Genomic DNA, 55,917 nt, shown 5'->3' with positions numbered 1-55,917 from the left:
GTCGCGCGCACGGAGCTGGGCCGCGGCGAGCGGGTGCTGATCGCCGGGCACCTCGACACGGTGCCGGTCGCCGATAACCTGCCCAGCCGCGTCGAAGGCGACCTGCTCTACGGCTGCGGCACCTCGGACATGAAGGCGGGGGTCGCGGTCGCGCTCAAGCTGGCGGCCACTGTGCCCGCGCCCAACCGCGACGTCACCTACGTCTTCTACGACTGCGAGGAGATCGAGGCCGAGCGCAACGGGCTGACGAGGGTGGCGCGTGAGCACCCCGACTGGCTGGCGGCCGACTTCGCGGTGCTCATGGAGCCCACCGACGGGGTGATCGAGGGCGGCTGCCAGGGCACCCTGCGGGCCGAGATCACCGTGGCCGGCAAGCGCGCGCACAGCGCCCGGTCGTGGCTCGGGGTCAACGCCATTCACGGCATCGAGCCGGTCCTGGCCCGGCTCAACGCCTACGAGGCCCGGCAGCCCGTGGTCGACGGGCTCGCCTACCACGAGGGGCTCAACGCGGTCGGCGTACGCGGCGGCGTGGCGGGCAACGTGATCCCGGACGAGTGCGTGGTCACGGTCAACTACCGGTTCGCGCCCGACCTGTCGATCGAGGATGCGCAGGCGCACGTACGCGAGGTGTTCGACGGGTTCGAGGTCCGCTTCACCGACGGCGCCCCGGCCGCGCGGCCCGGCCTCACCCACCCGGTGGCGGCGGCCTTCACCGCCGCGGTCGGCGGCACGCCGCGGGCCAAGCTGGGCTGGACGGATGTCGCGCGCTTCTCCACACTGGGGGTGCCGGCCGTGAACTACGGTCCCGGTGACCCGAACCTGGCGCATCAGCAGGGGGAGTACGTGTCGCTTCCGAAGATCGTGGAGAGCGAGCGGGCCCTGCTGGACTGGCTGACAAAGTGAAAGTGGCTTTCCTCGCCGGCCATTTGGCGGGGAAAGCCACTTTCAGTCCCGAGCAGCACCCTCGGCAGTTAGACGCAGGCAGGTCGAAATCTGGTTCCTGCTTCTTACAAGATTTTTTAGACGGGTTCTTTGGGCCATCTACCAGGGCATTTGCCGCAGAGGCCCTCTAACGGGTGACTAGTCCTCGTTGTGCGCGAGGGCGACCGGCGTTGGGCTAGCGTGACCGCATGGAACAGTCACGTCCGGAACGCCGTCAGGGGCAGGCCGTGGTCCGCGGCAGTCTCGCGCCTCAAACCACCCATGATCAGCGGCTGCTCGACCGCCAGGGCCCCGCTGACTGGGTGCACATGGATCCGTGGCGGGTGCTGCGTATCCAGGCGGAGTTCGTGGAGGGGTTCGGGCAGCTGGCCGAGCTGCCCCCGGCGGTCACCGTCTTCGGCTCCGCCCGCACCCACGCCGGCTCGGCCGACTACGGCATGGGCCGCGCGCTCGGTCGTGCGCTGGCCCAGGCCGGATACGCGGTGATCACCGGCGGCGGCCCCGGGATCATGGAGGCGGCCAACCGGGGAGCCCTGGACGTCGAAGGCGCCATGTCGGTGGGGCTCGGCATCGAGCTGCCCTTCGAGCAGCGGATGAACGACTACGTGGACCTCGGGATCGAGTTCCGCTACTTCTTCGTCCGCAAGACGATGTTCGTCAAATACTCGTGCGGCTTCATCGCGCTGCCCGGTGGGTTCGGCACGCTCGACGAGCTGTTCGAGGCGCTCACGCTGGTGCAGACGCAGAAGGTGACCTCCTTCCCCGTCGTGCTGATGGGCTCGGAGTTCTGGGGCGGCCTGATGGACTGGATCAAGAGCACGCTCCTGGACACCGGCAAGATCGCCGAGCAGGATCTCGACCTCATCACCGTGACCGACGACGTCGATGAGGCCGTGCGCCTCATCGTCGACGCCGACCTCAGGCGGTCCGAGCAGCTCCGGGACGAGCAGAAAGCCGTCGCCGCCCAGCCGGCCGAGCCCCAATAAGCTCAAATGTGTGAATATCTGCGTGTTTTGCTCCTCGAGTCAGAAGATTGACGAGAAGTACCTCCAACTCGCCACAGAGGTCGGCGCCGAGCTCGCCCAGCGTGGCCACACGCTGGTGAGCGGCGGCGCCACCGTCTCGTGCATGGGCGCCGTCACCGCCGCCACCCGCGCCTCCGGCGGGCGGACCATCGGCGTGATCCCCCAGGTCCTGGTCGACATCGAGGTCGCCGACACGGGCTCCGACGAGCTGATCGTCACCACCGGCATGCGCGAGCGCAAGGCCGCCATGGACGAGCGCTCCGACGCCTTCCTCGTGCTGCCCGGCGGCATCGGCACGCTGGAGGAGCTCTTCGAGATCTGGACGGCCCGCGTCCTCGGCATCCACGACCGTCCGCTGGTGATCCTCGACCCGTGGGGCCTGTACACGCCGCTGCGACAGCTCATCGAGAACATGTACGAGGCGGGTTTCACCCGGGCCAACGTCTTCGACGCCATCTCCTGGACCAGCACGGTCGAGGAGGCGTTCGCGCACCTGGAGGCGGCCGGCAAGCCGGTTCGGCCCAGCGTGGAGGAGCTCGGCGAGGCGACCGGCTGACCCGTCCCGGGGAGTCCCAAGACGTAACAGGCGCGGCAAGTGCGGGACTCGTGCCTCGATCGTATGAGTACGATGCCAATGTGCTGGTCGTACTCGCCATTGCCGCGCTCGCCATTCTGGCCTGCGTGGTCCTGGTCTCCCTCGGAAGGGGCGGGGAGCTGACCGAGTTCCCGCCGGATGTGCCGCCTCTCGACCTGCCGGAGCCCGGGCAGCTCACGGCGGTGGACTTCGTGGCGCTGCAGCTGCCGGTCAACCTGGTCGGCTATCACACGCAGAGTGTCGACGAGACCCTGCGCAGGGCGGCGACGGCGATCAGCGCGCGGGACACCAGGATCGCGGTGCTCGAACAGCGGGTCTCCGAGCTGCTGTCGAGCCGGCTGTACGCGCGCCAGGAGGTCTACGCGGCTCCGGGCGCCGGCCTGCGCACCGACCACGAGCCGCCGGCCGCGCCCTGGGAACTCTCTCAGGAGGGGGACTCGGAGCCGCACGCCCTGGGAGACCAGCGTGCTGAGCCGTCCACGGACGAACCTGAGGACGCGGCGGCGGTGCCCGATCAGCTGGACGCGGTGGCAGAGCTGGACGTCGAGGCGGAGCCGGAGGCGGCGGTGGAGCCGGACGCCGTGGTGAAGCCGGAAGACGACGCCCCGCCATCCGAGGCCCCAGCCGATCACACGGCCGCATTCGACGCCTCGGCCGCGGCGAAGGAAGACGAGCCGGACCGTGACGGTGAGCCGGTGCGGGTCGCGCCGGGCGAGGACAGGGACGAGCGCAAGTGACGCAAGCGACCGAAGTGATCCGCTGCACCTGGCCGGGGATGGCGGACCCGATCTACATCACCTACCACGACGAGGAGTGGGGCCGCCCGGTCCGGGGCGACGACGGTGTCTTCGAGCGGGTCTCCCTGGAAGCCTTCCAGTCGGGCCTGTCGTGGCTGACGATCCTGCGCAAGCGCGAGAACTTCCGCGCCGCCTTCGACCAGTTCTCCATCCCCAAAGTCGCCGCGTACACCGAGCAGGACGTGACCCGCCTCCTCGGCGACCCCGGCATCGTCCGCAACCGCGCCAAGGTGGAGGCGACCATCGCCAACGCGCGGGCCGCACTCGACCTGCCCGGCGGCCTGTCCGACCTGGTCTGGCAGTACGCCGACGCCGAGTCCCCGATCCCCAGGGCGATGACCGACGTCCCGGCCATCACCCCGGCCTCCAAAGCCCTGGCCAAGGATCTCAAGAAGCGCGGCTTCAAATTCATCGGCCCGACCACCGCGTACGCCCTCATGCAGGCCATCGGCCTGGTCAACGACCACATCGAGGGCTGCGTCGCCCGGCAGGCACAGCCGTAGCAGGGCCGATTCAGCGGCCGTGGAACGTCGGCAGCTCCTTGACCAGGAAGGCCCGCGTGGCGTCGAGGTGGTCCTGAGTGGCCACGCACTCGTCCTGTAGATCGGCCTCCACGGCCAGCGTCTCGGGCAGCGAGTGCGTCGCGGCGTAGGCCAGCGCCCGCTTCGTCGCCGCGAACGCCTTGGTGGGCCCCGCCGCCAGTCGTACGGCCAGCTCATGGGCGGTCTTGAGCACGTCCTCGGCGGGCACGACGCGCGTGACCACACCCAGTTCGAGCGCGCGGGCCGCGCCGAGCGGCTCGCCGAGCAGCAGCAGCTCGGTCGCCCGCCCCAGACCCACCAGGCGGGCCAGCGTCCACGACGCGCCCGAGTCGGGCGCCAGGCCCACCCCGGCGAACGCCATCGCGAACTTGGTCTTGTCCGAGGCCACCCGCAGGTCGCAGGCGAAGGCCAGCGAGGCGCCCGCCCCGGCGGCGACGCCGTTGACCGCCGCCACGACCGGCTTGGCCATCGTGGTGATCAGCTCGACGATGGGGTTGTAGTGCGCCCGGACCGTGTCGGCCAGGCCGCGGCCCGCCTCCAGGTTGTCGGCGTGCTCGCGCAGGTCCTGGCCCGCGCAGAAGGCCCGCCCCGAGCCGGTGAGCAGCACCGCGCGGACCTCGGGGTCGGCGGCGGCGCGGCGCAGCGCGTCGAGCAGGGCCGCCTTCACCTCGGCCGTCAGCGAGTTCATCGCGTCGGGCCGGTCGAGGGTGATGGTGGCGACGGCATCGGTCACGTCATAGCGGATCAAGGCAGCTCCCTGTCGACGAACGCGGCGGCCGCGGGCAGCAGGCGGACCGCCTCCTGCTCGAAGTAGGCCCTGGCCTTCTCGCCCGGCCAGGCGGGTGGCAGCAGCTCCGGAGGGAGACCGGGGTCCCGGAACAGGAAGTTGCGCCATCCGTGCACGAGTTTGCTCCTGGTCGCGAACACCTGATCAGCCGGGGCGCCGCCGGGCAGCGCGCCGACCAGAGTGACAGCTTCCGTCAGCCAGTGCTCGTACGCCGCGCCGATGGCGGTCAGATCCCAGGCGCGGGCCACCAGCTCGCGCGGATCGCCCTCCAGCGCCGCGTCGAACCTGTCGGCGCGCACGCCCTCGCCCTCCAGCAGGTTGTCCAGCTCGATCGACGAACGCGGGCCGATCCACGTCGTCTCCGACAGCGCGGCGTAGCCCAGGAAGGTGAGGTCGGCGCGGAGCCGTTCCCTGCGCGGGCGGTCCTTGACCGGCCCGAAGACGATCAGGTGCCACCGGCCACGCCAGCTCAAAGTTCCGGCTCGGTAAATTCTCAAGGCGGCCTCGTCCAGACGTCTGACGCACTTCGGCGTAAGTCCGTAACCGGCGCCTTGGGGCAGCCTGACGGGCTGCAACCAGCCCTGCCGCACCATGCGGGAAACGGCCGTCCGTACGGCCGGGGCGGCGATTTCGAGGGGCTTCATGAGCCGTACGAGAGCGGCCACGGACGCCTGTCCACCGCGCGAGCGCAGGTGGTCTCCATAGAGGTCGAACAGAGCGGCGCGAGCATGCACGAAGTCCAGTTTGGCCGCCTTCGCCAGCATGGACAACGCATTCTGGGAGGAGATCGTTACCCATGAGCGCTCTCGATGCGGGAGAATAGGACATCACAGATGACGTGAATGCGTCGGCCATCCTCAGGGGCGGCCGGAAACCGCGGGCCGCGGGAGCCCAAGGCAGGAAGGGATGCACGCATGGCGGCGATGAAGCCGCGGACCGGCGATGGTCCGCTGGAGGTCACCAAGGAAGGGCGCGGCATTGTCATGCGGGTCCCCCTGGAGGGTGGCGGCCGGCTCGTCGTGGAGATTTCCGCCGACGAGGCAAAGGCGCTCGGCGAAGCGTTGAAGAACGTCGTCGGCTGAGAGCTCCCTAGATACAGGTCGTTCCACGGCCCTGGCGTGCGTCCGCGCCAGGGCCGCTGACGTTTGAGGGGGATTTCCGTGCCCATTGAGACCACGACGTCGGTGGTGGCCGACGTCCCAGCCGACGTCGAGCTGCTCGCCGTGCCCTATGACGCGGAGCTCGCTCCCGCCGTCGAGCTGGATCTGCACGTGCCGACTGCCGCCCTGCTGGCGCACTACGACGCCAAGGGAGAGGCGGGTGAGGTGGTCGAGGTCCCGGTGGCGCGGGCCGACGGGGTCGGCCGGGTGCTCCTGTACGGGGTCGGTGACGGCTCGCCGCGCGCGCTGCGCAAGGCCGCGGCCGCGCTCACCCGCAAGGCCAAGGGCAGGCAGGCGCTGGTCGTGGTGACGCCGGCGGGCGACGTGACGGCCTTCACCGAGGCCGCGTTGCTGGCGGCGTACACCTTCAAGATCGGTGAGCCGGGCAAGCCGTCCGTGCGGGCGCTGACGTTCGTCGGCGCCGACGAGGACGCGGTGCGGCGCGGCCAGACCGTCGCCCAGGCGGTGGCGCTGGCCCGCGACCTGACCAACACCCCCGCGTCGGTCAAGAACCCGCTCTGGCTGGCCGAGCGCGCGGCCGAGCAGGACGTGCCGGTACGCGTCTGGGACGAGGAGCAGCTGCAGGCGGACGGCTTCGGCGGCATCCTGGCCGTCGGCCGGGGCTCGGCCAACCCGCCCCGCCTCATCCAGCTCTCCTACACCCCGCCCGAGCCCAGCGACCGGCATGTCGTGCTGGTGGGCAAGGGCATCACGTTCGACTCGGGCGGCCTGTCGCTCAAGCCGAACGAGAACATGAAGACCCAGAAGACCGACATGGCGGGCGGCGCCGTGGTGATCGCCGTCATCTCCGCGCTCGCCCGGCTGGGCGCGCCCGTGCGGGTGACCGGCCTGATCGCGGCGGCCGAGAACATGCCTTCCGGTACGGCCCAGCGGCCCAGCGACGTCATCAAGCACTACGGCGGCCGCACGGTGGAGGTGCTCAACACCGACGCCGAGGGGCGGCTGGTGCTGGCCGACGCGCTCGCCTACGCCGACGCCGAGCTCGACCCGGATGAGGTGGTGGACATCGCCACGCTCACCGGGGCGATCACCGTCGCGCTCGGCCGCGGCTACGGCGCCGTCTACGCCACCGACGACGACCTCGCCCAGCGGCTGGTCGAGGCGGGGCAGGCCAGTGACGACCGGCTGTGGCGGATGCCGCTGATCGACGACTACGCGCCGGCGCTGGAGTCCTCGATCGCGGACCTGGCCAATGTCGAGAGCGGTTCCACCTATGGGGCCGGGTCGATCACGGCGGCGCTGTTCCTGAGGGAGTTCGCGGGCAAGCGGTCGTGGGCGCACCTGGACATCGCGGGCGTCGGACGCAGCACCGTGAACGAGGGCGTGCTGACCAAGGGCGCGACCGGGTTCGGGGTACGCGTGTTGCTGGAGTGGCTGACGCGCTAGGAGTACGTGCGCCGCGGGTTTGGCTGAGGCGCCAGGAGTACGCGCCGCAGATTTGGCGCTATGAGGCGATCTTGACGGCGGCGAGCAGGCCGTCGCCCAGGGGCATCAGCAGCGAGCGCAGGCGGTCGTCGGACTGCACCAGCTTGCCCAGTTCGCGCAGCGCGACCGTGTCGGGGTCGCGCTGCGCCGGGTCGGCCACGCGGTTGTGCCACAGGACGTTGTCGAAGGCGACGATGCCGCCCACGCGCAGCAGCCTGACGGCCTCGGCCAGGTAGTCGGCGTACTCCTGCTTGGCCCCGTCGGCGAAGACCATGTCGTAGCCGCCGTCGGAGAGCCGGGGCAGCACGTCGAGGGCCCGGCCGGTGATCAGCCGCACCCGCCCGCCGGAGAACCCGGCTTCGGCGAACGCCTGCCTGGCCAGCCGCTGGTGCTCCGGCTCCACGTCGACGCTGGTCAGCGTGCCGTCGGGGCGCATGCCGCGCAGCATCCAGAGACCGGAGACGCCGCAGCCCGTGCCGATCTCGACGACTGACTTGGCGTTGACGGCCGTGGCGAGGAAGCAGAGCGCCGCCCCGCCCCCGGGAAGGATGGGCGTGGCGCCCATTTCCAGGCCGCGCAGGCGCGCCGCGTGCAGAATCTCATCCTCATGATGGAACTGCTCCGCATAGGCCAGAGTGGCCTCTACCGGACTGGTCATCGGCCTCCTCCCCCCACTTTCGTGCGATTGGTCACCGATCGCAGCCTAGGGGAGACACGCCGGGACGGGAACTCAAGACGACCGTGAGGCGTTGCAGGTTTAAACGGGCTTTGCCGGTCCGGAAGGCAGGCAGTACGCACGAAGGGACGAAACCAGGCACTATGGCGGTAGCGGTGGTCCCAATGAGAGGAGTTCTGGTGGACGAAAGTGACCACCAGGCCGATACTCCCGTGTCTGACTGGACGCCTCCCACCTGGGAGGAAGTGGTGCGGACTCATTCCGCACGTGTATACCGGCTGGCGTATCGCCTGACCGGCAATGTCCACGATGCCGAAGATCTCACCCAAGAGGTCTTCGTGCGGGTCTTCAGGTCCCTGTCGAGTTACACCCCCGGAACGTTCGAGGGCTGGCTGCACCGGATCACGACGAACCTGTTCCTCGACATGGCGCGGCGCAAGCAGCGCATCCGGTTCGAGGGGCTCGCCGACGACGCGGCCGAACGGCTGCGCGGGCGCGAGCCGTCACCGGCGCAGGCGTTCGACGACGCTCACCTTGAGCCGGACATTCAGGCCGCGCTCGACGCGCTCGCACCGGAGTTCCGGGCCGCGATCGTGCTGTGTGACATCGAAGGCCTGTCGTACGAGGAGATCGCGGCCACGCTCGGCGTCAAGCTGGGTACGGTCCGAAGCCGTATTCACCGTGGCCGGGCGCAGTTGCGGGAGGCGCTCGATCACCGGGCCCCCCGTAATTCCCAACTCCCCCCGCCATCATTCCCGTCGGGGACCCGTGGGGAGGAAGTCTGATATGTCGCATCTTGGAGAACGCGTTTCCGCGCTCGTGGACGGTGAGTTGAATCACACCGAACGCGACCGCGCTCTAGCCCATCTGACCTTCTGTGGCGACTGCAGGCGGGAGGTCGAGTCGATGCGGGCGCTGAAGTCGCGCCTGCGCTCGCTCGACGGCCCGGTGATGCCGGCCGATCTCACCATGTCGTTGCTGCGGATGTCCGAGCCCGGTGGCCCGTTGCCCCCCAGGGAGCGGCCTTTCCCTACCCGGACGTTCGGCGGAGTGCCCATCCCTGGGCCGCACAGCATCGCTCCGCTGGACAACCGCCCGCGCAGGGACGCGAGTGGTGGCGGTTCGGGCCCTGGCCGCGGGGGTAGGCGGCGCGGCGCGTACGTGGCGGTCGGCGTGGTCTCCGCGGCCGTCGCGCTCGGCACCTTCTTCGCCGTCTCAGGGGTCGGCCAGGGCGCCCAGGCGCCACCGGTCGAGCTGTTCGAGCAGGCGCGGCACACGCCCACCTCATCGCCCACCACTACTCTGCCCACCGCCACGCCCTGATCTCACGCCCACTCTCAGGAATGCCTGGGATACTCGAGTGGCGTAGTCGACGGCGTCAGGGGCATACGATTTGAGTTCGGGAATCTGTCAGGTGTCCACATATGTTGGCTCATTGCCTGACAATTGCTTTACGACTCTCGTATGCCGTTCACGCCAGGATTGCGGTGTCCGAGGCAAGGAGTGGTGAGATCTAGATGACCGACGAGACGCGCCCACCAGAAGGACGCATGCCGTCGGACTTCCCTGAGTCACAGGGGCGGCCGGAGTTCTTGCCGGCCGACGACCAGGCCGAACAGTCTGGATGGCGGTCCGAGACGGCCTCCTTCGAGAGCGGCCGGTGGGGTGACCCCTCAGGCCGCCCTGGAGACACCGCGTCCTATGGCAGCCCCTCCTACCCGCCTCCGGCCTCGTACGCGGCTTCGGGCCAGGCCCCGACTGAGGAGCCAACGCCGCCCAACAGCACCCGCACTTACGAGAGCCCGTTCTTCGGCAACTCGGCGGGGCCGCCGCCGTTCGGTGGCGGCGACAAGCGCCCGCCCCCGCCGCCCAACGCGCTCGGCATGGGCGCGGGCTGGGCGCCACCGCCCGGCGGCCTGACGTCGGCACCCGCTCCCAGGCGCGGTCCCGGCACGGGCGTCCTGATCGTCCTGGCGGTCGTCATCGCCCTGGTCGCCTCGGGGCTGGGCAGCGTCGGCACCTATCTGCTGACCAGGTCGAGCAGTGGCGGCACCGACCCTTCCTACAGCCTCGGCCCCATCCCGAGCGGCGCCACGAACCGGGCCCCCGACTCCGTCGCCGGAGTGGCCGCCCGCGCCCGCTCCAGCGTGGTCTCGCTGGAAGTCAACGCCAACAGCGCCGAGGGCGTGTCGGGCTCCGGCTTCCTGATCAAGGACGGCTACGTGGTCACCAACAACCACGTGGTCGCCCCGGCCGCCAAGGGCGGCGACATCCAGATCATGTTCAACAACCGCAAGACCACGAAGGGCCGCATCGTCGGCCGTGACCCGGGCTCCGACCTGGCCGTGGTCAAGCCGGAGGAGACGTTCGGCACGCCCGAGATCACCCTCGGCAACTCCGAGGACGTGGTCGTGGGCGACCCGGTCATCGCGATCGGCTCCCCGCTCGGCCTCACCGGCACGGTGACGACCGGCATCGTCAGCTCCCTGAACCGCCCGGTCATCGCGGGCGACGAGAGCGGCACCAGCACCGAGGAGCCGGCCTACATCAGCGCGATCCAGACCGACGCCGCGATCAACCCCGGCAACTCGGGCGGCCCGCTGGTCAACGGCAAGGGCGAGGTCGTGGGCGTCAACTCCGCGATCGCCACCTTGAGCCGCTCCATGAGCAGCCAGGGCGGCAGCATCGGCCTCGGCTTCGCCATCCCGGTCAACCAGGCGCGTCGCGTCGCCGAGGAGATCATCACCACCGGCAAGGCCAAGCGGCCGAAGATCGGCATCGTCCTCGACAAGGACTACAAGGGGCAGGGCGTACGCATCGCCTCGGGTCCGACGGAGGGCCGGCAGCCGGTCGACGCGGGCGGCCCCGCCGCCAAGGCGGGCCTCAAGGCGGGCGACGTGATCATGGAGATCGACGGGCTGATGCTGCAGGACGGCAACGAGCTGATCGCCCTGATCCGCAGCAAGTCTCCGGGATCCAAGATCACCATCAAATACCAGCGCGCCGGCCAAGACCGCACCGCCACCCTCACTGTTACCGCGGATGACAACCCGACTCCGACGCCGTCCTGATCGTCGTTATTCCTCGCCAACCGCCGTGTGGGGTGGGCCTCCGTCCAAGGGGGACGCTCCTCGGGCGGAGGTGACCGGCTGCCGTGAGGAGACGGTCGGCCGCCTTCACCGGAGGTGGCCGGCCGCCGTGACGAGACGGTGAGACCGCCCGCGTGGACTTGCTGAACCGAGACGGGGGCTGGCGACCTGGCTGGGGTGGTTTGGCCTTAGTCTTGAGGGGTCGGGTTGTCCCCGGTTTGGTTGGACTGCGGTAGGAGCAAACGGTGTTCGGACTCGGGTGGATGGAGATCTGCGCGCTGGTCGTCATCGCGCTGCTCGTCTTCGGTCCCGACAAGCTGCCTCAGGCGGCTTCACAGGCCGGTAAGACGCTGCGCAACCTGCGCCGGATGGCCAACAGCGCACGCGACGACCTGCGGGCGGGCCTGGGCCCGGAGTTCTCCAACTTCGACCCCAGCGACCTCAACCCCAAAAACTTCGTCCGCAAGCACCTGCTTGAGGACGAGGACGACTGGACCAACAAGCCCCAGCAGCTCGACTCCGTCACCACTTCTTACGATCCTGAGCCGGTCGACGAGCTGGGCTATGGCGAGTTGCCTCCCTACGACGCGGAAGCCACCTGAGGGTCCGGGCCAACGAGTCCCGCACCGCCTTCTCACCGTCGGCGACCACCAGACGCATTCGACGTCCTCTTAAGAACTCCGCACGAGTTGACCGGCGTCCATGCGCCGCCGGGCGACCGCGAGGAGGGCGGCCAGTACGGCGACCGGGACGCGGTTCATCGCTAGCGGTTCCTTCCTTCTGGCGTCGGAGCATTGTCGCGGGAGTGGGTACGGGGTCGGGGCGACCGCAAGTGGCCGGGAATCCTCACCTGATCCCGGCCGTTGTCAGGAGTGCGGGGCCGATCGGGTCCCGCCCGGACGAGACGCGCCGTACCCGGCCTGCTAAGACGACGCTCCTTTGAAGAAAGGGGCCGTCATGGCTTGGCTCATGATCATTGTCGCCGGTCTGTTCGAGGTCGCCATGGCCTACTCGCTCAAGCACAGCAATGGCTTCTCCGTACTGCTGCCGAGCATCGGCTTCGCCGTCTTCGCCGTGCTCAGCTTCGGTCTGCTGGCGTTGGCGCTCAAGAATCTCGAGGTCGGTACGGCCTACGCGGTCTGGACAGGCATCGGTGCCGTCGGCACGGCCGCTCTCGGCATGATCGTGCTGGGAGAAAGCGTGTCCCTCATCAAGATCGCCTCGATCGCCCTGATCCTCCTCGGCGTCGTCGGCCTCAACCTGGCGGGCGGCAGCCACTGAGCCGGGGAGTCCACGCGGGCGGTCTCACCGTCTCGTCACGGCGGTCGGCCACCTCCACCGGAGGAGCGTCTCCCTGGACAGAGGCCGACCCCGTGCGGCGGGTGGGGCCCACCGTGCCTGCCGTAAAGCTGTAAAAGGCTGTAAAAAGCGCGGACGTTAGCCATTCAGTGCGGCGGAGAGGGTTACCACCGCGCTGACGATGAGGGCCGCCAGCACCACCTTGCGGAAGCGATCCGCATCGATGCGGCGGAAGACCGCGTTGCCCGCGAACCACCCCAGCTGCACGATCGGCAGGCCCACCACCCCGATCCAGATCGACTGGGTGTTCACCTCGCCGGCCACGGCGAATCCGACCAGACTGAGCACGCTGGTGCCGGCGAACACCACCGAGAGGGTGGCGCGGAACTTCGTGGGGTCATAGCCCATGCCCTGGAAGGCGGCGACCATCGGCGGCCCATTGGTGCCGGTCGAGGTGGAGAGCGCGCCGGAGATGAAGCCGACCCCCACCAGTACGGGAACATTCCCGGGCACCTTCACCCGCCGCCACACCATCACTGTGCAGCCCAGGACGCCGACCCCGATGAGCGCCGTGAGCACCCGCTCAGACGTCACCCCGTACACCCAGAGGCCGAGCGGCATGCCGAGCACAATGCCGGCCATGGCGATCATGGCCACCTTCCACTCGGCGTGGTGACGCTGACGTACTGCGATCGTGACGGTCATGGCCAGGGCGGACATCGTCGTGGCGACCACTGCGGTATGAGGGTCGACCGTGAGGGCCAGGAGGGGAGTGGCGACGAGGGCGTACCCGAATCCGGTCACCGCGTGCACTGTTGAAGCGATCAGGATAATCACGGCGGCAGCTAGCAGCGTGGACACCTGCCACACTTTGCCATGATCTACTGAAATGAACCAGTATTCTCGGAAAATTTGCCTCTGGCGGTGAGGGTTGAGGTATATGGAGACTGTCCGGGATGGGCTAGTTACGCGTTGGTAAATGGTTGGCTCTCGTACTTCGTCACTTTTCCAGAGGAGCGAATGAAATGGGTGGTCAGGAGTCTGCGAGCTACATTGTCAGCCCGGCACTCGATGGTGGCCAGGCTGTCATCTTCGTTCCCGGTCTGGGCGGCCGGACGAAGTTCGTGGAGTGGTGGAACGAGCCGGGCCGGGAACCTGTCATCCGCCGGGCCAACTGGAGCGAGCCGATGAAGGTGCCCTCCGTTGACGAGCGCGGCGCGGCGCTGGCGGCCCTCGTCGCGGACTCCGGCGCCACGGATGTCGTGCTCGTGGGCCACAGCATGGGTGGTCTGGTCTGCCTGGAGGCGGCCAAGCACCTGGAGCGACAGCTTCGCGGGATCGTCATCATGTGTCAGTACCCGCCGCATCGCACGCCGCTCTCGCCTCTGGCGGAGCTGCCGGACCGGGCATTGGCCGAGGAGCTGGAGGCGCCGTCACACATCATGGACACAGCGGCTCTCCCCGAGTACGCACGCCTTTGGCGCTCTGAATACCAGCTGCTCAATCGCTATCTGGAGACAGATCCGCACCCGATGCTCAACGCGCCGATAATCGCGGTCGGTGCCAAGGATGATGCGAGCTCCTGGAACACCGAGTGCCTCAATGACTGGAGCCAGTACACAAGGGAATGGCTGTCGGTCCACATGATCGACGGCGGTCACCAGATCGTCGAGCAATTGCCTCCCGAGACTCTTCACGAATGGGTGAGGAAGGTTCGTGGCTGAACGCGTTATTCGGTCAGTCGGTGCAGCTCGGCGGCCAGCTCGGCCACCGTCGGGTGGTCGAAGATCACCGCGATGCCGACGTCCACGCTGAAAGCCCTGCGGATCTCCTCGACCAGACCCACGGCGGCGAAGGAGTCGCCGCCCAGCTCGAAGAAGTCCTCGTCGGGGCGGACCGACTCCACCCCGAATTCGGCGCACCACATCTCCATCAGCCGAGCCTCGAGCGACGCGTCGTCAGATGGCGCTCCATCCGGGAGCCGCTCAGGTGAACCGGGCGCCTCGGCGTCTTTAGGCAGGTCCTCGAGAGGGTTCTTCAGGACCGCGTCTTCCCCCGACATGGTGATCGCCACTTGCCGGTGACCGGGCCGGCCCAGGAGGCGCAGCAACATGCTGACCCCGGTCGCGGGCGCGATCCCGTCGTCGGTGCCTCGCTCTTCGCCAGAGGTCTCGGGGGCGACCATGGATTCGTCGACGCGGCGCATGGTGAAGCCCCTGACCTCGACGGCGACGTCACCGCCGGCGGTCAGCACGTCGATGTCCGCCACGATCGTGTCCGAGCCGCTCGGGCGGCGACGGATGTGGCTGTACGCGAGGCCCGGTATCGACCGGTGCACCACGATCGACTGGTAGGCGAAGGGTGCGTGCGGAGGCTCATGATCAGGGTCCCGCGCCAGTGACACCGCCGCGTCCAGGAGGGTCGGATGCAGCGCGTGCTCGTCGAGCTCATGGTCGAACGCCTCGGGAAAGGTGAGTACGGCGAGCTTCGTGCTGACGTCCTCCCCGGAGGTCCAGATCTCCTCTCCCGGCCATCGTGGACCGATGGTGAACAGCCGGTTGTCAGCGTCGTTCACGGGTACCCGCCGCTCGGGCAGCGACGCGCGCAGCCCGTCCAGGTCCACCGTGTCCGCCCCGGCGTCCACCAGCAGGATCTCACCCGTCGTGTGGACGCGGTAGCCGTCAGGGGAGCCGGGGGAGAGCGGCGCGGTGCGAACGGTGAAGCGCCAGAGGTCCTCGTGCGGTTCGAAGCCGACCTCGAGCGACACAGGCTCCGGGGTGGTGATCGGCTTCCGGAAGACCATGTGGCGCAGCTGCGCGGGCCGCCCGTTCGGGCGATCGATCGCCTCGCGGAAGGCCCGCAGGACGAAGTCGACCTGGGCCGTGCCCGGCAGTACCGGTACGCCGTCCATACGGTGTTCGTCCAGGATCGGATAGTTCTCGGCCGACAGCGGGGTCGACCACCAACGCACATCCGACAGCGCGTCTTGCGGTGGCCGCCCTTGACGGGCGGCCATGCCGACCTCGGCCCAGGACGGCCAGTTGATGGCGATCGAGGCGCAGCCCGCCAAGGGCTGCCGGCGCACCACCGCGTCGAGGAAGGCGTTCGCCGCGGCGTAGTCAGCACTGCCCACCAAGCCCCTGAGCGCCGCGCGGCTGGAGAAGGCCACGAAGAAGTCCAGATCCGCCCGGCCCCGCAGCACCTCGACCAGCGCCAACGTGCCGTGGACCTTCGGTGCGAGCGTTTGCGACATCTGTTCCCGCGTCCGGAACTGGAGCATGCCCCCTCCCGCCACGCCGGCGAGGTGGAACACCCCGTTGATGCCCCCGAAGGAGTCCGACGCCTGGTCGATCACGCGCCGCAGCGCGGCCACGTCGGTCACGTCGCATGCCTCGACGCGGCACTCGGCGCCGAGAGCCCGGATTTCGGCGAGGTCGGCGTCGTGCCCGCCTGTCGTATGGCGGCCCAGCAGCAGCAACCGTGGTTGCCGGCCGGTGTCCGCCAGGCCACGCGCCACGGCCAGACCGAGGCCGCCGAGCCCGCCGGTGATGACGTAGACACCCCTGTGACGCAGGTCGACAGGGCCCGCACCGTCGGGGACGAGCTCCCGCTCGCCGGGGACCCAACGCCGATCCCCCCGCAGGGCGACGATCTCGGATCGCTTCCGGCCGCGCAGCTCCGCGACCAGCCGATCGTCGGTCACGTCGCCCTGGACGTCGACGAGCTTGCACATGGCGCGCGGGTTCTCGAGCATGTAGCTCCGCAAAAGCCCGAGCAGCATGGCCCGCACCGGGTGCACGGCCTCGCCGCCCGTCACGTCCGCGGACAGCTCGGTGACGACCAGGACATCGCGGGCGCGCTTGTCGGGCGCCCGTCGCGCCGCTTCCTGCAGCAGCTCGACGATTCGCCGGAAACCGGCGTCGAGCTGGTCGTCGATGTCGCTCAGGTCAGGTTCGGCCAGGCCGCCGAGCTGCGTCGCGTCGATGATGAGCTCCGGATATCGCCGCTCGTCTCTCAGCTCGTCCAGTAGCCGGACGACGTCCGCCGGGTGCCGGGGACGGATCACGAACTCCGAGCTCCTAGCTCCCGAATAGGAGGAACCGTGCCGCACCAGCAACGCGTCGTCCCACCCGGCCCTGCCGAGCAGCGCGACCAGCTCGCCGGCCCGTCGCGCATCGTCGGGCAGGAACACCAGGGGGCGTGACTGGTCCCAGACATCGGTGTCGCGGTGCTCGGCCTCCACCCACGTGGGCAGACGGAACACGGCGCGGCCCGCTGGTTCCCGCGCCTCGTGGGGGGTGCTCGAAGACGCCCGCTCGATCCAGTACCGCTCGCGCTGGTACGGGTAGCCCGGCAGAGGTACGCGTTCACCGCTCGCCGCCAGCGCCGCCCAGTTCACCTCAGCGCCAAGGGCCCACAACCGGCCCAGCGCGTGAAGGAACGAGCTGCGCTCGGTGGCGCCCTTCGACGGCCCGCTCGGCAGCGTCGGCACCGACAGGTGCCGCTTGGCGCGTACCTGAGGATGCGCGCGTGCCAGGGTGGTGAGCGTCCGCCCGGGGCCCACCTCCACCAGCACGCGGTCACCGTCGGACAACACGGCCTCGAGCGCCTGCTTGACCAGGACGGGTTGGGTGAGCTGCCAGAAGTCCACGCTGCTCACCTGTGCCGCATCCACGAGGCCGCCTGTAGACGCGGAGTAGACCTTCCACCGAGGACGACGTAACTCGATGCCGTCGAAGGCCAGCCGGAACTGCTCGGCGGCACCTTGGGTCATCGCTCGGGCTCGGGCGCTCACCAGCCGTACCGCTTCCGGGAGGGTGAACACCTCGGCGAGCGTGGCGGCCGCGAACTCCCCGATGCCGTGGCCGAGCAGCGCGTCGGGCTCGATGCCCAGCGCCAGCCACAGCCGTCCCAGCGCGTACTCGACGCTGAAGAGCGACGGCTCTTCCGGCGCCCGCTCCCAGATCTGTCGCTGGGGCAGGCCGCAGGCATCGAAGAGCGCGAAGCACTCGTCGAGCGCCTGGCTGAACGCTGGTTCGGTGCGATAGAGCTCCGCCGCCATGTGGGCGTGCCGCGCCCCTTCTCCCGGGAACAGGAACACGGTGCTTCGCTCCGCCGGTTCCTCCGGGGTAACGATCCGCCTCCCCCGGTCACGCACGGCAGCGGCCGCGTCGGACATGCTCTCGACCACCACAGCGCCCCGGATCGGGTGCGGCGTCCGCCCCTCCTGAAGAGTGAACGAGACGCTGGAGAGCGAGTCCGCGCTCTCCTTGAAGGAGCGGGCAAGCTGCTCCGGGTACGCCTCGGCCGCAGACGGCGTCCGTGCTGACCACACGATCAGCTGTGTGGGTTCCGGAGCCGGATCGACCGCGCGGGTCGGCGGCTCTTCGAGGATCGCGTGCGCGTTCGTGCCACCGATTCCGAAGGAGCTGACCCCGGCCAGGCGTCGGTGACCGGCCGATCGAGGCCAGGGCCGCAGCGTGTCGTTGACGAAGAACGGTGAGTCCGCGAGCTCGAGGAACGGGTTCACCTCCGTGAAGTTGACGCTCGCGGGAATCTGTTCGTGGCTCAGCGACAGCGCTGCCTTGATCAGCGAGGTGATCCCTGACGCGTGACCCAGGTGGCCCACATTTCCCTTGATCGATCCGATGGGACACTGTGCGGGCGCGAGTCCGGACGTTGCCCGAGCGCTGAACGCCTTCTTCAGCGCCGCTATCTCGATGGCGTCTCCCAGGCGAGTCGCGGTGGCGTGTGCCTCCACGTACCCGATGTCCTCGGGACCCACGCCGGCGGCCTCCATGGCCCTCAGCACGACCTCCGCCTGCTGATCGGCGCTGGGCGCGGTGAAGCCGACCTTGTTCGCGCCGTCGTTGTTGACGGCCACGGCCCGGATCACCGCGGAGATCCGATCGCCGTCGGCCATGGCGTCGGCGAGCCGCTTGAGCACCACGACGCCCACGCCGCTGCCGAAGATCGTGCCGCTGGCCGCCGCGTCGAAGGGGCGGCAGTGGCCGTCCCGGCTCAGCGGGCCGTCCTGGGCCCACCAGTACCCGTGGCCGACGGGGAACTCGACGTCGGCGCCGCCGGCCAGCGCGACGTCGCACTCGTGGAGCCGGAGGGCGTTCACGGCGAGGTGTACGGCCACGAGCGAGCTCGAACACGCGGTCTGCACGGTCATGCTGGGGCCGTGCAGGTTCAGCTTGTACGAGACCAGCGTGGACGCGCTGTCGGGGTTGTTCCACATGCCGGCCGCCATGCCGGTGGCGCTCCGGAGCGCCTCAAGGTTCCCGGCGACGCGGCCGATCCCATAGCGGTTCGCGGCGACCGACGAGAACACGCCCGCGCTACCGAGTCTCAAGGCGTCATAGCCGGCGTTCTCGACAGCGGCGTGCGAGGTCTCCAGGTACAGCCGTAGCTGCGGGTCGCACACCTCGGCCTCACGCCGGTTCAGGCCGAAGAACCCGGCGTCGAACAGGTCGATGCCCTCAGGCTCCGCCACTGCCCGCACGTAAGCCTGGTCGTCCAGCGCCTCACGCGACACGCCGCTCGACCGGAGCTCGTCCTCGGCCGGGAAGCGCACCGCCTCCTCCCCGGCCACGAGGTTGCGCCAGAGCTGTTGGGTGTCCACCGCTCCCGGGAAACGACCGGCCATCCCGATGATCGCGATCGGCTCAACGAGGTTGCCCATATCGTCTGCCCTCCGATTCGCTTGCTGCCGCTCCGTCCAAGGAGCGAGTCAGGACAAGTCGTCCAGGTTCTCCCGCAGGTAAGTGGCAAAGGCATTCAGGGTGGGATACCGGAAGACCAGTAGGGGAGAGATCTCCGTGCCGAGCTGGACGGAGACCTCCGACACGAAACGCATGAGGGACATCGAGGTGAAGCCGGCCTCGAAGAAGCCGCCGTCAGGGTCGATCCGGCCGTCGCTCCGGCCTTGGCCGAGAGCGGACCGCGCGCTCTCGTGGAGCACCTCCCACAGCGCCGCCGCCCGGTCCTCACCCTGCGCGGCGTCCATGACCGCCGGCTGGGCCGGCTTCCCCTCGTGGTCCTCCGGCGATGAGTCACGCACCTCAATGCTCGATGGCACGACCGCGGGGTCCAGATGGTCGTGGAGCACCGCGCGAAGCTCGTCGCTGTCGAGCGCCGTCGTGGAGCTCCGTACGACGGTCAGGCGTACGGATCCGACTCCGCTGCTGTCTTCGACGAACGTCGCCACCGAGTCGGCGACACCGGCTACCAGGGCGGCCGCGCCCTCGATCTCGTCCAGCTCCACACGCGTGCCGTTGACCTGGACCTGCCGGTCCGCCCGCCGTACGAAGCACAGCGAGCCGTCCGGTAGTTGGCGGACGATGTCGCCGGTGTCGTACCAGCGTCGGCCGTCAGGGCCGGGGGTCAGCAGCGGGGTTCCGTCCGTGTAGCCGAGTGCGCAGGCGGCGGCCTCCACGTGCAGCCGACCCTCCGGACTTTCACCGTCGGGCGCGTCGACAGGAACGATCTTGAAAACGGCATGGCCGAGCACGCGTCCGATGGGGACCGGGTCCTCGCTCGCGACCCCCTGACCGGGCGGCACCTGGTGCACGCACACGACCTGCGGGGTCTCCGACGCGCCGTAGCAGTTGGCGATGGTGGCATTCGGGGCGAACCGTGCCGTCGACCGCAGCGCCGCGGCCGTGAGCCGGGCCCCCACCGAGCAGACCAGCCGCAGACTGTCGACGCGAAGCCCCGACGAGCCCGCCATCAGCTGGAGGAGGACCGGCGAGCCTTGGAGCACGGTGATGGAATGCTTCGCGAGCCAGGCCGCCATCAGCCGGGGATCCGCGGCCGTGCGACTGTCGGGAATGAACAACGTCGCACCGGTGAGCCAGGGCGCGATCAGCTCCCGCAAGCTCGGGTCGTGGCCGGGCCTGCTGAGGAAGGCGACCCGATCGGATTCGTCCATGGGCAGTTCCTTGAAGAACGCCACACTGGCCGCCTCGAAGGCCGCTCGTCCGACGACGATTCCCTTGGGCCTGCCCGTCGTGCCGGACGTGAAGAGGATATGACTGACTCCTCCCACGTCCTCCCCACCGAAGCGCCAGGACGGCACACCGTTGTTCCCGACGGTGTCCAGACCGGCCAGCGTGGAGGACGGTCCGAAGGTCGCCACGGCGCCAGTGGCCATCAATGCTCCGCGCACCCGCTCAGCACCCCAGTCTCCCAGGATCGCCGGAACGGCGCCCGCGCTCCAGAGCCCCACGATCCGCGCGACGAACTCCGGGCTCCGGTCCGCCGGCACGCCCACCACGCGGCGCTCCAGGTGGTGGCCCCGTACGGCGCCGCCGACGTCCTCGCTGAGTGCGGCGACGTCGCCGAAGGTGATCTCACGATCCTCGTGGACCAGGGCGACCCTGCTCAGGTCACGAGACACCTGTCCGAGAAATCCCGGCGGGGCAATGGTGATAGTGGTGTCATGGACGGGGCCAGTCGGCTCGTCCCCTCGGCTCACGCTAACCTCCCTCGCGGGCATGACGTCCAGCCCGTCGTTCGATGTCGCGTCACAGCAGCTCATCCCACGCCGAGTGAAAGTACCTGGGGTGAGCGCCGCGTAGCTTGTGCCAGTGCTGCTTTCGGTTCTCCGCCGCCGTGGTGCCGATCTGGCCGGTGGGACCACCTCCGGCCGCCGCCCACGCCAGGTGCATCAGCGGGAGCACCGCCGAACCACGCCGGGCCTTGCCCAGCTCCGCCCCGGCGCCGGTGACGACTCTCGACAGCCCCACCGAATAGGCGTACTTGATGGGTTCGTAGATCGCCGCGTTGAAGTACACGAACGGGTCCGGCGCCTCATCATCGAGACGCCCGAAATCCGTCACGTACAGCCGGTCATGCCAGCGGCACATGACCCCGGTCCCGACGAGACGACCCCGCACGCGGCACAGCAGGGCCATCGACGAGGCGTCTCCCAGCGCGGACGAGTACGCCGAGAGGCGTCGCGTGACCGTGTCCACGCTGTACGCCATCCCGTACTTGGCCCGCACGTTCACGATCATCGGCGCGATGGTGGTGATGGCCTCACGGAGAGGTACGGTCTCGGTCGCGCAGTCCTTGGCGAAGAGCCCCACCTCCCTGCGGGCGCTGGTGCGTGTGTTCCGTGGCAGCGTCGCCAGATAATCCTCGAAGTCCCCGCCGGGGAGCTCCATTTCGGTCTGTGCGACGCTCGCCAATCGGTGCTGATCTCCGTCGCCGACGAGCGGAGCGAGGTCTCTCCACGCGGCGGCGTCGAGGAACAAGAAGAAGGTGTACGGGAGCCCGCGCTCGACCGCGACGGCGCGGGCGGCATCCCGAAGTGCGTGCAGGACCACTGTCCTGGTCGAAGTCGGCAGAGTGCGGTCCACGATGAGCCGCGTACTGAATCCCGCGCAGGACCCGGCCAGCAATCCCAGCCGGCCATCGAGCGAATCCGCGGTGTGCAGCAGGTCCTGGAAGTGGAGCTCCGGCCAGTACAGGTAGTCACCACGACTGGGGAGCGAGTCATAGAGGGGAAGGGCCCCGAGGATGCGAGGGTGCCCAGATTGTCGGGCGATCAGGTAGGTGACAGGTCCGTCACCGGATTGCTCGAGAGCCGTCAGCCACGCACGACTCTGGAACATGTCTCGCGGGTCAGCGACGTCATTCCACACACACCCGGCAACGTCGTCCAACGAGGGGACGCGCTCGACCGTCACGAGCCCGGCCGCCTCTGGCGACATTTCCGGAATTTCCTGATGCTTCATCGAAACCCGGCAGTCATGCGCTCACCTGGCCCCGTGATGGAGCCATTCGCGCAAGTCTGGCTCCGCGAACTCGGCTATCCGACGGTCGTAGTGTGCTCGATCCTCATCGGTGAGGAACTGCTGCCATTGGCCCGACTTACCACTGCGGAAAAAGCGTTTGTGATCACGGATGTAGCCCAGCTGCTCATCGGGTGCGAGCTCATCCGCGCGATTGCGCATCTGCTGGAACGTGGCGGCCTCGACCAGCTCCGGCCACTTGCTCTCGTCGATCTCGATGTCGAGCCGTTCGGCGAGCCGTCGCATCTGGCCGGCGAGGTCGGCGGAAAGGTCGGCATAGTGCAGCAGAATGACGTTCGGCTCCGCGCGGCGAACCCATGCGCGACTCTGTGTCCAGATCAGCGCACGCAGCGAGTCGAGATTGTCGTACGGCGAGTCGTCGTTGTCGACCCAACGTAATAAGTACTCCCGTTCGTCGAGGAAGTCCCTCTCGTCATGATCGTCGAGCTGGACTTCAGCCGCCGCGTTGCCGGGGTGGGCGGCCTGGTGGATCAGCCGACGAATCACGTCACGCTTGAGATTCTTGCCGTGGCTACGCAGCGAGATGGCGACATCGCGCGGGTCTCGCCCCACCGTGATGTAGGTGACCTGCGGGTCGATCGGGATGCCGTCGAGCGGAATGTGGGTTTTGATGAAACGGCGGTGTTGCTGCGCGGCGAGGTTGTCCCAAACCTCCTGTTTCGGACGTACGAGCATGTCGATCCACGGTGAGAGGCTCGACAGTGGCGCGGGTAGCTGGGACGTCTGGAAAATCAGGAGCGCGCAGATCGTCTGGGTCCAGGTGGTGCCGCATTTCGCCGGCGAATTAATGACAATATCGCCGGGCCGGAATTCGAACGCGTCCCACCGGGAGCTGTCTTCCATCGGTGTGAGGTAACGGGCTGGATGCGTCGTCATCAACGTGAGTTTAATCACATGATGGGAGTTAAGGAAGGTATGTGATTGTCTGTGTTCGTTCAGTGATAAGAATGCGCAAATTGGTGATATTTCCGATCTGACTGGAGGGGAATTCCAGGCTGTAAGACATATGCCATTTATCTGGCGGCTTATCCACTGCGCAGGGAGTAAGCGGTCACATCCTTGGGCAGGTCGGCGACGCGTGACAGCGCGCCGGTGGTGATGTTCCAACCGAGCAGCCTGTTCCCGCTCTCGACCATCACCGTGTCCTGGCCGATCCAGCCGCGCACGGGGCAGCCGCCCTTCCCGCACCTCCTGCCAGAAGAATCACCCCAGGGCAGAAGCAGCGTCCTGACCACCCGTCCCGTGGCGATGTCGGCCACGACGACCACGTCGGCTTCCTTCGCCTGGTCGTGGTGGGCGAACGCGGACCTGGCGACGAGACCGTCGCGCTGCCATCCGTGGTTGCCCAGGTTGCCCACGGGCATGCCGCCGTTGCTGGTGATGTGCTGGAGGTTCAGCGCCACCTCTGACCCGCTCTCCTGGATGACCGTCCAGCCGCCTTGGTCGGGCGAGACGATCCTGAGGTCGCGGTAGCCGGCGACACCCGTGAACCCCTTGTACGGCTGCCGCCGCGCCTTCCCCGTGGCCAGGTCGAGCAGGTAGTCCGCCTTCTCCTGCTCGACGAGGAGCTGCTCGCCCCGCCAGAGCACCACCTCGTTGAACCCCGGCACCGGGTAACGCCTAGCCTGACCGATCACGAGGTCGACGACCACCACCTCGTCCTTCTGCGGGAAGGCGGCCATCGTCCCGTCGGGGGCGAGCGAGTTGGGCTTCAGCGGCGTCCCGCCGTTGCCGGCCGAGTCCACGGAGTCGCCCAGCTTCACATCGAGAGGGAGGCGCCCGCCGGATTTCATCATGTAGATCCGCCCGTCGCCGAACTCGGCCAGCGCCAGGACAGGTCCGGAAACCGCGGTCACGACGGGGATGCCGGCCCACCTCTCCGGCAGCGCGGTCGCCAGCGTGGGCAGCCCCGCCTCACCGCTGGGCGGCGGCGCCGTGTCCATGGCGGGAGTCGCCGGGACCGTGGGTGTGGGCGTGAGGCTGGGATACACGGTGACGCCGCGCTCGACCGGCTCAGGGGACACGACGATCCCCACCACGACGAGCACGGTGACCGTCGCGGCCGTCGCGGCCGCCGCGGCCACCGTCCACCGGCGGCGGCGGGTACGGCTCCGCGTGCCCTGCCGCCACAGCTCGCCCGCGCGGGACGGCCCCTCGGGCAGAGTCTCGGCCAGATCATTGAAGAGCTCCCGCAGCCCCTGGTCCGTCATATCAACACCTCTTCCAGCTCGGGAGCGACCTCGCGCAACCGCTTCAGGGCCGCGTGCGTCTGGCTCTTCACCGTCCCGGACGAGACCCGGAGGATCGCGGCGACCTCCCCGACGGGCAGGTCCTCGTAGAAGCGCAGCACCAGCACCGCCCGCTGCTTCACCGGCAGCCTGGCCAGCGCGCGGGCGAACACCACCTTCAGGTCCGAAGCTCCCGAGGGATCATGATCCGCCTGGTCGGGCGGCTCCCCGTAGGCGAATTCCCGCCGCCTCCGCCACGTGGACGCCACGTCCCTGTACAGGGTGGTACGCACGTAATTGACGGGGTCGGTATGCACGTTCGACCAGCGGCGCGCCAGTTTGATCAGGGCATCCTGAAGTACGTCCTCGGCCAGATGCCTGTCACCGCTGATGAGGATGGCGGCACGCAGCAGCCGCGGGTGCCAGGCGGCGACGAAGGCCTCGAACGCCTCGGAATCCGTCATATAGACAAGACGCCCGGCAGGGGGTGAACGGTTGGGGTCTCCGCGAAATCGCCGTTACGCCCGAGGGGGCCCGCTCTGAGGAGCGGGCCCCCTATGGACGTCGGAGTGGGCCTTATGGACGTCGGGCCGGATGCCAGCGGTTGGCGGAGTGTGCCCGTACGGTCGACGTCGGACCGGACGTCAGCGGTTGGGGGAAGGGCCCGTACGGTCGACGTCGGAGCGGACGTCAGCGGTTGGGGGACAGGCCCAGCTGGAGACCCTTCAGGCTGCTGGAGCGCTTGCTCAGCCCGGCGGCGATCGTGCGCAGCTCGGCAGCGGCCGGAGAGTCGGGGTCCGTCAGGACCAGCGGCTTGCCCTCGTCCCCGCCTTCGCGAAGGCGCAGGTCGATGGGAACCTGGCCCAGGAGGGGCACCCGGGTGCCCAGCGTCCGGGTCAGGGCGTCGGCCACCGTCTGGCCGCCACCCTCGCCGAAGACCGAGATGCGCTCGTCGCAGTGCGGGCACGGCAGCCAGGCCATGTTCTCGATGACGCCGGCGATCTGCTGGTGCGTCTGCGCGGCGATCGAGCCCGCCCGCTCGGCCACCTCGGCGGCGGCCATCTGCGGGGTGGTGACGACGAGCAACTCGGCCGACGGCAGCCGCTGCGCCACCGAGATGGCGATGTCGCCGGTGCCGGGCGGCAGGTCGAGCAGCAGGACGTCGAGGTCCCCCCAGTAGACGTCGGCGAGGAATTGGTGGAGCGCGCGGTCGAGCATCGGCCCGCGCCAGACCACCGCGCTGTTGCCCTCGGGCTTGAACATGCCCACCGAGATGACCTTGATGTCATGCGCCACCGGCGGCATGATCATGTCTTCGACCTTGGTGGGGCGTTCTGAGGCGCCGAGCATGCGCGGGACGCTGTGCCCGTAGATGTCGGCGTCGACGATGCCTACCTTGAGCCCGCCGGCGGCCATGGAGGCGGCCAGGTTGACGGTGACGGACGACTTGCCGACCCCGCCCTTGCCGCTGGCCACCGCGAAGACGCGGGTCAGCGAGCCCGGCTGGTTGAAGGGGATCTCCTTCTCGGGGCCCCGGTCGCCGCGCAACGTGGTCTGGAGCTTCTTGCGCTGCTCGGTGCTCATCACGTCGAGCTCGATCTCGACGCCCGTGACACCCTCGAGTTTGGTCACCGAAGTGGCGACGTCGCGGCGGATCGTGTCCTTCATCGGACATCCGGCCACGGTGAGGTAGACACCCACGCGAACGACACCGTCGGCACCGATGTCGATGCTCTTGACCATTCCGAGATCGGTGATCGGGCGACGGATCTCGGGGTCGATGACGGTGGCTAGAGCGGCCGTCACCAGTTCCTGTGTTGGTGCCATCTAAGTCTCGGCACGAGGGAGTGCCGTCCCTCCTTAGTCGTATATGTGTGACCTGGCGCTGCACGCCGGTGAGGATGCCCCTCCATCGTATGAACCAGGGACCCCGTGCGGATAATCCGTGCTGTTTAGGTGTCCGTGCAACGTTCTAAGGTTACTCCGTGACTCTTCTGCGCGACGAGGGCCTCACCACCGACCGCACCGCCGGCTCCACCGGTCTCACCGGTCTCACCGGTCTCACCGCCGAGGAGCTGGCGGTCTGGCGGATGCTGCAGCGGGCTCAGGTGCACATCACCCGCCATCTGGAGGCCGAGCTGCTCGTGGCCCACGGCCTGCCGCTGGCCTCCTACGACGTGCTGACGCAGCTGGCCGAGGCGCCGGACCGGCGACTGCGGATGAACGACCTGGCCGGCCGGGTGCTGCTCTCCCGCAGCGGCCTGACCAGGCTCATCGACCGGCTCCAGCGTGACGGCCTGGTGGCGCGCGAGGCATGCGCGAGCGACGCGCGGGGGCTGTTCGCGGTGCTGACGGACCGCGGCGCGGCCCGGCTGGCCGAGGCCACCCCCACCTACCTACGCGGAATCAGATCCGAGTTCCTCGACCTCCTGGGACCCGGCGAGATCCGCCTGGTCCGCGAGATGCTCGCCAAACTGCCCATCACCGCCGCTCTTTAAGCGCCGCCGCGCTCACTGCCGCTCCTTGAGTTGAGCTCCTCCGCCAGCCGCTGCAGCTCGGAGCGGAGATAGTCCCGGGTGGCCACCTCGCTGATCGCCAGCCGGAGCCCGGCGATCTCGCGGGTCAGATATTCGACGTCGGCCTGGTTGCGATCGGCCGCCGCCCGGTCCTGCTCGTACTGGACGCGGTCCCTGTCGTCCTGCCGGTTCTGGGCCAGCAGGATCAGCGGCGCGGCGTACGAGGCCTGCAGGGACAGGATGAGCGTGAGGAAGATGAACGGATAGGGGTCGAACTGCAGGCCGGCGGGCGCGAGGATGTTCCAGGCCACCCAGATCGCGACAAACGCCGTCATGTAGACGAGGAACCTGGCCGTACCGAGGAAGCGGGCGATCTGCTCCGACAGGCGGCCGAACGCCTCGGGGTCGTAGTGCGGGCGCAGCGAGCGGCGCAGCGCGCGTGGCTGGTCGAGGCGTTCAGTCGTCACGGTGTGCCCTCTCGCGCCAGTCCTTGGGAAGCATGTGGTCGAGTACGTCGTCGACCGTCACCGCGCCGACGAGCCTGCCCAGCTCGTTCACGACCGGCGCCGCCAGCAGGTTGTAGTTCGCCAGGTAGGAGGCGACCTCGTGCACGGTCAGCTCCGGCCTGATCGGGTCCACCGAAGGGTCGATGACCGAGCCGAGCAGTGTGGACGGCGGTTCACGCAGCAGCCGCTGGAAGTGGGCCATCCCCAGGTAGGCGCCCGTCGGCGTCTCGGTGGGCGGCCTGGTCACGTAGACCTGCGCCGCGACGGCGGGCGTCAGATCCTTCTGCCGCATGTGGGCCAGCGCCTCGGCGACCGAGGCGGTGGGCGGCAGGATCACCGGCTCGCTGGTCATCATGCCGCCCGCGGTGTCGTCGGCGTAGGTGAGCAGCCGCCGTACGGGCGCCGCCTCCTGGGGCTCCATCAGCGCGAGCAACTGGGTGGCCTGCTCGCTGGGCAGATCGTGCAGCAGGTCGGCGGCGTCGTCGGGGTCCATCGCCTCCAGTACGTCGGCCGCCCGCTCCACCTCCAGTGACCGCAGGATGGCGATCTGGTCGTTGGGCGGCAGCTCCTGCAAGGTGTCGGCGAGCCGGTCGTCGTCGAGGGCGCGGGCGATCTCGATCTTGCGCTTGTCCGGCAGGTCGTGCAGGGCACTGGCCAGGTCGGCGGCCCGCATCGACTCGAAGGCGGCGATCAGCCCGGCGGCCCCCTGGTCCTTCTGCAGGACGCCGAACCCCGACACCTCGCTCCAGTCGACGATCCTCGTCTCGCGCCGGCGCCTGCCCCGGTAGACGGCCACCTTGGTGATCTGCCAGAACGACGGCTTGGTCTCCTCCATCGCCACGTCGTAGACGGTGACCGGCTCGCCGTCGAGCCGCACGGTGAGGTCGAGCATCTGGGCGATGACCAGCGTCTCGGTGTCGCGCTGCTCGAACCTGCGCATGTTCAGCCGGCCCGTGAAGACCACCGCGCCCGCTTCGATGCCGCGCACCCTGGTAAAAGGCAGGAAGACCCGGCGCCGCGGCTGGATCTCGACCACCATGCCATGCACGCTCGGCGGATTGCCGTCGTGCGGCCCGACCACGACGTCTCTGATGCGGCCGATCTGATCGCCCGCGGGGTCGAAGACCGGGGTTCCCGCCAGGCGGGCCACGAAGATCTTCACGTCAGCAGGCTAACAGTGCCCCTCCATTGCGCTCCGGACGCCTGACGTGTCAGTATCAAACGTATATTACGGTGATTACGAAGTTGGGGTTGATCGTGAAGTACCCAGGGCTCGCGCTGGCTTTCGTGTCCTCGTGCTGTTTCGCGTTCTCGGGCCCGATGGCCAAGTACCTGATCGCCGCCGGACTGGCCCCGATCGAGGCGGTCTGGACGCGCATGGCGGGTGCGGGCGTGCTCATGGTGGTCGTATTGGCCCTGGTCAAGCCGCGCGCCCTGCGGATCCCGCGGTCGCGGCTGCCGTTCTTCGCCATGTACGCGATCGTGGCGGTGGCGGCGGTTCAGTCGCTGTACTTCGTGGCCATCACGCGGTTGCCGGTGGGGATCGCGTTGCTGCTGGAGTTCATGGCGCCGGTGATGGTGGTGCTCTGGGTACGTTTCGTCCGCCGGGTACGGCTGGCCCGCGCGGCCTTCGTCGGCGCCATAACCGCCGTGGCCGGTCTCGCGATCGTCGTGGAGGCCTGGCAGGGCCTGCGACTCGACGCTCTGGGCCTGCTCCTCGGCCTGCTCGCCGGAGCCTGCTGCGCGGGCTACTTCCTGATGAGCGACAGCTTCGGCGACGACGTCGACCCTCTCGGCCTGATCGGCTGGGGCCTGATCGGGTCGGCCGTGATCCTGGTGCCCTTCGCCCGCCCGTGGAACATCCCGTGGGACGCCTTCACCCGTACCGTCACCCCGTCGGCGGGCGCGCACACGCTGCCGGTGCTCGGGGCGTACCTGTGGATGGTCCTGATCGCCACGGTCGCCGCGTACATCCTGGGCGTGAACGCGGTCCGCCGACTGACGGCGGCGGTGGGCGCCACGGTGGCCTCACTAGAGGTGATCGGCGGCGCGGTGGTGGCGTGGGCGCTGGTGGGGGAGACGCTGGGCGTGTTCCAGATCGTGGGCGGCCTGATCGTCCTCACGGGCGCCCTCCTCGCCCAGACCGCCACCGAACAACGACCGGAACCCGTCACAAAGCCCAGCCCGGACGACCTCGAGCAGCCGGTCGGCGTGGTGTGAGTTCTGGCCCTGCTTCTGGCCCGGGTGGGCACGCCGGTCAGCGCCGTGTGAGCTTCAGTACGGTCGACTCGCGCGCCCAGCGGTCGGTCAGGTGCTCGCTGTCGGGAGCGTTGAGCCGCTCCTTGGCCAGCGCGGCGACGGCCTCGGGCTCCGCCGCCTGATCCACCACCCGCACCTCGGCCTCGAAGTCGGCCAGCCTGGCGCCATTGTCCTTGCTACGCAGGATGACCTGGACGGTGTCGAGCCCCTCGATACCCGGCAACTGCTGCTCGCCGCCGCCCGTGACGAGGTAGATGGCACCCTCGTGCCAGGCATGCCAGGCCAGACGCGGGCGGTCGAGGGTGAGCCAGAGGACGCCGGACTTCTTCGCGCCCTCTTCGATGGCCGCGGATATGTCGCTCACGCCTCGACTGTACCGGGGCAGTACGCGCTTCGGCGGCGCCGATCAAGGCATGACACATCCGCAGCCGCACCAGTGCCTTGGCGCCTTCGCCCAGCTGATCGCCAGAGATGCCGCACCTCTTCAGCATCGCCCGCAGGTCGCACCTCCACGCTGACGCGCGGCCCGTACTTCGGCTGTCGAGAGCCGTCGCACCCCTCATTGCGCAGGTCCGCGGCCACGGCCTTACGCGCTGAGGGCGGCGGTCAGGTCGAGTTCGACGAGTTGGCCGGTGAAGCCGAGCTGGGCAACCCCCAGCAAGGTGCTCGCGGTGGTGAAAGCGGCGGCGAGGGGTGAGTCGAGCAGGCGCTGCCATACTCCCCCGAGCACGGCGGTGTCCTGGCTCACCACCACGTAGATGACCGAGCGGACCACCTGCTCCGGGCGGGCGTTCACGGCCGCGAGCGCGGTCAGGGCGTTGGTGGCGACCTGGTCCACCTGGGCGTTCAGATCTCCGTCGCCGACCAGGGCGCCGGTCACATCCAGCGGACACTGTCCGGCCAGGAACGCCGTCCGCCCGGCCTCGACCACGGTGATGTGGCTGTAGCCGGGAGTCTTGTGCAGTGCGTCGGGGTTCAGGCGGGTGATCGTCATGCGGAGATTGTGGCGGCTCTGAGGTCAGCGGGTCATCTGGTTTGTGTCAGTGCCTCTCGAAGGTCCTGAAGGGTACTTCCACCTCATAGCCGACCGGGGTGGGATGCCGGTGGCGCGAGCCGTCACCTCGCTCAGGGAGCCCACGGACCCTCCGGCAGAACGCCCACGCACCCAGCGGCAGACCGCCCACCGATCTTCCGGCAGACCGCCCACACAACCGCATTCAACTGCGGTAACGTGCGTCGTGTGATGGATCCGTCCTTGTTCCCGCGACGCGCCGAGGCAATGGCACTCGAAGCGCTGTCGGACACGCGAGTCGTCGTCGTGAACGGCGCTCGCCAAGTGGGCAAGAGCACGCTGGCGAGCTTGATCGCCGCCCGGGCGGACAATGCCCGCCAGCTCTACCTGGACGATCCAGCGATCCTGGCCGCGGCCGAGGAGGATCCCGTCGCCTTCGTCCAGCACGACGGACTTCTGATGATCGATGAGATCCAGCGCACCCCGCAGCTACTCCTGCCGATCAAGCACGAGGTCGATCGGCATCCACGTCCGGGCCGCTTTCTTCTCACCGCTTCCGCGCGTCTACTGGGCCTACGTGATCTCCCGGACGCTCCGCCCGGGAGGACGGAGACCATCGAGTTGTGGCCACTGTCCCAGGGAGAGATCGACAGCGCTCCGGACGGATTCGTGGACCATGTCTTCACTCATGGCGCCGATGTCGCCATGAACCCTTCCCCACTCCGTAAGTCTGACTACGTGGACCGGGCACTGCGCGGCGGCTACCCGGAGGCGGTTCGGAGGGATCCCGGACGCAGGCGCAACAGGTTCTTCGATTCCTACATAACCGACCTGGTCACCCGTGATGTGCGCCAGATCTCCGACATCGAACGTCCAGCGGAGATGCGCAGGCTGCTCAGCGTCATCGGGGCTCGGATGGGCGGGTTGGCCGTGATCCAGTCGATCGCCGGCGACGTAGGGCTTCCCAGGGTGACGCTCTCGCGCTATCTGGATCTCCTGGAATTGATCTTCGTCATCAAGCGCATACCGGCCTGGTCGTCGAATCTCACCACCCGCGCCATCTCCACCCCCAAACTGATCGTCACAGACAGCGGGCTGGGCGGTCGGCTCATCGGCATGTCGCCTGAGCGCGCCAGAGATATCACGGCGCCCATCGGCCCGCTGCTTGAGAATTTCGCGATCGGCGAGGTAGCCCGTCAGCTCACCTGGGCCGACGAATCCGTCCAGCTGTTCCACTACCGGAACCGCGATCAAGTCGAGGTGGACATGGTCCTGGAGCACGCTTCCGGCGAAGTGATCGGCCTGGAGGTCAAAGCCGCAGAAACCGTGCGTGGTGATGACTTCCGAGGACTGCGCCACTTGGCCGACCGGCTTGGCGCACGGTTTCGGGCGGGATTCGTCCTGTATACCGGCGAACAGAGCTTGTCGTTCGGTGAGAGGCTGAGAGCTTTGCCCATGTCATCGCTGTGGATGCTCGGCACCACGACCCAATCGTGAATGCTCAACTTCCGGTTTACCGGGCGCAGAACCCCCAGCTGGCATGAATGAACTCCAGCTTGTGGTGCCTGACCCTCCCACAGCGCCCTGCGGAGGCGGGTTCCCGCTGAGTAGTGGCGTCGTCGAGTAGGGCGGGGTCCTCAGGTTGTCCGGTCGGTCGCCGCTGTTGAGTTGCGGGAAGCTCGCCGAGTTACCGCATGCGGCGGGCAGCCTCGCCGGCCGGAGGCCCGTGTCGAGCGGGCCCACCCGCGCTGAGAGCTCGAGCCTCCTCGGCGCGGTGCGTGCGGGAGGGTGCGACCGGTCAAGGGTGCTGCCGTTGACGGCTCCGCGTGAGGCGTTGTTGGATTCAATCGCTCATGATGTTGAATAATATCGCTCACGATGTTGGATTGAATCCCTCATGATGTTGGATTTTATTGGACAATGAAGCATGCTCTACGCCACTCCGCAGCTAGATGACCAGGAGCTGAGCGTCCTGGCCGAGGTCGAGGCCCTCAGAGGGCGCCTCCGCACTCAGCTCCATGAGCCGCGCCGCTGGGTCGGCTCGTTGCGCCGTCAGAGCTTCGCTCGGGCCGTGCAGGGTTCCAACTCGATCGAGGGTTTCGACGCCAAGCTCGACGACGCGGCGGCCATCGCTGACGGGGCCGAGCCGATCGACGCGGCAGGTGAGACGAGAGAGGCGATCAGGGGCTACAGCGAGGCGATGACGTATGTCCTGCAGGTCGCTCGGGAGAAGGACTTTGCCTACAGCCCTCAACTGATCAAAGTCCTGCACTTCATGATGACTTCGTACAATCTCGACAACCGGCCCGGGAACTGGCGCGCAGGAGATATCTATGTCCGCGACGACGCCAGTGGGGCGATCGTGTACGAGGGGCCACCTGTCGACGAGGTGCCCACGCTCATGGACGAGTTCACGGCACGACTCGAAGCGGAGAACGGCTGCGCCCCCACGGGCCGCGAGGAACCCCCGCTTGTGCGTGCCGCCATGGCGCACCTGAACCTGGTGATGATCCACCCGTTTCGGGATGGCAACGGTCGGATGGCGCGCTGCCTCCAATCGCTGATCATTGCGCGTGAAGGTGTACTCAGTCCGATCTTCATGAACATCGAGGAATATCTCGGTCGTAACACTCCCGCCTACTACAAGGTGCTAGGCGCGGTTGGACAAGGTCGTTACAGGCCTGATGGCGATGCTCGGCCATGGCTGAGGTTCGCGCTCACCGCGCACCTGCGGCAAGCGCGCACCGTGCTCGTGCGCGTGCGCGAATCGGCCAGGTTGTGGGTCGAACTGGAAAGACTCACTAAAGCGGAGGCGTTGCCCGAGCGCGCACTCACCGCGCTGTTCGACGCGGCCCTCGGGCAACGCATACGCAATTCCACTTACCGGGCGTGGCTCAAGCGTGGAGGCGATGAGGAGATCTCTCTTGCTACTGCCAGCCGCGATCTCAGCCATCTTGCGTCCATCGGCCTGCTGGAACCTCAGGGAGTCAACAGGGGGCGCTATTACGTCGCGGGTGCGACGTTGCGCGCGGTGCGTCAGATGATCGTCGCCGAACGCGATCCGCGTGACGATTCCGATCCATTCGCCGGAGAAGCCTGAGGTCAAGATGGTGTCGGCCGCACGCCACACCCCTCTCCTGCCGGGTGTTCAGGCGCCCGTAGCCTCTTCGGAGCGGGGTATGCGGTGGGTGCGATGGGTCAAGGGCGCTACCGCTGACAGCCTCGCGTGAGGCGTTGTTGGATTAAATCGCTCATGATGTTGAATAACATCGCTCACGATGTTGGATTGCATTGAACAATGAAGCATGCTCAACGCCGCTTCTCCCGGTCACAGGAGCCCTCGAAGTAGGTGGTCGAGGGTTCGGAGGGTGCGCGGGCGGAGCCCGCGCCAATAGGGCGTCCGAGCGGAGCGAGGTCCTGCAGGGGTCGGGCCTCGGCCCGACTGGAAGCAACGCCTGCCCCCGAAGCGCGAAGCGCCCACCCGCGAAGTCCTTTGTTGAGGGGCGGGCATCAGACGGTCAAGCCGGTAAGCGGGTAGCGGGTGGGGGCGTGGTGGGTGGGGGTGCGAACCAGGCGGCGGCGAGGGGGCTAGCGTGTGCGCATGCGCTCACGTCGATCTGTTCTCGCCGTCCCCGGTAGTAACCCGAGGTTTCTGGAGAAGGCCCAGACTCTGCCGGTCGATGAGGTGTTCCTCGATCTGGAGGATTCTGTCGCGCCCCTGGTCAAGGATGAGGCTCGCAAGAACGTCGTGACCGCGTTGCGGGAGGGTGACTGGACGGGGAAGACGCGGGTCGTACGCGTGAATGATCTGTCGACGCAGTGGACCTATCGTGACGTGATCGAGGTGGTGGAGGGTGCGGGGGACAGACTCGACTGCCTGATTCTGCCCAAGGTGCAGGACTCGACCGAGGTCGTCTGGCTCGACACGTTGCTCACCCAGATCGAGAAGACGATGGGGCTGGGGGTCGGGCGGATCGGGATCGAGGCGCAGATCGAGAACGCGCGCGGGCTGGTCAATGTGGACGCCATCGCGGGGGCGTCCAGGCGGTTGGAGGCGCTGGTGTTCGGGCCGGCCGACTTCATGGCGTCGGTGAACATGCGCACGATGGTCGTGGGGGAGCAGCCGCCGGGTTACACCGAGGGCGATGCGTACCACTACATCCTGATGCGTCTGCTGATGGCCGCGCGGATGCACGATCTGCAGGTGGTCGACGGGCCGTACCTGCAGATCCGGGACGTCGAGGGGTTCAAGCGGGTGGCCGGGCGGGCCGCGGCGCTCGGGTTCGACGGGAAGTGGGTGCTCCATCCGGCGCAGGTGGAGGCGGCCAATGAGGTGTTCTCGCCGACGCAGCAGGACTACGACCACGCCGAGCTCATCCTCGAGGCGTACGACTACTACACGACCGTGGAGAAGCGCGGCGCGGTCATGCTGGGGGACGAGATGATCGACGAGGCCTCGCGCAAGATGGCGCTCGTCGTGGCGGCCAAGGGACGGGCTGCCGGGCTGAGCCGTACGAAGACGTTCAGCCCGGAGAGCTAAGACCGTCCTGGCCTTCAAGCCGTCCTGGGCTTCAAGCCGTCCTGGGCTTCAAGTCATCAGACCTTGAAGCCGATCGTGGTGAAGAACCAGAACGATGACGTGAGCCAGAGCCCGACCAGCGCGGTGAACGCGAGCCCGCCGATCACGGGCAGCGTCCAGCCGGGCGTGCCCCGCTTCGGCAGGGCCAGCATCTTGGCCGTGAACAACCCGTAGAAGAAGCAGCCGAGCAGCGAGTGCGCGAGCACCCTGGGCACGTCGTACTGCAGCCCCAGGGCGTACAGGCAGTGGAAGGCGACGGGGATGGTCAGCAGGAAGGCCAGCCGGCCCGACCAGCGGTGTACGGCCGGCGGAATGGAGACCCCGAGCTTGCCCCACATCGACATGGCGGAGACGACCTGGACGGCGGCGAGCACGAGCGCGCCCGTCGTCAGCCACGCCTTCATCGGCAGCGCCGCAGAGAAGCCGGCGGGACCGACCGCGAAGCCGGTGGGGGCGTGGGTGCGTCCGAAGACGCCGAGGGCGATCGCCACCAGCCAGCCGATCAGCAGCGGGACTAAGAGGGGGGTGATGCTGGTCGGCCGGTGCGCGCTGACGCTCATTGCATCTCCTGAATGAAGCCGTCGACGTCCTTCGGGTAGAGGGTGGTGTCGTCGTCGAGCGGTACCGGCTCGGTCGGCTGGTAGGCGTTCAGCTGCGGGATCTGCAGCTGCTTCTCGTCCGCGAACGCGGCGCCGACCTGCGTGAAGCCGCCTTGCGGGCGCTTCAGTACGATCCAGCCGGCTCGTAGCTTGGCGCCCCTTACCTGGGCGGTCGCCCGGTAGAGGCCGGAGGGCTTGACGACGGTGTTCGCGGCGAAGGTCCACTTCTTGCCGCCGATCTTCAGCCAGCCGGTGGCCTTGCCACCGCCGAGCGTGCCGCCGACGGCCGCGGCGCCGAAGCCCCGCAGGGTGATCTTTCCGTCCTTCTCGTTGCCCTTGAACCAGGCCTCGGACTTGCCGTCACAGAAGTAGCCGATGGTCTTGCCGTCGCGTGTGGAGATGGCGATCAAGCCGCCGTTGCCCCGTACGTAGCCTCCGTAGTCCGCTTTGTCGATGGTCTTCGGGGCGGCTTCGGCGGTTTCGGTAGGTTCGGGGGTAACGATGGCGGCGGTGGCGGCAGGTTCCGCCGAAGGTTCAGCCGCGGCGGTGGTCTCGGTCGCGGAGGGTTCGTTGGAGGTGGCGGCAGCCGTTGTGTTCGCCGCCGGTGTCGCGGTGATGCTGGCGACACCCAGCCCGACGGCGAGCGCGGCGCCCGCTGTCAGGGTGATGACAGGTCCCAGCCTTGACATGAACTGCTCCCAGGGTCGAAATGCTTACTCCACCGAGCATCCGCTCAAACTAACGGATCGTCTGTGAACTAATGCTCATCTCCCAGACAGAATGTAGAGATGCAGGAAAATCCTGGACCCCAGCTTCCGTACGGGACACAGCCGCCGGGCCGGCCGGCCTACCCATACCAGCCGCCGCCCGCACCCGCGCGGGAGCCGTGGTTCCGGCCGATGCCCAGGGGCGCGCGGTACGACTACCTGGCCCGAGTGGGTGATCGCGGTGCCTGGCGGGAGATCGTCGGGACGATCCTGGTGGGCGTCGCGTTCTTCGTCATCGGGGCGGTGGTCATCGGCGTCGGCGTGGTGCTGGCGACGATTTTCGGCATTCCGTCGTCGCTGACGGCCGGGGAGCTGTTCGGCGATCCGGTGTTCTCGCTGGTAGTGCTGCTGCTCTCGATCGCGGCCGTGCTCCCGGCGGTGTTCGGTACGGTCGCGCTCATCCAGCGGCGCCGCCCCGGGTCGCTCTCCTCGGTGGCCGGGCGGCTGCGGTGGGCGTGGCTGCTGCGCTGCCTCGGAGTGGCGGTCATAGCCCTGGTGCTCGGGCAGGTCGCCCAGGTCGTCACGATGACGGTGACCAGGGAGCCGGTCACGGACCTGTTCGGCTGGGCCGGGTGGAGCGCGTTCCTTCCCCCGCTGATCGTGATCGTGCTGCTCGTGCCGTTCCAGGCCGCCACCGAGGAGTACATCTTCCGCGGCTGGGTCATGCAGGCGTTCGGAGCCCATCTGCGGAGCCCGGTATGGGGGATCGTGTTGGGTTCGGCGCTGTTCGCGTCCCTGCACGGGTACTCGTGGATCGGGCTCATCGACGTCTTCAGCTTCGGTGCCCTCATGGCATGGCTGGCGGTACGGACCGGAGGGCTGGAGGCGCCGATCGCCCTGCATGTGATGAACAACGTTCTGGCGTTCGGGATGAGCGCGGCCGCCGGGCATCTGGAGAAGGCGCTGGAGCAGGGGGACGTGCCCTGGCAGGCGTTGGTGGGGACCGTGGTGCAGTTGGGGACGTACGCGGTTGGGGTGCTCTACCTGGCTAAAAAACGGTCAGTTGGCGATGTTTCGGGATAAATAGCTAGCTGGTGCCAGGAATCTCGCTAGAGAGGTCTCGCCATTCGGGCTCAGGCGTGTTGCTCTGGATCCAGTGGGTGGGCGAGGATTCCGGAGGTGATCATCTCGGCGAGACAGGGTAACTAGCCCTCATGTGCGATATTCCACGCCGCAGTGACACGAAAAACGAAATAAGCGCATAAACGTGGGCAGGCTGCCCGGAGCGATCCGGCATACCTCTCTCTACCGGGTCGTTCGCTCAGTTCGATCAGTACGTACTAGGAGGTGCGACGCGTGGCCTCCGGCCCCAGCGACCCGCCACGGCGACCGCCGGGTGATGACGACCCGCGGCCCGAGGGAGCCGCCGACCCCCATGCCGCCGACGAGCCCCGGATCCGGCACTCCCCGCCGGGCCCCACCGATGATCGGGCTCGTGGCCTGCCTGTGGCCTCACCGTGGGGTATGCCGCCGTTCTCCTCCCCGGTCCCTGAGGACGAGCCTCCGGACCCGCCCAAGGGGCGCCGGCCGTACAGCTCCCCGACCGCGGAACCCGAGACGGAGCCGCGCCGCCGCCGGGTCGTGAACCATCCCGACAAGCTCGTGGCCGGCAGGCCATCCCGGGCTGAGGCCGAGCCCCAGGCCGAGCATGAGCCCCCTGAGGTCACACCCCGATCCTGGTTCGAGACAGAGGACCAGCCGCGGGACGAGGATCAGCCCCAGCACGAGCCCCAGTACGAGGCCCCGTACAGCACGCCGGACGACCCGGAAGACGACCCCGAGGACCTCGACGAGCCCGAGGTGCGGCGCGTCGGCCGCCCGCCCGCCGGCCGCCCCACCAGACCGGACCGCCTCGTCGCGTCGGGCCCGCCGCGTCCCGGCGGCTCCAGCGGCAGGCACCACCGCGGCCCCGCCCCGTCGGCGGTCCGCCGGTCGAGTCCGGTACGGCGGCGCAGCCTGGCCGCGCCGATGGCCATCACCCTGGCGCTGGTGCTGCTCGTGGCCGGAGGCGTGCTCGTGTGGCAGTGGCGCTCCTCCGACAAGCCCGGCCTGGCGCTGTCCGAGGGCACGGAACGCTCGGGCGACGAGCTGTTCACCGTGCCGTCGGCCGGTGACGGCTCCGATCAGAAGCTCAACGACATGACCTCGGTGGGCCGTGCCGTGGTGGCCGTCGGCAGCGACACGACGAGCCCGACGCCGCGGCCGCTGTTCCTGTTCTCGCCGGACAGCGGGAAGACGTGGCAGCTCGGCCAGGTCAACGGGTCGAGCACGCCGACGGTCCAGCGGGTCGTGGGCGGCGACGGGCGCTGGCTGGCCAGCGGTGGCGACGGAGTGGGCGCCGAGCGCGGCCTGTGGACGAGCAGCGACGGTTTCACCTGGGCGGCCGTGGAGCAGAGTGGTCTGTCCGCGTTCAGGAACGGTGACCTGATCTCCGGTATCGCCAGGACGTCGTCGGGGTTCGTGGCGGTCGGCCGTACGACACTCAACGGCGGCGCAACGGGACCCGCGGCCTGGCAGTCGCCGGACGGGCGCGCATGGAAGCGCGTGGACACGGGCGGGCTGAACGTACGCGAGCTCAAGGCGGTCGTGGCCAAGGGGAACACCGTCGTGGCCATCGCCGAGTCCGCTCCGGGCGACGGCTCGAGGGTCATCAGGTCGAGCGACGGCGGCGCCACCTACCAGGCCACCGGGTTCCAGTTGCCCGAGGCGCGGACCGGGTCGTCGCTGGCCGTACTGCCCAAGCAGTTCGTCCTCGTCCCCACCAGGCAGCGGACGATCACCGGCGACGTGCGCGTCTACTGCTCGCCGACCGGCGCGCAGTGGGCGCAGTGCGGCTCGATCCGCGGCCTCAGCGGTACGAGCCCCGGCATCGACTCGCTGATCAGCTACCCGTCGGGGATCGCCGCGGTCAGCCAGGCGGACCTCGGCAAGTACTCCATCCTGACCAGCGCCGACGGGCGCGGCTGGGCCAAGCGGACCGACCTCGGCAACCTGCCGGGCGCCACGCTGCGCGGCTTCACGATCTCCGACTCGGGCACCCTGTTCGCGGGCGGCGACCAGGCCACGGCGGACGTCGAGAACCAGCTCGTCCTCATGACCGCGCCCCCGCGCGGCGACGCGACGCGCGTACGGCTCGCCGGCGTCGACGGCCTGTCGCGGATCGCCCGCCAGACCAACCGCCTGGCCGGTTTCGACGGCCGGTACGTCGCGGTCGGCTCGGCCTCCGGCGACGCCGGCATCTGGACCAGCCTGAACTGGCAGTCCTGGACCTCCATGAGCCTCGGCGGGACGAACCAGCAGACCCTCGACGACGTCGCCCACGGTCGCCGCGGCTGGCTGGCCGTCGGCAGCACCCAGGCGGACACGTCGGTCACCGACCCGCTCCTGGTGTCCTCCGAGGACGGCCGCACCTGGAAGAAGGTGACGGCCTCCGGTGACCTGGCCCGTACCCAGGACCATCCGTACCTGGCCCTCCACGTCGTGGCCGCCGGTGAGTCGGGCTACGTGCTCGCCGGCGAGGACCGCAACGCGGCGGGCATTCCGGGCGCCGCGCTCTGGTTCACGCCTGACCTGCGCAAGTTCACCCGGTCGAAGAAGCTGCCGCAGGGAGGCTCTGGTGTGCGCGTGTACGACGTGGCCGCCACACCATCCGGATATGTCGCCATAGGCGGCTCGGGCAGCGGCGACCGGGAGAGCGCCGTGGTCTGGTTCTCGGAGGACGGCGTCAACTGGAAGTCCCGCGACCGCGTCTCGCCACCGGAGGCCGGCTCCGCCGGACTGCGGGAAGTGGTGGCGTACCAGGACAAGCTCATCGCCATCGGAACAGCCCAAACCCCCGGCTCGCGCCGCGCCTTCGCCGCGGTCTCGGAAGACGACGGTACGACCTGGCGTACGGCCTGGCTGCCGGCCGACCAGGCGGCGGCCGTGTACGACCTCGCGGCGGCCGACCAGGGGCTGGTGGCGGTCGGCTGGCACGGGACACCGGGGGAGGGGGACAGCGCGGTCTGGCTGTCTGAGGATGGTTTGTCGTGGAACCGGGTGGACCTGACGAAGGGACGACTGGCGGGGGCGGGGATGCAGTGGCTGGCGGCGGTGACGGTGATGGGATCGGAGGTGGTGGCATTGGGCCGTTCGACGACCTACAACGCCGACCACATGATCCTTTGGACGTCGTCCCTTTCGTCTGACCGCTGAAGCCCAAAGGGCCTCCGCTAAGCTCCGGACGTTCTTCTGAGGGCGCCTCCGGCGCACAACGGGCTTCGCCATGGGCGGTCCGCGCGGGGGCGCTCAGGCGCTCCTCCCAGCCGGGCCAAAGCCCCGGCCCCTGAAGGACCTCGCTCCGCTCGGACGCCTTCCCAGCGCGGGCTCCGCCCGCGCCCGCTTTCGCCAGGCAACAGCCACATCTGCGAAAAAAATCTCCTGCCCCAGGAAACCGGGTCTTGTCGTGCCCCGAGAAGCCCCATGAACGCCCCTTACGAAGGCGTTGCCGAGCGACGACCGCCTGCCTGGAGGAGAGGAGCGCGTCGGTCCCCGCGGGGTCTCCATGCCGCCCTGTAGCCCTTTTCAGCCGCTGCTCGACGATCGTGAAAATGGCCGCTGACGTGGGCAAATGCGGCCTATGACGGCTAAAATTCAAGGACCCGATCGCGTGGGCGGCCGGGGTCTGAGGAGGCTGTGAGTGAACCGGGATATCCGTACGGTAGAAGACGTCCTGTCCATGTTGGACCGCCTTTTCGCCGCGGATGCCGACCGATGGACGCCGAACGCCTCCTCCTGGTGGGACGAGTTCTACTCCGACCGCTCCACACCGATCCCCTTCTTCGTCGACAAGCCGGACGAGAGCCTCGTGTCCTACCTCGATCGCGGCCTGCTCACCCCGGGACGCGCCCTGGACCTGGGCTGTGGACCAGGGCGCAACGCGGTTCACCTCGCCTCGCTCGGGTTCGAGGTGGACGCCGTCGACCTTTCCCCCGCCGCCGTTACCTGGGGTCAGGAGCGGGCCCGTGAGGCGGGCGTCGAGGTCCGCTTCCACTGCGGCGACATCTTCTCCGTCGACCTGCCGCCCGGGCACTATGACCTGGTCTATGACTCCGGCTGCCTCCACCACCTGCCGCCGCATCGCCGGGTGAGTTATCTGAGCCTGCTGGAGCGTCTGCTCGCCCCCGGCGGTCATCTTGGCCTCACCTGTTTCGCCGCCGGTGTCATGGGTTCCGAGCTGCCGGACGAGGAGTTCTATCGCCAGGGTCGCCTGCACGGAGGGCTGGCCTACACGCCTGAGGCGCTGCGCTGGATCTTCTCGGACTACACCGAGATCGAGTTGCGGCTCATGGAGGAGCAGGTGCCCGAGGCACCCGTCTTCGGTGTTCCCTTCCTGCTGGCTGCTCTGTTCCGGCGGCGGGCAGGTAACTGAGCTCGTCCACGGTTAGTACGTATTGGGCAGTGATCGCGCTACGTGCGCGGCGATGATCCGTGCGCACTCCATGGCCTCGGTCTTGGTCGTGTCGACCGCCACGTCGTACTTCACGCCTTGATGGACCACATCCGCCTGTGACGCGGCCATGCCGGTGATCCGATCGCCACGTGCGATCTCTCGGCCTGCGGCAATCGCGCTCTCACACCTGACACCGACCCACAGGACTCGCAGTCCGTCGAGAGCCTTCCGCCACCTTTGCTGAGAGGCCGCCCCACCGAGGAAGACCTCGTCAACGATGACTCGGGCACCCGCACGAGCCATCGCCGCGACTCCCTCGATCCACGCGGCCTCCAGCAGGCGGAACTCAGGGCCCACCAGCACGGTGCCGTCCGGCGCGAACTCGATTCCCGCGTCCGAGGTCCGCATGGACGCGGGCATGGCCTCTATCAACGTGTCCACCCCGACGGCCAGCCAAGGGTCCGGCAGGGTCGCTTGCAGGCACCGGACAATGCCCGACTTTCCTGAGCTGGAGCCGCCGTTGAGCACGATCACCTCGGTCATCACCGCACCACCCTAGAACTCAGCGCCAGGCACCGCTTTACGGCCAGCCGGCGCCGGGGACCTCGACCTCGGTGGAGAGGACTTGGCCGGTTCCGGGTGGCACCATTTCGGGCATGCCGCGCCACTCCGCGGCCACGATGAAGAGCGTCGAGCGGTTCTCGCCGCCGAGTTCGCAGGCGAAGGCGCCGCGGTCGAGCTGGATGGTCCGCACCTTCTCTCCGCCTTCGCGGACGCGTACGCACTGCCGGTTGGGCACGTCGGCGTACCAGACGGCGTGCTCGGCGTCGACGCAGATCCCGTCGGGGACGCTGTCACCGAGGTCGGCCCACACCCGGCCGTTCGCGAGGCTGCCGTCGGGTCCGATGTCGTACCCCATGAGCCTTTTGCCGTACGAGTCGGCGACGATCAGTGTTGAGTTGTCCGGCGTCACGGCCAGACCATTGGGGAACGAGATGCCGTCGGCCACGTCACGTGCCAAGCCGTCGGGACCGACATGTGTGACCGCCCCGGGAGCGAACTGTGCACCGCTGAGCATGTCGAAGCCCGCGCGGTCGACGTAGATGTTGCCGCGGCCGTCGATGACGATGTCGTTCCAGCCCTGCCCGATGCCGCTCAGGTCGGCATGGGTCACCAGCGAACCGTCGGGTTCCATGCGCAGCAGCAGGGCCCGCGCCGAGTCGACGATCACCAGCCGCCCGTCAGGCTGCCAGGCCGTGCAGAGGGGTATCGACTCCACCCGGGCCACGACCTCGTGCTTGCCGTCGAGGTCCAGCGCGATGACCTCGTGCGCGGTCCAGTCGGAGAAGTACAGGCGGCCGTCGTACCAACGTGGCGACTCGAGCAGTCCGAGGCCGGTGATCCAGGTACGCAGTTCAGACATCGAAGCCTCCCTTCGCGACGTCTTCGAGAGTGACGTCTATGAGGACGAGGAGCACATATGGCGAGCGAAAGTTCATCACGACCTCCATGTGTCAGGGACGTCGAGGCCGAGCGACCCGGTTCGACATCGTCAGCGGACGAACTCTGGCGCAACAACGATTTGCCCGACCCGTCGACCCGTCGATAGCATCGCGCCAGCGCGAGGGACGCGTGATCGCCGTGTGACGAGGGAGGTTGATGAATATGGCTGCCAGCAGCCCTCATCAGCATGCCCTTGTCCGGCCCGCGCGAAGCTAGCGCGGTCCGGGTCGTACGAAAACGACCAGGAGACTCAACGTGTCATCTTCTTCTTCACCGACCCACCCCGATCTGACCACTGCCCGCCTCATCCTGCGGGCGTGGACCGACGGCGAGGCCGCCGCCGTCCTGGACGGCACCCGGCGGGCGCACTGGGCCGCGGACTTCCCCGCCGAGGGCGACAGCGTCATCGTCGGCCTCTTCGCCGAGCATCCCGCCTGGCTGGGCGAGTACGGCCACCGGCAGGTCATCGAGCGTGAAAGCGGCCTGGTGGTCGGCTCGATCGGCCTGTTCTGGCCGCCCAGCGACGGGACCCTCGAGCTCGGGTACGGCATCGTGGCCTCCCGCCGCGGCCGCGGCTACGCCCCCGAGGCCACCCGGGCCATGACGGCGCACGCCCTCACCGCACCAGGTGTGCACACCGTGTTCGCCAATGTGGAGCTGTCGAACCCGCCCTCGATCCGAGTGCTGGAAAAGGCCGGGTTCGAACGGTGGAGCACTGAGCAGGAGACAGCCCGATACCGCGCCACGACGGCAGACCTGCCGCAGCGGTAACAAGCAGCGCTAACAAGCGGTAACAGTCTCCACGCCGGGTGTCGAAGCGGGCGCGCTTTCGGCACCCGGCGTGGAGCGTGGCTGGAGCTGTCCGTCCAGCCGTTCGTCCGGCTGTCCGTCCGTCCGGCCGACGCTGAGAACGGCAGCCGGTCACGGACAACTACGATCGGCGGCGGATTCCCACGGTCATCCTGCGAGAGCGTCGCCTCGGATGGGCAGCTTCTTCGCCATCACCAGCTCCCGCAGTCCGTTCGGCAGCTCGTCACCGATGTGCGAAGTGTCCTCGAACCCGTGCCGCCGATACAGCGCGATCGCCTTCTCGTTGCCCGGCGCGACCGCCAGCTCCAGGACCTCGGCCCCCACCTCCACGGCCCATGCCGCCACGGCGCGTATCAGGTGATCGCCGACCCCGTGCCCCCGCGCCTCCGGAACGACCCACATCGAGATCAGTTCGGTCGCGCCGTCCCGTTCGCCCGGGATGCCGCTGGCCATCCCGGCGGGCTTGCCGTCGAGCAGGGCGATCAGGTTCCGCGAGCCGGGGATGCTCAGGCGGTCCCGCCACCGCTCCTCGCGGTCGCCGTCGCCCTGCCATTCCGAGAGCGGGACTCCGAACGCGTACGGCGCCTCCTCCAGCGCGACGAGCCGAAGCTCTCGCCAGAGGGTCCAGTCATCGGCCGACAGCTCCTGCAATTCGATCATCCGGGCAGCCTGCCGCCCCGAACGTCCTGATCGCAACCGCTTTAGGCGGCCCACTGAAGGTAATTGACACGCCCATAGGCATCCATGAAGCTTGTCGTCATATCGGACAGCCGAAAGGTCACCACATGACGGCGACGGCCCCCGACCCCCAGCACACCGACCCCGCCCGCTCTCGCCGGGCCCTCATCGCCGGCTCGGTCGGCAACTTCATCGAGTGGTACGAGTTCGGCGTCTACGGCTATTTCGCCACCATCATCGCCGCCAACTTCTTCACCCCCGACGGCGCGAGCGACATGGAAGCGCTGGTCAAGACGTACGCCTCGTTCGCCGTGGCGTTCTTCTTCCGCCCGCTCGGCGCCGCGCTCTTCGGCCGGCTCGGTGACCGGATCGGCCGCAAGCCCCTGCTCATCCTGGTCGTTCTGCTCATGTCGGGCGCCACGACGCTCATCGGCGTACTCCCGACGTACGCCACGATCGGCGCGGCAGCCCCGTGGCTGCTGACGCTGGTCCGAATCGTGCAGGGGCTGTCGGCCGGCGGGGAGTTCGGCGGGGCGGTTTCGGTCATGACGGAGTTCGCGCCGCGTGGCAAGCGTGGGCTGTACGGGTCGTGGCAGTCGTTCACCGTCGCGCTGGGGCTGCTCGGGGGAGCGGGCGCGGCGGCCGTGCTCGCGACCGCACTGCCGGCGAAGGACCTGGCGGACTGGGGATGGCGGGTGCCGTTCCTGCTGGCCCTCCCGCTCGGCCTCGTGGCGCTCTGGCTGCGGCTGCGGCTTGAGGAGACGCCGTCGTTCGAGCGGGCGCGTACGGCGGGACCCCTCACCAAGCCGAGCGCCGGTGAGGTGACCAAGGCGATCGTGCTGGGGATCGGGCGGCTCATGGGCTGGTCGGCCGCCGGGTACACGTTCCTGGTCGTCATGCCCTCCTACCTCCAGACCACGCTGAACGCCACCTTCCAGCAGGCACTGGTCGCCACGGTGCTGGCCAACCTGGGCTTCGCGCTGGCGATCATCCCGGCGGGCGTGCTGAGCGACCGGATCGGCAGGCGGCCGGTCATGCTGGCGGGGGCGATCTCGGTCATCGTGCTCGCCTTCCCCCTGCTGAATCTGCTCCAGGACCCCGGCGCCCCGAGCTGGGCCAAGGGGCTGGCCGTACTGGTGGCCGGGGTGGCGGTCGGGCTGATGGCGGGGCCGGGGCCCGCGATGCTGGCGGAGATGTTCCCGACCACGGTCCGCTACACGGGGCTGGGGCTGGCGTACTCGCTGTCGAACGCGGTCTTCTCCGGATCGGCGGGGCTGATCATCACCGAGCTGATCAAGACGACCAAGGACGTCGACATCCCGGCGTACTACGTCGTGGCGGCCTGCGTCGTCAGCGCCGTGGCACTGGCCAGTCTGCGCGGGAGCGACCACCGAGAGGAACTGCGCGGCTGACGGGGCAGGGACAGATCCCGCATAAATCCGGGGACGATCCTCGATCGGCTCTACGTCATGCCGATGGATCGGCTCTGGACGCCTGTCCCGGCAGCGCGTCCCAGGACGTCAGCGCCTCCAGCAGGCCGTCCGTGAGCGGTAGCCGTACCAGGTCCTCCTGGGAGCACCAGCGGGCGTCGGCGGCGTCGTCGCCCGCCGCGAGCGTGCCGTCCGTGACGGTGGCGCGGTAGTCGCGGATCTCGTACGTCACGCCGCCCGGCCCCGGACGGTCCACGGTGCCCACGAGAGGGCCGATCGTGACGACCAGACCGGTCTCCTCCAGGACCTCGCGGCGCAGGGCGGCGGCGTCCGTCTCGGCGGCCTCCACCCGGCCGCCCGGGATCGACCACAGGCCCGCGCCCGGCGGCTGACCGCGCTTGATCAGCAGGAGCCGGCCCGAGGCGTCGCCGATGATGGCGCCCACGCAATTTACGCGCACATGGTCAAGATTACGGCTGGACAACAGCATGCGGCCTTGACGGAGTGGTGCCCTAGGACGCAGCGTGAGTAGCTGTGAGAGCGGTACCAACCTGCCCACGGTGTTTTGGTTCACTTCACGGGCCAAGTGCGTGGTCGAGTGCCTGGCGATGTGACGCGCACGGTGATGTCCTGCCCTACCAGCCACCTTGGCCCCCGTCCGCCAGGGCGGTCGAGACGATGCGGAAGAGCTCGCTCGTGCCCGTCTGGTTGCCATGGCCCTTGCCGCCCGGCTGGCTCGTCACCGGGTTCGCGGAGGCGGGCGACGAGCGTACGGGGGGTCGTGCCAGCGTGGTCGCGCTGTGCGGCCCTTCTCTGACGCGGGGGCCCGCCGACCTGCTGGTCATCGCGGAGGAGCCCGGTGTCGGGCTCGGGGCCGGGTTCGCGGGACTGGACGGGCCCGATCCCGGTGAGGGGTTCGACTCCGGGCCGCCGAACGCGAAGATCGTGGTGCTCGGGCACCCGACCGCGCTGTGGTGCGTGGGCGCGGGCGCCGACCGGGCCGTCTACGCCGGCGAGGCGATGGGAAACTGGCTGTGGACGATCGCCTGGCCCGCCGAGGCCGGGTGTCTCATCACGCTGACCGAGCTGAGCCTGCACGACCTGCGTGACCTCGAGCTCGACCTGCCTTTCGGCGCCTTCTCGCCGAGGCTGAAGTAGCCCGTACGGACGGCTCTCGAACGCGGCACGGTCAACGAGATTCGCGCTGTCACTCAGACGGACTAGAGTGCGGAGGCGTGACAGCGCGTATCGAGCGAGTGGTGAGCGAGGGTGTCGTCGACGTCGACGGCACCGAGCACAAGGTCGAGAACAACATCTGGATCGTCGGCGACGACGAAGAGGTGATCGTGATCGACCCGGCGCGTGACGCCGACAAGATCCTGGAGAAGGTCGGCGAGCGAGAGGTGCTCGCCGTGATCTGCACCCACGGTCTGCCTGACCACGTCGGCGCGGCCATCGAGGTGGCCAGCAGGGACGAGGCGGTGATCGCCCTCCACCCCAAGGACAAGCCGCTCTGGCGGGAGACCTGGTCGCAGACCTGGCCCGACATCGACATGGAGGACGACGGCATCTTCGAGGTGGCCGACGTCCGGCTCGACGTCATGGAGACGCCCGGCGTCACGCCCGGCGGGGTCTCGCTCTACTGCGAGGCGCTCGGGGTGGTGTTCAGCGGCGAGACGCTGCAGGCCGACGGGCCCGGCAAGATCGGCGGCGAATACCCCGACCTCAACTTCCAGCTCAACGCGATCGGGGCGCGGCTGTTCACGCTGCCCCCCGAGACGCGGGTGCTGGCCGCCCACGGCGACGAGGTGACGGTCGGCGACCTGGAGCCGCACTTCGGCGAGTGGCGCATCAGCGAGCCGGAGGACGCGGACGAGGGCCCGCTGACCGACGGCACGAAGGCCGCCGGGATCAGGCTCGACCCGAATGACGGCCGGGGTGTATGACCAGCTGCCGCTGGAAGGGATGCCGCGACGGCTCTATTCGTGTACGCCGTCGCGGCTGAACGCCTGGCTCGACTGCCGCCGCCGCTACCGGTTCACCTACCTGGACCGGCCGCAGCCGTCCAAGGGGCCGGGGTGGGCGCACAACAGCGTCGGAGCCAGCGTGCACAACGCGCTGGCGGCCTGGTGGCGCGAGCCCTATGAGCGGCGGACGCCGCTGACGGCGGCCATCCTGCTGAGCAACGGGTGGATCACCGAGGGGTTCAGGGACGCCGATCAGTCGGCGCAGTGGCTCGGACGCGCCCGCGACCTCGTGTCCGGATATGTCGGCACACTGGATCCGTCGGATGATCCGGTCGGCGTCGAGCGTACGGTGGCCACCCGCACCAAGGTCATCGCCGTGTCCGGCCGCATCGACCGGCTCGACCGGCGGGGCGACGAGCTGGTCGTGGTCGACTACAAGACCGGGCGGCGGCCCCTCACCCAGGACGACGCGCGCTCCTCGCTCGCGCTGGCCATCTACGCGGTCGCGGCCTCCAGGATGATGCGCACGCCGTGCCACTCGGTCGAGCTGCACCACCTGCCGACCGGCGAGATCGTCGAATGGCGCCACACGGACGAGTCCCTCGGCCGTCACCTGGGGCGGGCGGAGGAGGTCGCGGTCGAGGCCGCCACCGCCGACGAGCGCTACCGCGAGGTGATGGGCGCACCGGGCCCGGTACGCCCCCGCTCCTCTGGAGCGAAGGGCGGTCGAGCCTCCGGTACGACGGGCGGCCCGGCCCCCGGCACGCCCGGCGGCGGCCCTGGCGCGGTCGGCCGGGGCGGCGCCGAGGCGGTCGCGGGCGGGCCGGCCGCACAGGAGGCGGGTGGTCCCAAGGAGCGGCCGCACGTCGGGCCTCCGGCGGTGTCGCCCGAGCTGGACGCGATGTTCGCGCCCACACCCGGCCCGATCTGCGGCTGGTGTGACTTCCGGCGCCACTGCCCCGAAGGCTTGGCCGCCGCACCCGAGCGCCGCCCCTGGGACGGCCTGGCCGAATAACGGCACCCCCAGCCGGGCCGAGTGCCATCGGCCCAGCTGGGGATCCGCTTGGTCCGGTTGGCGCTCCACCGGGCGTGGTCGGGGTCCACTCGATCAGCGACTTCCCTCGCCCAAGCCGGGTGACCATGGTTGGACATATCCGGTTATGGTCGGGTTGTGGGTCGCGTGGGGCGTATGCCGGTGGCGGTAGCGTTCGGTGCCCTGTTCAACCCCCTGAACTCCTCCATGATCGCCATAGCCCTGGCCCGCATCGAGACGGAGTTCCGCGTCGGCGTCGTCGCCGTCACCTGGCTGGCCGCGGGCTTCTACCTGACCGCCGTCGCCGTGCCGCCCCTGATGGGCGCGCTGGCCGACCGGTTCGGTCCCCGGCGGGTGTTCTGCGGCGGGCTGGTCATGGTGGGCCTGACCGGCGCCCTCGCCGCCTTGGCCCCCTCCTATCCCGTTCTGGTGGTGGCCCGGCTGCTGCAGGCGTTCGGGAGTTGCGCGACGCTCCCGGCCGGGATGGCGATCATCACGGCGACGGCGGAGAAGGGGCGGCCACCGCCCCGCGTCATCGCGCTGATCTCGATGGTGCTGACGGCCAGCGCCGCGGCCGGGCCGGTGCTGGCGGGGTTCCTGGTCAGCCTGTGGGGGTGGCGGGCGATCTTCCTGGTCAACGTCCCGCTCGCGGCGGTGGCGCTCGTACCGGCGCTGCGCTGGCTGCCCAAGGTGGCCCCCGTACGGCGGCGGCAGGCGTGGCTGCCCAGGCCGAAGCCGGCGCTGCTGGCCACCTACGGGGTGTTCGCGATGGTCAACGTGGTGTTCTACCTGGCGTTCCTCATGGTGCCGCTCTGGGCGCAGCGCTCGGCCGGGCTGCCGCCGCACCTCGCGGGCCTGCTGGTCCTGCCCATGGCCGTGTCGGCGGTCCTCATGACGCCGGTGGCGGTGGCGGTGGCCGCGCGTGTGGGGATGCGGGCCGTGCTGCTGGTGAGCGCGGGGCTGCTGCTGGCGGGGTCGTGTGTCATGTTCTTCGTCGGGGCCGTCGGGGTGGTGCTGGTGACCACGTCGTTGATCGGCCTGGCCTCCGCGTTCAGCCAGTTCGGCCTGAACTCGCTGGTGTTCGTGCACGCCGACCGGAACGAGACCGGCTTGGCCGTGGGCCTCTTCCAGGCCTCGCGGTACATCGGAGCCGCCACCGCCGCCTCGATCACCGGCGTCCTGTACGCCCCCGAGACCATGGCTCCCAGCGGCTGGGTCATGGTCACGGCCTCGACGCTCATCCTGCTCGCCGGATTTATCATCCCCGTCGAGACATCGGATGAAGAATCTCGTCAAGAGAGCTAAAAACTGGCAATAGGGAGAAATCCCATGATATAGCTCCGACCTCAGCCATTGACGCAAAGCTTCCAAGGCGGTCATATCTGGTGTAACCCCTATGGAAGGCAGGTGCGCATGTCCCAGCCGAAGGAACAGGGCAAGACGCGACCACGCAGGATCCATGAGAAGAAGGTCAGGGCCCGCGGCGAGGAGATGACCTGGCACAAGCCCGACTACCAGGTCGTCGAGGCGTCGATGGAGATGACCGCGTACTTCCTGGCCACCAGGTAACCGGGCACCGCCATGCGACTGCAGGTGCTCGGCACCGCGGCCGGTGGCGGCGTGCCCCAGTGGAACTGCGCGTGCCCTGGCTGCTCCGGGGCACGCGCTCATCCGGGCCGCCGCAGACGCCACGCCAGTCTGGCCGTACAACAGGACGACGGGTGTTACGTCGTCAACGCCACGCCCGACATCGCCGAGCAGATCGAGTCCTGCGCGTGGCTGCGGCCGGGGCCGGGGCCGCGCGAGTCGCCGCTGAAGGGCGTGATCCTCACCGACGCCGAGCTCGACCACACGATCGGCCTGCTCAGGCTCAGGGAGGCGGACGAGCTGGAGGTCCGCTGCACCCCGGTGGTACGGCAGGCGCTACGGCCCGTCGCCGACATCCTCCGCCCGTACGTGCGGATCTCCTGGGCCGACGCCGACCTCATCCCGATATCGGCGAAACGACCCCGGTACGCCGACTCCCCGGAGGCTCCGGACTGGGTCTCCGCCCTGCGCCTCATGGGAGGAGCCGTGGTGTACGCGCCCGCCATGGGCGTGTGGCCCGAAGCGCTGGACGAGGCCGACTGCGTCATCATCGACGGCACCTTCTGGGACGACGAGGAGCCCCGCCGTACCGGGATCTCGGCGAAGACCGCCACCCAGATGGGCCACCTCCCGATAGAGGCGACCATGGAGCGCCTGTCCCGGCTGCCGGGCCGCCGCCTGTACACCCACCTCAACAACACCAACCCCCTCGTGGACCCGGCGGCCGAGCAGCACAAGGTGCTCGCCGAGCTGGGGATCGAGGTGGCCGCCGACGGGATGGTGATCGACCTGTGAACGGCTTCGAGGCCGAGCTGCGTGCCGTACCGGAGAAGCGCTACCACCACCTGCACCCCTTCAACCAGCGCATGCACGCGGGCGAGCTGACCCGTGAGGAGTTGCGGGGCTGGATACTCAACCGCTTCCACTACCAGCGGCACATCCCGATCAAGGACGCGTTCATCCTCGCCAAGCTGGCCACGCCCGAGCTGCGCAGGACGTGGCTGCGCCGCATCCAGGACCACGACGGCACCGCGCCGGGCGAGGGCGGCATCGAGCGATGGCTGCGGCTCGGCGAGGCGGCCGGACTGGACCGGGCCCTGCTGCTGTCGGGTGAGGGCGTGCTGCCGGGTGTACGGCTGGCCGTCGACGGCTACGTGAACCTGTGCCGCAACGGCTCCACGCTCGAAGCCGTGGCCGCCTCGCTGACGGAGCTGTTCGCGCCGGACCTGATGCGCACCCGGATCGCCGCCTTCGAGCGGCACTACCCGTGGATCGACCCCGAGGGGCTCCGATACTTCCGCGTACGCGTCTCTCAGGGCCGCCAGGACAGCGGCGAAGCACTGGCCTTGGTCCAGGAGTGGGCGCGGACCCGTACGGACCAGGAGAGGGCCATTGCGGCCCTCGGCTACAAGTGCGACGTTCTGTGGGCACTGCTCGACGCGGTGGACGGGGCCTATCGATGACCGAGCCGACGACCGGCCCGACAACTGGGCCGACGGCCGAGCCGGCAACAGCGCCGACGACCGGCCCGACGACAGCGCCGACCATCTGGCGTCCGGTGCTGTCCCGCGCGGCCATGCTCCGCCACGATCCCGTACGGCAGGCCGACCTGCTGATCGTCCCCGAGCGGATCGTCGTGCTGAACGAGGAGGCGGCGGCCATCGTCGGCCTCTGCGACGGCGAGCGGACCGTGGCCGACATCGTCGCCGAGCTTCCCGAGGGCGTGGAAGACGACGTGGTGGAGTTCCTCGACCGGGTGCGCGCCGAGGGGTGGCTGCGGTGAACGCCCCATGGGCCATGCTGGCCGAGCTCACGCACGCGTGCCCGCTGCGCTGCCCGTACTGCTCCAACCCGACCGAGCTGGCGGCCAGGTCGAGCGAGCTGAGCACCGGCGAGTGGCAGCGGGTGTTCGCCGAGTCGGCGGCGCTCGGCGTCGTGCACGCCCACCTGTCCGGTGGCGAGCCGCTGCTCAGGCCGGATCTGGCGGCGATCGTGGCGGCGGCAGCGGGGGAGGGCGTCTACACCCAGCTCGTCACCAGCGGCGTCGGGCTCACGGAACGACGGCTCGGCGAACTCGCCGCGGCCGGGCTGCGCAGCGTGCAGCTCTCGGTCCAGTCGGCGACGAGCGCGGAGTCGGACCGGATCGCCGGAGTCGCCTCGTTCGCGTGGAAGGAGCGGGCCGCCGACGCCGTGGCGGCGAGCGGGCTGCCGTTCGGGCTCAACGTGGTGCTGCACCGGGAGAACCTCGACGCCGTCGGCGAGATCATCGAGCTCGGGCTGGCGTGGGGCGTGGAGCGCATCGAGCTGGCCAACACCCAGTTCTACGGGTGGGGGCTGCTCAACAGGACCGCGCTGCTGCCCACCAGGGAGCAACTCGCCCGCGCCGAGGCAACAGTCACGAAATATCGGGAAAAGACGGATGTTGAGCTGATCTGGGTGATCCCCGATTACTTCGACGGCGTGCCGAAGCCCTGCATGGGCGGCTGGGGCGCGATCTCGATCACCGTCGCGCCCGACGGCCGGGTGCTGCCCTGCCCGGCGGCCTACGCCCTGCCCTTGGACCTGCCGAACGTCCGTGACCACTCGATCGGCTGGATCTGGGAGCACTCGCCCGCCTTCAACGCCTACCGGGGCACCGACTGGATGGGCGAGCCCTGCGCGAGCTGCCCGCGCAAGGAGCTCGACTTCGGCGGCTGCCGCTGCCAGGCGTACGCGCTCACCGGCGACGCGAGTCGCACCGACCCGGCCTGCCGCCTGTCACCCGACCACCATCTCCTCGACGACCTGGCGGGCGGCGGCACATGGACCTTCAGACAACCGGCGCCTACGGTCGGCGGCGGCCCGGGGTCCGTCAGGCGGCCAGCGCCTTCGGCCGGCGGCGCGGATCGGTCAGCCCCCTGAGCCCCTTGCCGGTGTCGTAGCCGGCGGCGGCGAGCCGCTCGCGGGCGGCGCGCAGCATCTCCCTGGTCGCCGGCATGAACGCGTGGTCGTGCAGCGGCTCGGGCAAGGAGTTCATGGCCAGCCGGAACGCTCTCAGCCCCGCTGTCACCGTGGCCCGCGGCACCGCCGGCAGCACGCCGTACATCCGCCTGGCCCACTCCGGCAGCGAGTAGTAGCACAACGCGCCGAACGGGAAATAGGCGGGTTTGCCCGGCGTGAGCGCCCGCAACTCCTGCGGCAGCCTGGGCCACAGCAGGAACCGCACGGTCGAGGCGGCCTCCTCGGTGACGCGCAGCGCGGGACGTACCCACTTGAAGTAGGCGTCCATCTCCGCGCACGAGCCGGGCACGTCCTCGGGGTGCAGGCCGACGTAGGAGGCGCTCTTGCGCTGCTCCCGCAGGTAGGCGTCGGCCTGGCGCTCGGTGAGCCCCAGCCCGCCGCGCCTGGCCACCTCCAGGTACGACGACACCTCCGCGCAGTGCACCCAGAGCAGCAGCTCGGGATCGTCCACCCGGTGCGTACGGCCGGTGTCGGGGTCGCTGATGCGCAGGCTCTTGTGGATGCCGCGCACCCGCCCGCCGATCTCGTCGGCCTCGGCCGGACTGCCGAACGTCGTGCGGCCCACGAAGTCTGCGGTGCGGCGCAGGCGGCCGAACGGGTCCTCCTGGAAATTGGAGTTCTGCCAGACGCCGCGCATCGCGAGGGGATGCAGCGCCTGGAGCATCAGCCCGCGCACGCCGCCGACCCACATCGCGCGGTCGAGGTGCACCAGCCAAGTAACGCTGTCCGGCGGCTGGACGACGATCTCTTCGATGCTCGTCATAGTAAGTACATGGTTACAGATCATTGGATCGGATGTCCAATTGCTGATGCTCCGCGGCGTTCCAGAACCGGACCAGCGCCGTGGCCGTGGTCTCCGGAGCCTCCACGGCCGGTGAGTGGGCCGCGCCGGGCAGCACCACGCACTCCGCCTCCAGCCGGGCCGCCATCTCCGACTGCAGCTCGGCCGGCCAGCCGTCGTCGCGCTCGCCGTAGAGGACCAGGGTGGGCACCTCGATCTGCCTGAGCTCGTCGATACGGTCCGGCGCGCCCAGCACCTGCTCGGCCATGCGCGACAGGGCGGTGGGGGAGTTGGCGAGCAGGCGTTTGTGCAGAAAGGCGATGATCTCGTCGGGCACGCCGTTGGCCAGCGCCTCGGGCTCGAACCTGGTGGACCAGAGCTGTTCGAGCCCCAGGGTGGGGAGCTCCTTCATGATCGTCTTGCCGCTGCGCGCCCGCTCGCCCACGATGCCGGAGGGCCCTGAGCTCATCAGCGTGAACGAGGCGAACTTCGTCCGGCCGTCGATGACCGCCTCGCGCGCGACCAGGCCGCCGAAGGAGTGCCCGACCAGGTGCATCGGCTCGTCGCCGCTGAGCGTCTGGGCCAGCAGGTCGACGTCGGCGCCGAGCGCGGCGAAGGAGTAGGCGGCGGGGTCGTCGGGACCGGGCGTCTCATACTGCCCGCGCAGGTCGACGGCCACCACCCGGCGGCCCGACTGGGCCAGGGTCTGCAGGATCGCGATGAAGTCTTCCTTGCTGCCGGTCAGACCGGGAACCAGGAGCGCGGGCCAGCGCTCCACCACACCACTGACCGGAAGCGCCTCAAGGGCCGCGAAGGTGCCCTGGGACGTTTCTATCTTTTGTGGTGCAACGCCAGGAGGCAGGTCGAGGAAGCGCGGCGTACTCACGTGAGGCAACAATACCCAGAGGTCAGCGCCTCGACACCGGCATACTCCCCACGCTGGTGCGAAACGGCGCACTTCGCCGTCGTGTTCGTCGTCAACAGCCTGCTCGAGGAGGTCTTCTATCGGCGTTGGCTTCAGACCCGATGGGAGCGCATCCTCGGCCGCT

The 55,917-nt window shown here is 69.0% G+C and carries 55 protein-coding genes and 1 riboswitch (1 of these 56 only partly in view); of the genes, 32 read left to right on the top strand and 23 right to left on the bottom strand.

The features are described from left to right. The 5 genes from dapE to AB0B61_RS44750 form a co-directional block, all read left to right on the top strand. On the top strand, nt 1-903 hold the 3' portion of the coding sequence (gene dapE, locus AB0B61_RS44770; protein WP_358446102.1) for a succinyl-diaminopimelate desuccinylase. The gene continues 153 nt to the left of window position 1, outside the view; the window shows 903 of its 1,056 coding nt (coding positions 154-1,056); its start codon lies beyond the left edge, outside the window; it ends in the stop codon at nt 901-903. Nucleotides 904-1,130: 227 nt separating this feature from the next. Continuing rightward, complete coding sequence (locus AB0B61_RS44765) at nt 1,131-1,928, top strand: TIGR00730 family Rossman fold protein (protein ID WP_358446099.1); 798 nt, start codon at nt 1,131-1,133, stop codon at nt 1,926-1,928. A gap of 10 nt (nt 1,929-1,938) precedes the next feature. Next, nucleotides 1,939-2,523 (top strand): TIGR00730 family Rossman fold protein, encoded by a 585-nt coding sequence (locus tag AB0B61_RS44760; RefSeq protein WP_358446096.1) that lies wholly within the window; start codon nt 1,939-1,941, stop codon nt 2,521-2,523. An 80-nt stretch (nt 2,524-2,603) separates the two neighbouring features. After that, the gene (locus AB0B61_RS44755) at nt 2,604-3,299 is read left to right on the top strand and encodes a hypothetical protein (RefSeq protein WP_358446093.1); all 696 of its coding nucleotides are present in this window, start codon (nt 2,604-2,606) and stop codon (nt 3,297-3,299) included. After that, a complete protein-coding gene (locus tag AB0B61_RS44750; protein WP_358446090.1) occupies nt 3,296-3,862 on the top strand; it encodes a DNA-3-methyladenine glycosylase I in 567 nt (188 codons plus the stop codon). Before AB0B61_RS44755 ends, AB0B61_RS44750 begins: the two co-directional genes overlap by 4 nt. Before the next feature lie 10 nt (nt 3,863-3,872). On the opposite strand, the gene AB0B61_RS44745 is transcribed toward AB0B61_RS44750, so the two are convergent. Next, nucleotides 3,873-4,649, bottom strand: a complete 777-nt coding sequence (locus tag AB0B61_RS44745) for an enoyl-CoA hydratase-related protein (RefSeq protein ID WP_358446088.1) — start codon at nt 4,647-4,649, stop codon at nt 3,873-3,875. Further along, on the bottom strand, nt 4,646-5,452 hold the full coding sequence (locus AB0B61_RS44740) for a PaaX family transcriptional regulator C-terminal domain-containing protein (RefSeq protein WP_358446085.1): 807 nt from the start codon (nt 5,450-5,452) through the stop codon (nt 4,646-4,648). The genes AB0B61_RS44745 and AB0B61_RS44740 overlap by 4 nt, the downstream gene beginning before the upstream one ends. A 150-nt stretch (nt 5,453-5,602) precedes the next feature. Between AB0B61_RS44740 and AB0B61_RS44735 the strand changes: the two genes are divergently transcribed. Together AB0B61_RS44735 and AB0B61_RS44730 are read left to right on the top strand one after the other, a co-directional pair. Further along, a complete protein-coding gene (locus tag AB0B61_RS44735) occupies nt 5,603-5,770 on the top strand; it encodes a DUF3117 domain-containing protein (RefSeq protein ID WP_020545024.1) in 168 nt (55 codons plus the stop codon). 78 nt (nt 5,771-5,848) lie between these two features. Next, entirely contained in the window at nt 5,849-7,255 is a 1,407-nt protein-coding gene (locus AB0B61_RS44730; protein ID WP_358446083.1) for a leucyl aminopeptidase, read from the top strand. Between the two features lie 58 nt (nt 7,256-7,313). Here AB0B61_RS44730 and AB0B61_RS44725 read toward each other — a convergent pair whose 3' ends face one another. Continuing rightward, nucleotides 7,314-7,952 (bottom strand): O-methyltransferase, encoded by a 639-nt coding sequence (locus tag AB0B61_RS44725; protein WP_225300697.1) that lies wholly within the window; start codon nt 7,950-7,952, stop codon nt 7,314-7,316. A 161-nt stretch (nt 7,953-8,113) separates the two neighbouring features. On the opposite strand from AB0B61_RS44725, the gene sigE reads away from it, so the two are divergent. The 5 genes from sigE (at nt 8,114) to AB0B61_RS44700 (ending at nt 12,340) form a co-directional block, all read left to right on the top strand. Next, nucleotides 8,114-8,755, top strand: coding sequence for an RNA polymerase sigma factor SigE (sigE, locus tag AB0B61_RS44720; protein WP_214639755.1), 642 nt, complete (start codon nt 8,114-8,116; stop codon nt 8,753-8,755). Between the two features lies 1 nt (nt 8,756). Then, nucleotides 8,757-9,293 (top strand): zf-HC2 domain-containing protein, encoded by a 537-nt coding sequence (locus tag AB0B61_RS44715; RefSeq protein ID WP_358446080.1) that lies wholly within the window; start codon nt 8,757-8,759, stop codon nt 9,291-9,293. Between the two features lie 194 nt (nt 9,294-9,487). Then, entirely contained in the window at nt 9,488-11,041 is a 1,554-nt protein-coding gene (locus AB0B61_RS44710) for a trypsin-like peptidase domain-containing protein (RefSeq protein ID WP_358446077.1), read from the top strand. A gap of 263 nt (nt 11,042-11,304) precedes the next feature. Beyond that, the gene (locus tag AB0B61_RS44705) at nt 11,305-11,661 is read left to right on the top strand and encodes a sec-independent translocase (RefSeq protein ID WP_358446075.1); all 357 of its coding nucleotides are present in this window, start codon (nt 11,305-11,307) and stop codon (nt 11,659-11,661) included. A gap of 270 nt (nt 11,662-11,931) precedes the next feature. Further along, nucleotides 11,932-11,997: riboswitch (guanidine-III (ykkC-III) riboswitch) on the top strand. Between the two features lie 19 nt (nt 11,998-12,016). Next, nucleotides 12,017-12,340 (top strand): multidrug efflux SMR transporter, encoded by a 324-nt coding sequence (locus tag AB0B61_RS44700; RefSeq protein ID WP_358446072.1) that lies wholly within the window; start codon nt 12,017-12,019, stop codon nt 12,338-12,340. A 156-nt stretch (nt 12,341-12,496) separates the two neighbouring features. Here AB0B61_RS44700 and AB0B61_RS44695 read toward each other — a convergent pair whose 3' ends face one another. Then, entirely contained in the window at nt 12,497-13,195 is a 699-nt protein-coding gene (locus AB0B61_RS44695; RefSeq protein WP_358446070.1) for a sulfite exporter TauE/SafE family protein, read from the bottom strand. A gap of 188 nt (nt 13,196-13,383) precedes the next feature. On the opposite strand from AB0B61_RS44695, the gene AB0B61_RS44690 reads away from it, so the two are divergent. Further along, complete coding sequence (locus tag AB0B61_RS44690) at nt 13,384-14,082, top strand: alpha/beta fold hydrolase (protein WP_358446068.1); 699 nt, start codon at nt 13,384-13,386, stop codon at nt 14,080-14,082. A gap of 5 nt (nt 14,083-14,087) precedes the next feature. Here AB0B61_RS44690 and AB0B61_RS44685 read toward each other — a convergent pair whose 3' ends face one another. From AB0B61_RS44685 to AB0B61_RS44655, 7 genes are all read right to left on the bottom strand, one after another. Beyond that, nucleotides 14,088-19,046 (bottom strand): type I polyketide synthase, encoded by a 4,959-nt coding sequence (locus AB0B61_RS44685; protein ID WP_358446065.1) that lies wholly within the window; start codon nt 19,044-19,046, stop codon nt 14,088-14,090. A gap of 48 nt (nt 19,047-19,094) precedes the next feature. Continuing rightward, nucleotides 19,095-20,762 carry an AMP-binding protein gene (locus AB0B61_RS44680; protein WP_358446062.1) on the bottom strand — a complete coding sequence of 556 codons (1,668 nt, stop codon included), beginning with the start codon at nt 20,760-20,762 and terminating at the stop codon, nt 19,095-19,097. A 127-nt stretch (nt 20,763-20,889) separates the two neighbouring features. Further along, nucleotides 20,890-22,080, bottom strand: coding sequence for a peptidogalycan biosysnthesis protein (locus AB0B61_RS44675; protein WP_358446060.1), 1,191 nt, complete (start codon nt 22,078-22,080; stop codon nt 20,890-20,892). Between the two features lie 45 nt (nt 22,081-22,125). Next, nucleotides 22,126-23,058 carry a sulfotransferase domain-containing protein gene (locus AB0B61_RS44670; protein ID WP_358446057.1) on the bottom strand — a complete coding sequence of 311 codons (933 nt, stop codon included), beginning with the start codon at nt 23,056-23,058 and terminating at the stop codon, nt 22,126-22,128. A 149-nt stretch (nt 23,059-23,207) separates the two neighbouring features. Continuing rightward, complete coding sequence (locus AB0B61_RS44665; RefSeq protein WP_358446054.1) at nt 23,208-24,392, bottom strand: hypothetical protein; 1,185 nt, start codon at nt 24,390-24,392, stop codon at nt 23,208-23,210. After that, the gene (locus AB0B61_RS44660) at nt 24,389-24,874 is read right to left on the bottom strand and encodes a SigE family RNA polymerase sigma factor (RefSeq protein WP_358446051.1); all 486 of its coding nucleotides are present in this window, start codon (nt 24,872-24,874) and stop codon (nt 24,389-24,391) included. The genes AB0B61_RS44665 and AB0B61_RS44660 overlap by 4 nt, the downstream gene beginning before the upstream one ends. A gap of 226 nt (nt 24,875-25,100) precedes the next feature. Further along, the gene (locus tag AB0B61_RS44655) at nt 25,101-26,237 is read right to left on the bottom strand and encodes an Mrp/NBP35 family ATP-binding protein (RefSeq protein WP_358446048.1); all 1,137 of its coding nucleotides are present in this window, start codon (nt 26,235-26,237) and stop codon (nt 25,101-25,103) included. Nucleotides 26,238-26,395: 158 nt separating this feature from the next. On the opposite strand from AB0B61_RS44655, the gene AB0B61_RS44650 reads away from it, so the two are divergent. After that, on the top strand, nt 26,396-26,908 hold the full coding sequence (locus tag AB0B61_RS44650) for a MarR family transcriptional regulator (RefSeq protein ID WP_358446045.1): 513 nt from the start codon (nt 26,396-26,398) through the stop codon (nt 26,906-26,908). On the opposite strand, the gene AB0B61_RS44645 is transcribed toward AB0B61_RS44650, so the two are convergent. Further along, nucleotides 26,905-27,393 (bottom strand): DUF1003 domain-containing protein, encoded by a 489-nt coding sequence (locus tag AB0B61_RS44645; RefSeq protein ID WP_358446043.1) that lies wholly within the window; start codon nt 27,391-27,393, stop codon nt 26,905-26,907. The genes AB0B61_RS44650 and AB0B61_RS44645 overlap by 4 nt on opposite strands. Further along, nucleotides 27,383-28,594, bottom strand: a complete 1,212-nt coding sequence (locus AB0B61_RS44640) for a CBS domain-containing protein (RefSeq protein WP_358446040.1) — start codon at nt 28,592-28,594, stop codon at nt 27,383-27,385. The genes AB0B61_RS44645 and AB0B61_RS44640 overlap by 11 nt, the downstream gene beginning before the upstream one ends. Nucleotides 28,595-28,689: 95 nt before the next feature. Between AB0B61_RS44640 and AB0B61_RS44635 the strand changes: the two genes are divergently transcribed. Next, nucleotides 28,690-29,652, top strand: coding sequence for an EamA family transporter (locus tag AB0B61_RS44635; RefSeq protein WP_358446037.1), 963 nt, complete (start codon nt 28,690-28,692; stop codon nt 29,650-29,652). A gap of 37 nt (nt 29,653-29,689) precedes the next feature. Here AB0B61_RS44635 and AB0B61_RS44630 read toward each other — a convergent pair whose 3' ends face one another. Both AB0B61_RS44630 and AB0B61_RS44625 read right to left on the bottom strand, forming a co-directional pair. Continuing rightward, on the bottom strand, nt 29,690-30,055 hold the full coding sequence (locus AB0B61_RS44630) for a hypothetical protein (RefSeq protein ID WP_358446035.1): 366 nt from the start codon (nt 30,053-30,055) through the stop codon (nt 29,690-29,692). Between the two features lie 222 nt (nt 30,056-30,277). Further along, nucleotides 30,278-30,685: a Rid family hydrolase gene (locus tag AB0B61_RS44625; protein WP_358446033.1), complete on the bottom strand. Its 408-nt coding sequence runs from the start codon at nt 30,683-30,685 to the stop codon at nt 30,278-30,280. 249 nt (nt 30,686-30,934) lie between these two features. Here AB0B61_RS44625 and AB0B61_RS44620 point away from each other — a divergent pair, with 249 nt between their 5' ends. The 3 genes from AB0B61_RS44620 to AB0B61_RS44610 all read left to right on the top strand — a co-directional run bounded on the left by AB0B61_RS44620 (nt 30,935) and on the right by AB0B61_RS44610 (nt 35,243). Beyond that, complete coding sequence (locus AB0B61_RS44620; protein ID WP_358446226.1) at nt 30,935-32,200, top strand: ATP-binding protein; 1,266 nt, start codon at nt 30,935-30,937, stop codon at nt 32,198-32,200. Between the two features lie 430 nt (nt 32,201-32,630). Then, nucleotides 32,631-33,803: a Fic family protein gene (locus AB0B61_RS44615; protein ID WP_358446030.1), complete on the top strand. Its 1,173-nt coding sequence runs from the start codon at nt 32,631-32,633 to the stop codon at nt 33,801-33,803. A gap of 501 nt (nt 33,804-34,304) precedes the next feature. Continuing rightward, nucleotides 34,305-35,243 (top strand): CoA ester lyase, encoded by a 939-nt coding sequence (locus AB0B61_RS44610; RefSeq protein WP_358446027.1) that lies wholly within the window; start codon nt 34,305-34,307, stop codon nt 35,241-35,243. Between the two features lie 56 nt (nt 35,244-35,299). Here AB0B61_RS44610 and AB0B61_RS44605 read toward each other — a convergent pair whose 3' ends face one another. Together AB0B61_RS44605 and AB0B61_RS44600 are read right to left on the bottom strand one after the other, a co-directional pair. Beyond that, nucleotides 35,300-35,842 carry a DUF6529 family protein gene (locus tag AB0B61_RS44605; RefSeq protein ID WP_358446024.1) on the bottom strand — a complete coding sequence of 181 codons (543 nt, stop codon included), beginning with the start codon at nt 35,840-35,842 and terminating at the stop codon, nt 35,300-35,302. Continuing rightward, on the bottom strand, nt 35,839-36,570 hold the full coding sequence (locus tag AB0B61_RS44600) for a hypothetical protein (protein WP_358446021.1): 732 nt from the start codon (nt 36,568-36,570) through the stop codon (nt 35,839-35,841). The genes AB0B61_RS44605 and AB0B61_RS44600 overlap by 4 nt, the downstream gene beginning before the upstream one ends. A 99-nt stretch (nt 36,571-36,669) precedes the next feature. Between AB0B61_RS44600 and AB0B61_RS44595 the strand changes: the two genes are divergently transcribed. The 3 genes from AB0B61_RS44595 (at nt 36,670) to AB0B61_RS44585 (ending at nt 42,058) form a co-directional block, all read left to right on the top strand. Next, nucleotides 36,670-37,671, top strand: a complete 1,002-nt coding sequence (locus AB0B61_RS44595; protein WP_358446019.1) for a CPBP family intramembrane glutamic endopeptidase — start codon at nt 36,670-36,672, stop codon at nt 37,669-37,671. Between the two features lie 273 nt (nt 37,672-37,944). After that, complete coding sequence (locus AB0B61_RS44590; RefSeq protein WP_358446016.1) at nt 37,945-40,842, top strand: hypothetical protein; 2,898 nt, start codon at nt 37,945-37,947, stop codon at nt 40,840-40,842. 484 nt (nt 40,843-41,326) lie between these two features. Next, entirely contained in the window at nt 41,327-42,058 is a 732-nt protein-coding gene (locus AB0B61_RS44585) for a class I SAM-dependent methyltransferase (protein WP_358446013.1), read from the top strand. A 12-nt stretch (nt 42,059-42,070) separates the two neighbouring features. Here the strand turns inward: AB0B61_RS44585 and cpt are convergent, their stop codons facing one another. Both cpt and AB0B61_RS44575 read right to left on the bottom strand, forming a co-directional pair. Further along, nucleotides 42,071-42,622: a chloramphenicol phosphotransferase CPT gene (cpt, locus tag AB0B61_RS44580; RefSeq protein ID WP_358446011.1), complete on the bottom strand. Its 552-nt coding sequence runs from the start codon at nt 42,620-42,622 to the stop codon at nt 42,071-42,073. A 37-nt stretch (nt 42,623-42,659) separates the two neighbouring features. Next, nucleotides 42,660-43,502, bottom strand: coding sequence for an SMP-30/gluconolactonase/LRE family protein (locus AB0B61_RS44575; protein ID WP_358446008.1), 843 nt, complete (start codon nt 43,500-43,502; stop codon nt 42,660-42,662). 335 nt (nt 43,503-43,837) lie between these two features. On the opposite strand from AB0B61_RS44575, the gene AB0B61_RS44570 reads away from it, so the two are divergent. After that, nucleotides 43,838-44,353: a GNAT family N-acetyltransferase gene (locus AB0B61_RS44570; RefSeq protein ID WP_358446005.1), complete on the top strand. Its 516-nt coding sequence runs from the start codon at nt 43,838-43,840 to the stop codon at nt 44,351-44,353. A gap of 186 nt (nt 44,354-44,539) precedes the next feature. Here the strand turns inward: AB0B61_RS44570 and AB0B61_RS44565 are convergent, their stop codons facing one another. Then, entirely contained in the window at nt 44,540-45,052 is a 513-nt protein-coding gene (locus AB0B61_RS44565; RefSeq protein ID WP_358446002.1) for a GNAT family N-acetyltransferase, read from the bottom strand. Nucleotides 45,053-45,177: 125 nt separating this feature from the next. Between AB0B61_RS44565 and AB0B61_RS44560 the strand changes: the two genes are divergently transcribed. After that, nucleotides 45,178-46,482, top strand: coding sequence for an MFS transporter (locus tag AB0B61_RS44560; RefSeq protein WP_358445999.1), 1,305 nt, complete (start codon nt 45,178-45,180; stop codon nt 46,480-46,482). 55 nt (nt 46,483-46,537) lie between these two features. Here AB0B61_RS44560 and AB0B61_RS44555 read toward each other — a convergent pair whose 3' ends face one another. Further along, nucleotides 46,538-46,960, bottom strand: a complete 423-nt coding sequence (locus tag AB0B61_RS44555) for an NUDIX domain-containing protein (RefSeq protein ID WP_358445996.1) — start codon at nt 46,958-46,960, stop codon at nt 46,538-46,540. Between the two features lie 74 nt (nt 46,961-47,034). Between AB0B61_RS44555 and AB0B61_RS44550 the strand changes: the two genes are divergently transcribed. The 9 genes from AB0B61_RS44550 (at nt 47,035) to pqqE (ending at nt 53,988) form a co-directional block, all read left to right on the top strand. Beyond that, nucleotides 47,035-47,658 (top strand): DUF6758 family protein, encoded by a 624-nt coding sequence (locus tag AB0B61_RS44550; protein WP_358445993.1) that lies wholly within the window; start codon nt 47,035-47,037, stop codon nt 47,656-47,658. A 77-nt stretch (nt 47,659-47,735) separates the two neighbouring features. Next, nucleotides 47,736-48,446: an MBL fold metallo-hydrolase gene (locus AB0B61_RS44545; RefSeq protein WP_358445990.1), complete on the top strand. Its 711-nt coding sequence runs from the start codon at nt 47,736-47,738 to the stop codon at nt 48,444-48,446. Continuing rightward, a complete protein-coding gene (locus AB0B61_RS44540; RefSeq protein ID WP_358445987.1) occupies nt 48,427-49,482 on the top strand; it encodes a PD-(D/E)XK nuclease family protein in 1,056 nt (351 codons plus the stop codon). Before AB0B61_RS44545 ends, AB0B61_RS44540 begins: the two co-directional genes overlap by 20 nt. Before the next feature lie 174 nt (nt 49,483-49,656). Beyond that, nucleotides 49,657-50,805, top strand: coding sequence for an MFS transporter (locus tag AB0B61_RS44535; RefSeq protein WP_358445984.1), 1,149 nt, complete (start codon nt 49,657-49,659; stop codon nt 50,803-50,805). 108 nt (nt 50,806-50,913) lie between these two features. Then, a complete protein-coding gene (gene pqqA / locus AB0B61_RS44530) occupies nt 50,914-51,069 on the top strand; it encodes a pyrroloquinoline quinone precursor peptide PqqA (protein WP_357651976.1) in 156 nt (51 codons plus the stop codon). A 12-nt stretch (nt 51,070-51,081) separates the two neighbouring features. Then, nucleotides 51,082-51,882 carry an MBL fold metallo-hydrolase gene (locus AB0B61_RS44525; protein ID WP_358445982.1) on the top strand — a complete coding sequence of 267 codons (801 nt, stop codon included), beginning with the start codon at nt 51,082-51,084 and terminating at the stop codon, nt 51,880-51,882. After that, entirely contained in the window at nt 51,879-52,550 is a 672-nt protein-coding gene (gene pqqC, locus AB0B61_RS44520) for a pyrroloquinoline-quinone synthase PqqC (protein ID WP_358445979.1), read from the top strand. Before AB0B61_RS44525 ends, pqqC begins: the two co-directional genes overlap by 4 nt. After that, complete coding sequence (gene pqqD / locus AB0B61_RS44515) at nt 52,547-52,870, top strand: pyrroloquinoline quinone biosynthesis peptide chaperone PqqD (RefSeq protein WP_358445976.1); 324 nt, start codon at nt 52,547-52,549, stop codon at nt 52,868-52,870. The genes pqqC and pqqD overlap by 4 nt, the downstream gene beginning before the upstream one ends. Continuing rightward, nucleotides 52,867-53,988 carry a pyrroloquinoline quinone biosynthesis protein PqqE gene (gene pqqE, locus AB0B61_RS44510; RefSeq protein WP_358445974.1) on the top strand — a complete coding sequence of 374 codons (1,122 nt, stop codon included), beginning with the start codon at nt 52,867-52,869 and terminating at the stop codon, nt 53,986-53,988. The genes pqqD and pqqE overlap by 4 nt, the downstream gene beginning before the upstream one ends. Here the strand turns inward: pqqE and AB0B61_RS44505 are convergent. Both AB0B61_RS44505 and AB0B61_RS44500 read right to left on the bottom strand, forming a co-directional pair. Continuing rightward, nucleotides 53,939-54,850 (bottom strand): oxygenase MpaB family protein, encoded by a 912-nt coding sequence (locus tag AB0B61_RS44505; RefSeq protein ID WP_358445972.1) that lies wholly within the window; start codon nt 54,848-54,850, stop codon nt 53,939-53,941. The two genes, pqqE and AB0B61_RS44505, sit on opposite strands and share 50 nt — an antisense overlap. Before the next feature lie 13 nt (nt 54,851-54,863). Further along, nucleotides 54,864-55,754, bottom strand: a complete 891-nt coding sequence (locus tag AB0B61_RS44500; RefSeq protein WP_358445970.1) for an alpha/beta hydrolase — start codon at nt 55,752-55,754, stop codon at nt 54,864-54,866. Between the last annotated feature and the right edge of the window lie 163 nt (nt 55,755-55,917).

The organism is Nonomuraea sp. NPDC049158 (assembly GCF_040648335.1).
In the GTDB taxonomy this organism is placed as follows: domain Bacteria; phylum Actinomycetota; class Actinomycetes; order Streptosporangiales; family Streptosporangiaceae; genus Nonomuraea.
The sequence above is the reverse complement of the archived record's forward strand: the minus strand, read 5'-3'. Positions and strand labels throughout refer to the sequence as shown.

What these genes read in the sequence shown, in the direction of transcription:
- AB0B61_RS44535 (WP_358445984.1), top strand. Translation starts at nt 49,657, where the DNA reads ATGCCGGTGGCGGTAGCGTTCGGTGCCCTGTTCAACCCCCTGAACTCC.
- AB0B61_RS44595 (WP_358446019.1), top strand. Translation starts at nt 36,670, where the DNA reads ATGCAGGAAAATCCTGGACCCCAGCTTCCGTACGGGACACAGCCGCCG.
- AB0B61_RS44735 (WP_020545024.1), top strand. Translation starts at nt 5,603, where the DNA reads ATGGCGGCGATGAAGCCGCGGACCGGCGATGGTCCGCTGGAGGTCACC.
- sigE (WP_214639755.1), top strand. Translation starts at nt 8,114, where the DNA reads ATGGCGGTAGCGGTGGTCCCAATGAGAGGAGTTCTGGTGGACGAAAGT.
- AB0B61_RS44605 (WP_358446024.1), bottom strand. Translation starts at nt 35,842, where the DNA reads ATGAGCGTCAGCGCGCACCGGCCGACCAGCATCACCCCCCTCTTAGTC.
- AB0B61_RS44505 (WP_358445972.1), bottom strand. Translation starts at nt 54,850, where the DNA reads ATGACGAGCATCGAAGAGATCGTCGTCCAGCCGCCGGACAGCGTTACT.
- AB0B61_RS44560 (WP_358445999.1), top strand. Translation starts at nt 45,178, where the DNA reads ATGACGGCGACGGCCCCCGACCCCCAGCACACCGACCCCGCCCGCTCT.
- AB0B61_RS44610 (WP_358446027.1), top strand. Translation starts at nt 34,305, where the DNA reads ATGCGCTCACGTCGATCTGTTCTCGCCGTCCCCGGTAGTAACCCGAGG.
- AB0B61_RS44685 (WP_358446065.1), bottom strand. Translation starts at nt 19,046, where the DNA reads ATGGGCAACCTCGTTGAGCCGATCGCGATCATCGGGATGGCCGGTCGT.
- AB0B61_RS44700 (WP_358446072.1), top strand. Translation starts at nt 12,017, where the DNA reads ATGGCTTGGCTCATGATCATTGTCGCCGGTCTGTTCGAGGTCGCCATG.
- AB0B61_RS44710 (WP_358446077.1), top strand. Translation starts at nt 9,488, where the DNA reads ATGACCGACGAGACGCGCCCACCAGAAGGACGCATGCCGTCGGACTTC.
- AB0B61_RS44715 (WP_358446080.1), top strand. Translation starts at nt 8,757, where the DNA reads ATGTCGCATCTTGGAGAACGCGTTTCCGCGCTCGTGGACGGTGAGTTG.
- AB0B61_RS44690 (WP_358446068.1), top strand. Translation starts at nt 13,384, where the DNA reads ATGGGTGGTCAGGAGTCTGCGAGCTACATTGTCAGCCCGGCACTCGAT.
- pqqD (WP_358445976.1), top strand. Translation starts at nt 52,547, where the DNA reads ATGACCGAGCCGACGACCGGCCCGACAACTGGGCCGACGGCCGAGCCG.
- AB0B61_RS44615 (WP_358446030.1), top strand. Translation starts at nt 32,631, where the DNA reads ATGCTCTACGCCACTCCGCAGCTAGATGACCAGGAGCTGAGCGTCCTG.
- AB0B61_RS44660 (WP_358446051.1), bottom strand. Translation starts at nt 24,874, where the DNA reads ATGACGGATTCCGAGGCGTTCGAGGCCTTCGTCGCCGCCTGGCACCCG.
- AB0B61_RS44620 (WP_358446226.1), top strand. Translation starts at nt 30,935, where the DNA reads ATGGATCCGTCCTTGTTCCCGCGACGCGCCGAGGCAATGGCACTCGAA.
- pqqA (WP_357651976.1), top strand. Translation starts at nt 50,914, where the DNA reads ATGTCCCAGCCGAAGGAACAGGGCAAGACGCGACCACGCAGGATCCAT.
- AB0B61_RS44575 (WP_358446008.1), bottom strand. Translation starts at nt 43,502, where the DNA reads ATGTCTGAACTGCGTACCTGGATCACCGGCCTCGGACTGCTCGAGTCG.
- AB0B61_RS44665 (WP_358446054.1), bottom strand. Translation starts at nt 24,392, where the DNA reads ATGACGGACCAGGGGCTGCGGGAGCTCTTCAATGATCTGGCCGAGACT.
- AB0B61_RS44540 (WP_358445987.1), top strand. Translation starts at nt 48,427, where the DNA reads ATGACGGCCGGGGTGTATGACCAGCTGCCGCTGGAAGGGATGCCGCGA.
- AB0B61_RS44525 (WP_358445982.1), top strand. Translation starts at nt 51,082, where the DNA reads ATGCGACTGCAGGTGCTCGGCACCGCGGCCGGTGGCGGCGTGCCCCAG.
- AB0B61_RS44740 (WP_358446085.1), bottom strand. Translation starts at nt 5,452, where the DNA reads ATGCTGGCGAAGGCGGCCAAACTGGACTTCGTGCATGCTCGCGCCGCT.
- AB0B61_RS44725 (WP_225300697.1), bottom strand. Translation starts at nt 7,952, where the DNA reads ATGACCAGTCCGGTAGAGGCCACTCTGGCCTATGCGGAGCAGTTCCAT.
- AB0B61_RS44670 (WP_358446057.1), bottom strand. Translation starts at nt 23,058, where the DNA reads ATGACGACGCATCCAGCCCGTTACCTCACACCGATGGAAGACAGCTCC.
- AB0B61_RS44655 (WP_358446048.1), bottom strand. Translation starts at nt 26,237, where the DNA reads ATGGCACCAACACAGGAACTGGTGACGGCCGCTCTAGCCACCGTCATC.
- AB0B61_RS44600 (WP_358446021.1), bottom strand. Translation starts at nt 36,570, where the DNA reads ATGTCAAGGCTGGGACCTGTCATCACCCTGACAGCGGGCGCCGCGCTC.
- AB0B61_RS44765 (WP_358446099.1), top strand. Translation starts at nt 1,131, where the DNA reads ATGGAACAGTCACGTCCGGAACGCCGTCAGGGGCAGGCCGTGGTCCGC.
- AB0B61_RS44625 (WP_358446033.1), bottom strand. Translation starts at nt 30,685, where the DNA reads ATGACGATCACCCGCCTGAACCCCGACGCACTGCACAAGACTCCCGGC.
- AB0B61_RS44565 (WP_358446002.1), bottom strand. Translation starts at nt 45,052, where the DNA reads ATGATCGAATTGCAGGAGCTGTCGGCCGATGACTGGACCCTCTGGCGA.
- AB0B61_RS44675 (WP_358446060.1), bottom strand. Translation starts at nt 22,080, where the DNA reads ATGTCGCCAGAGGCGGCCGGGCTCGTGACGGTCGAGCGCGTCCCCTCG.
- cpt (WP_358446011.1), bottom strand. Translation starts at nt 42,622, where the DNA reads ATGACCGAGGTGATCGTGCTCAACGGCGGCTCCAGCTCAGGAAAGTCG.